The 54301-nt window shown below is 67.0% G+C and carries 56 protein-coding genes (1 of these 56 cut by a window edge); 26 read left to right on the top strand and 30 right to left on the bottom strand.

Annotation, left to right across the window (positions count from 1 at the left end; genetic code table 11):
• A protein-coding gene (gene eda / locus AC3WTC_RS12535; protein ID WP_080150216.1) for a bifunctional 4-hydroxy-2-oxoglutarate aldolase/2-dehydro-3-deoxy-phosphogluconate aldolase crosses the window boundary here: on the top strand, positions 1-298 show its 3' end. 341 nt of this gene lie to the left of the window's left edge; 298 of the gene's 639 nt are visible here — the last part of the coding sequence; its start codon lies off the left edge, out of view; its stop codon occupies positions 296-298.
• Between the two features lie 51 nt (positions 299-349).
• Here eda and AC3WTC_RS12530 read toward each other — a convergent pair whose 3' ends face one another.
• Positions 350-2200 (bottom strand): sigma-54-dependent Fis family transcriptional regulator, encoded by a 1851-nt coding sequence (locus tag AC3WTC_RS12530; RefSeq protein WP_032978457.1) that lies wholly within the window; start codon positions 2198-2200, stop codon positions 350-352.
• A 222-nt stretch (positions 2201-2422) separates the two neighbouring features.
• Here AC3WTC_RS12530 and adh point away from each other — a divergent pair, with 222 nt between their 5' ends.
• The 3 genes from adh to AC3WTC_RS12515 all read left to right on the top strand — a co-directional run bounded on the left by adh (position 2423) and on the right by AC3WTC_RS12515 (position 5550).
• Entirely contained in the window at positions 2423-3952 is a 1530-nt protein-coding gene (gene adh / locus AC3WTC_RS12525; protein WP_080150213.1) for an aldehyde dehydrogenase, read from the top strand.
• Positions 3953-4026: 74 nt separating this feature from the next.
• Positions 4027-5055 carry an alcohol dehydrogenase AdhP gene (gene adhP / locus AC3WTC_RS12520; protein WP_025875513.1) on the top strand — a complete coding sequence of 343 codons (1029 nt, stop codon included), beginning with the start codon at positions 4027-4029 and terminating at the stop codon, positions 5053-5055.
• Positions 5056-5160: 105 nt separating this feature from the next.
• A complete protein-coding gene (locus tag AC3WTC_RS12515; protein WP_025875515.1) occupies positions 5161-5550 on the top strand; it encodes a hypothetical protein in 390 nt (129 codons plus the stop codon).
• A gap of 92 nt (positions 5551-5642) precedes the next feature.
• Here the strand turns inward: AC3WTC_RS12515 and AC3WTC_RS12510 are convergent, their stop codons facing one another.
• Positions 5643-5981 carry a hypothetical protein gene (locus AC3WTC_RS12510; protein WP_033830601.1) on the bottom strand — a complete coding sequence of 113 codons (339 nt, stop codon included), beginning with the start codon at positions 5979-5981 and terminating at the stop codon, positions 5643-5645.
• Positions 5982-6135: 154 nt separating this feature from the next.
• Here AC3WTC_RS12510 and AC3WTC_RS12505 point away from each other — a divergent pair, with 154 nt between their 5' ends.
• The gene (locus AC3WTC_RS12505) at positions 6136-7083 is read left to right on the top strand and encodes a nucleoside hydrolase (RefSeq protein ID WP_032975923.1); all 948 of its coding nucleotides are present in this window, start codon (positions 6136-6138) and stop codon (positions 7081-7083) included.
• Positions 7084-7087: 4 nt separating this feature from the next.
• Here the strand turns inward: AC3WTC_RS12505 and AC3WTC_RS12500 are convergent, their stop codons facing one another.
• The 5 genes from AC3WTC_RS12500 to AC3WTC_RS12480 all read right to left on the bottom strand — a co-directional run bounded on the left by AC3WTC_RS12500 (position 7088) and on the right by AC3WTC_RS12480 (position 11905).
• Positions 7088-8362, bottom strand: a complete 1275-nt coding sequence (locus AC3WTC_RS12500) for an MFS transporter (protein WP_033832073.1) — start codon at positions 8360-8362, stop codon at positions 7088-7090.
• A gap of 92 nt (positions 8363-8454) precedes the next feature.
• The gene (locus tag AC3WTC_RS12495; protein WP_492711532.1) at positions 8455-9768 is read right to left on the bottom strand and encodes a sensor histidine kinase; all 1314 of its coding nucleotides are present in this window, start codon (positions 9766-9768) and stop codon (positions 8455-8457) included.
• Entirely contained in the window at positions 9765-10505 is a 741-nt protein-coding gene (locus tag AC3WTC_RS12490) for a response regulator (RefSeq protein ID WP_025873908.1), read from the bottom strand. The genes AC3WTC_RS12495 and AC3WTC_RS12490 overlap by 4 nt, the downstream gene beginning before the upstream one ends.
• 56 nt (positions 10506-10561) lie before the next feature.
• On the bottom strand, positions 10562-11107 hold the full coding sequence (locus AC3WTC_RS12485) for a redoxin family protein (protein WP_025873909.1): 546 nt from the start codon (positions 11105-11107) through the stop codon (positions 10562-10564).
• Between the two features lie 3 nt (positions 11108-11110).
• Positions 11111-11905 carry an alpha/beta fold hydrolase gene (locus tag AC3WTC_RS12480; RefSeq protein WP_032975918.1) on the bottom strand — a complete coding sequence of 265 codons (795 nt, stop codon included), beginning with the start codon at positions 11903-11905 and terminating at the stop codon, positions 11111-11113.
• Between the two features lie 343 nt (positions 11906-12248).
• Between AC3WTC_RS12480 and AC3WTC_RS12475 the strand changes: the two genes are divergently transcribed.
• The 6 genes from AC3WTC_RS12475 to AC3WTC_RS12450 all read left to right on the top strand — a co-directional run bounded on the left by AC3WTC_RS12475 (position 12249) and on the right by AC3WTC_RS12450 (position 16546).
• A complete protein-coding gene (locus tag AC3WTC_RS12475) occupies positions 12249-12893 on the top strand; it encodes an HvfX family Cu-binding RiPP maturation protein (protein ID WP_492711531.1) in 645 nt (214 codons plus the stop codon).
• Between the two features lie 102 nt (positions 12894-12995).
• Positions 12996-13472, top strand: coding sequence for an HvfA family oxazolone/thioamide-modified RiPP metallophore (locus tag AC3WTC_RS12470; RefSeq protein ID WP_025873912.1), 477 nt, complete (start codon positions 12996-12998; stop codon positions 13470-13472).
• Positions 13473-13526: 54 nt separating this feature from the next.
• Positions 13527-14372: an HvfB family MNIO-type RiPP peptide maturase gene (locus AC3WTC_RS12465; RefSeq protein WP_033830593.1), complete on the top strand. Its 846-nt coding sequence runs from the start codon at positions 13527-13529 to the stop codon at positions 14370-14372.
• Positions 14365-15099 carry an HvfC family RiPP maturation protein gene (locus tag AC3WTC_RS12460; protein WP_218788899.1) on the top strand — a complete coding sequence of 245 codons (735 nt, stop codon included), beginning with the start codon at positions 14365-14367 and terminating at the stop codon, positions 15097-15099. Before AC3WTC_RS12465 ends, AC3WTC_RS12460 begins: the two co-directional genes overlap by 8 nt.
• Before the next feature lie 50 nt (positions 15100-15149).
• A complete protein-coding gene (locus AC3WTC_RS12455; RefSeq protein ID WP_080149444.1) occupies positions 15150-15788 on the top strand; it encodes a ferric reductase-like transmembrane domain-containing protein in 639 nt (212 codons plus the stop codon).
• 23 nt (positions 15789-15811) lie between these two features.
• Entirely contained in the window at positions 15812-16546 is a 735-nt protein-coding gene (locus AC3WTC_RS12450) for an SDR family NAD(P)-dependent oxidoreductase (RefSeq protein ID WP_492711530.1), read from the top strand.
• Positions 16547-16582: 36 nt separating this feature from the next.
• Here the strand turns inward: AC3WTC_RS12450 and AC3WTC_RS12445 are convergent, their stop codons facing one another.
• The 5 genes from AC3WTC_RS12445 to AC3WTC_RS12425 form a co-directional block, all read right to left on the bottom strand.
• Positions 16583-17719: a metallophosphoesterase gene (locus AC3WTC_RS12445; RefSeq protein WP_492711552.1), complete on the bottom strand. Its 1137-nt coding sequence runs from the start codon at positions 17717-17719 to the stop codon at positions 16583-16585.
• An 82-nt stretch (positions 17720-17801) separates the two neighbouring features.
• Entirely contained in the window at positions 17802-19340 is a 1539-nt protein-coding gene (locus AC3WTC_RS12440) for a TerC family protein (RefSeq protein WP_132825680.1), read from the bottom strand.
• Between the two features lie 62 nt (positions 19341-19402).
• Positions 19403-19627: a helix-turn-helix domain-containing protein gene (locus AC3WTC_RS12435; protein ID WP_025873919.1), complete on the bottom strand. Its 225-nt coding sequence runs from the start codon at positions 19625-19627 to the stop codon at positions 19403-19405.
• Between the two features lie 13 nt (positions 19628-19640).
• The gene (locus AC3WTC_RS12430) at positions 19641-20108 is read right to left on the bottom strand and encodes a DUF2975 domain-containing protein (protein ID WP_093817873.1); all 468 of its coding nucleotides are present in this window, start codon (positions 20106-20108) and stop codon (positions 19641-19643) included.
• A gap of 186 nt (positions 20109-20294) precedes the next feature.
• Positions 20295-20888, bottom strand: a complete 594-nt coding sequence (locus AC3WTC_RS12425; RefSeq protein WP_032975907.1) for an NMCC_0638 family (lipo)protein — start codon at positions 20886-20888, stop codon at positions 20295-20297.
• A gap of 131 nt (positions 20889-21019) precedes the next feature.
• On the opposite strand from AC3WTC_RS12425, the gene AC3WTC_RS12420 reads away from it, so the two are divergent.
• Positions 21020-21331 carry a metalloregulator ArsR/SmtB family transcription factor gene (locus AC3WTC_RS12420; RefSeq protein ID WP_025873922.1) on the top strand — a complete coding sequence of 104 codons (312 nt, stop codon included), beginning with the start codon at positions 21020-21022 and terminating at the stop codon, positions 21329-21331.
• A gap of 11 nt (positions 21332-21342) precedes the next feature.
• On the top strand, positions 21343-22731 hold the full coding sequence (locus tag AC3WTC_RS12415) for a DUF2867 domain-containing protein (RefSeq protein WP_431601552.1): 1389 nt from the start codon (positions 21343-21345) through the stop codon (positions 22729-22731).
• A gap of 42 nt (positions 22732-22773) precedes the next feature.
• Here the strand turns inward: AC3WTC_RS12415 and AC3WTC_RS12410 are convergent, their stop codons facing one another.
• Positions 22774-23205, bottom strand: coding sequence for a pyridoxamine 5'-phosphate oxidase family protein (locus tag AC3WTC_RS12410; protein WP_025873924.1), 432 nt, complete (start codon positions 23203-23205; stop codon positions 22774-22776).
• A gap of 192 nt (positions 23206-23397) precedes the next feature.
• Here AC3WTC_RS12410 and AC3WTC_RS12405 point away from each other — a divergent pair, with 192 nt between their 5' ends.
• Complete coding sequence (locus tag AC3WTC_RS12405) at positions 23398-24672, top strand: hypothetical protein (protein ID WP_431601551.1); 1275 nt, start codon at positions 23398-23400, stop codon at positions 24670-24672.
• Between the two features lie 50 nt (positions 24673-24722).
• Here the strand turns inward: AC3WTC_RS12405 and AC3WTC_RS12400 are convergent, their stop codons facing one another.
• From AC3WTC_RS12400 to arsH, 5 genes are all read right to left on the bottom strand, one after another.
• Complete coding sequence (locus AC3WTC_RS12400; RefSeq protein ID WP_032975904.1) at positions 24723-25223, bottom strand: GNAT family N-acetyltransferase; 501 nt, start codon at positions 25221-25223, stop codon at positions 24723-24725.
• 11 nt (positions 25224-25234) lie between these two features.
• Entirely contained in the window at positions 25235-25678 is a 444-nt protein-coding gene (locus AC3WTC_RS12395; RefSeq protein WP_154879621.1) for a hypothetical protein, read from the bottom strand.
• A 72-nt stretch (positions 25679-25750) separates the two neighbouring features.
• A complete protein-coding gene (locus AC3WTC_RS12390; RefSeq protein ID WP_492711527.1) occupies positions 25751-27493 on the bottom strand; it encodes a GGDEF domain-containing protein in 1743 nt (580 codons plus the stop codon).
• A gap of 55 nt (positions 27494-27548) precedes the next feature.
• Positions 27549-28514, bottom strand: coding sequence for an AI-2E family transporter (locus tag AC3WTC_RS12385; protein WP_229655702.1), 966 nt, complete (start codon positions 28512-28514; stop codon positions 27549-27551).
• Between the two features lie 148 nt (positions 28515-28662).
• Positions 28663-29394, bottom strand: a complete 732-nt coding sequence (arsH, locus tag AC3WTC_RS12380; protein ID WP_032975894.1) for an arsenical resistance protein ArsH — start codon at positions 29392-29394, stop codon at positions 28663-28665.
• 17 nt (positions 29395-29411) lie between these two features.
• On the opposite strand from arsH, the gene AC3WTC_RS12375 reads away from it, so the two are divergent.
• The 4 genes from AC3WTC_RS12375 to AC3WTC_RS12360 all read left to right on the top strand — a co-directional run bounded on the left by AC3WTC_RS12375 (position 29412) and on the right by AC3WTC_RS12360 (position 31880).
• Positions 29412-29741, top strand: a complete 330-nt coding sequence (locus tag AC3WTC_RS12375; RefSeq protein ID WP_080149449.1) for an ArsR/SmtB family transcription factor — start codon at positions 29412-29414, stop codon at positions 29739-29741.
• 15 nt (positions 29742-29756) lie between these two features.
• Positions 29757-30263, top strand: coding sequence for an arsenate reductase ArsC (locus AC3WTC_RS12370; protein WP_025873932.1), 507 nt, complete (start codon positions 29757-29759; stop codon positions 30261-30263).
• Positions 30264-30277: 14 nt separating this feature from the next.
• Positions 30278-31300 (top strand): ACR3 family arsenite efflux transporter, encoded by a 1023-nt coding sequence (gene arsB, locus AC3WTC_RS12365; protein ID WP_032951566.1) that lies wholly within the window; start codon positions 30278-30280, stop codon positions 31298-31300.
• Positions 31301-31379: 79 nt separating this feature from the next.
• Positions 31380-31880 carry a DoxX family protein gene (locus tag AC3WTC_RS12360; RefSeq protein WP_189914507.1) on the top strand — a complete coding sequence of 167 codons (501 nt, stop codon included), beginning with the start codon at positions 31380-31382 and terminating at the stop codon, positions 31878-31880.
• Positions 31881-31919: 39 nt separating this feature from the next.
• Here AC3WTC_RS12360 and AC3WTC_RS12355 read toward each other — a convergent pair whose 3' ends face one another.
• Complete coding sequence (locus AC3WTC_RS12355) at positions 31920-32927, bottom strand: LacI family DNA-binding transcriptional regulator (protein ID WP_080149451.1); 1008 nt, start codon at positions 32925-32927, stop codon at positions 31920-31922.
• A gap of 95 nt (positions 32928-33022) precedes the next feature.
• Here AC3WTC_RS12355 and AC3WTC_RS12350 point away from each other — a divergent pair, with 95 nt between their 5' ends.
• From AC3WTC_RS12350 to AC3WTC_RS12330, 5 genes are read left to right on the top strand one after another with little or no spacing between them, the layout of a single operon-like run.
• Positions 33023-34075, top strand: a complete 1053-nt coding sequence (locus AC3WTC_RS12350; protein WP_394122910.1) for a sugar phosphate isomerase/epimerase family protein — start codon at positions 33023-33025, stop codon at positions 34073-34075.
• Positions 34076-34101: 26 nt separating this feature from the next.
• Entirely contained in the window at positions 34102-35319 is a 1218-nt protein-coding gene (locus AC3WTC_RS12345) for a nucleoside permease (RefSeq protein WP_025873936.1), read from the top strand.
• Between the two features lie 12 nt (positions 35320-35331).
• The gene (locus tag AC3WTC_RS12340) at positions 35332-36456 is read left to right on the top strand and encodes a Gfo/Idh/MocA family protein (RefSeq protein ID WP_223482083.1); all 1125 of its coding nucleotides are present in this window, start codon (positions 35332-35334) and stop codon (positions 36454-36456) included.
• A 19-nt stretch (positions 36457-36475) separates the two neighbouring features.
• The gene (locus tag AC3WTC_RS12335) at positions 36476-37342 is read left to right on the top strand and encodes a sugar phosphate isomerase/epimerase family protein (RefSeq protein ID WP_492711524.1); all 867 of its coding nucleotides are present in this window, start codon (positions 36476-36478) and stop codon (positions 37340-37342) included.
• 27 nt (positions 37343-37369) lie between these two features.
• Positions 37370-37657, top strand: a complete 288-nt coding sequence (locus tag AC3WTC_RS12330; RefSeq protein WP_492711551.1) for a c-type cytochrome — start codon at positions 37370-37372, stop codon at positions 37655-37657.
• Positions 37658-37667: 10 nt separating this feature from the next.
• Here the strand turns inward: AC3WTC_RS12330 and AC3WTC_RS12325 are convergent, their stop codons facing one another.
• The 5 genes from AC3WTC_RS12325 to AC3WTC_RS12305 form a co-directional block, all read right to left on the bottom strand.
• Complete coding sequence (locus AC3WTC_RS12325; RefSeq protein ID WP_492711523.1) at positions 37668-38441, bottom strand: 3-keto-disaccharide hydrolase; 774 nt, start codon at positions 38439-38441, stop codon at positions 37668-37670.
• Positions 38426-39001 (bottom strand): gluconate 2-dehydrogenase subunit 3 family protein, encoded by a 576-nt coding sequence (locus AC3WTC_RS12320; protein WP_492711521.1) that lies wholly within the window; start codon positions 38999-39001, stop codon positions 38426-38428. The genes AC3WTC_RS12325 and AC3WTC_RS12320 overlap by 16 nt, the downstream gene beginning before the upstream one ends.
• Positions 39001-40686 carry a GMC oxidoreductase gene (locus AC3WTC_RS12315; protein WP_492711519.1) on the bottom strand — a complete coding sequence of 562 codons (1686 nt, stop codon included), beginning with the start codon at positions 40684-40686 and terminating at the stop codon, positions 39001-39003. Before AC3WTC_RS12315 ends, AC3WTC_RS12320 begins: the two co-directional genes overlap by 1 nt.
• A gap of 26 nt (positions 40687-40712) precedes the next feature.
• Complete coding sequence (locus tag AC3WTC_RS12310; protein WP_492711518.1) at positions 40713-41603, bottom strand: hydroxypyruvate isomerase family protein; 891 nt, start codon at positions 41601-41603, stop codon at positions 40713-40715.
• 200 nt (positions 41604-41803) lie between these two features.
• On the bottom strand, positions 41804-42376 hold the full coding sequence (locus tag AC3WTC_RS12305; protein WP_033830569.1) for a single-stranded DNA-binding protein: 573 nt from the start codon (positions 42374-42376) through the stop codon (positions 41804-41806).
• 284 nt (positions 42377-42660) lie between these two features.
• Between AC3WTC_RS12305 and AC3WTC_RS12300 the strand changes: the two genes are divergently transcribed.
• Positions 42661-43692 carry a LacI family DNA-binding transcriptional regulator gene (locus AC3WTC_RS12300; RefSeq protein ID WP_032975883.1) on the top strand — a complete coding sequence of 344 codons (1032 nt, stop codon included), beginning with the start codon at positions 42661-42663 and terminating at the stop codon, positions 43690-43692.
• A 94-nt stretch (positions 43693-43786) separates the two neighbouring features.
• On the opposite strand, the gene AC3WTC_RS12295 is transcribed toward AC3WTC_RS12300, so the two are convergent.
• From AC3WTC_RS12295 to AC3WTC_RS12285, 3 genes are all read right to left on the bottom strand, one after another.
• Entirely contained in the window at positions 43787-45841 is a 2055-nt protein-coding gene (locus AC3WTC_RS12295; protein ID WP_492711516.1) for an ATP-binding protein, read from the bottom strand.
• A complete protein-coding gene (locus AC3WTC_RS12290; protein WP_492711515.1) occupies positions 45831-47327 on the bottom strand; it encodes an ATPase domain-containing protein in 1497 nt (498 codons plus the stop codon). Before AC3WTC_RS12290 ends, AC3WTC_RS12295 begins: the two co-directional genes overlap by 11 nt.
• Positions 47328-47408: 81 nt before the next feature.
• Positions 47409-48128 (bottom strand): hypothetical protein, encoded by a 720-nt coding sequence (locus AC3WTC_RS12285; RefSeq protein WP_492711513.1) that lies wholly within the window; start codon positions 48126-48128, stop codon positions 47409-47411.
• A gap of 155 nt (positions 48129-48283) precedes the next feature.
• Here AC3WTC_RS12285 and AC3WTC_RS12280 point away from each other — a divergent pair, with 155 nt between their 5' ends.
• A complete protein-coding gene (locus AC3WTC_RS12280; RefSeq protein ID WP_059063355.1) occupies positions 48284-49183 on the top strand; it encodes an ABC transporter ATP-binding protein in 900 nt (299 codons plus the stop codon).
• A 12-nt stretch (positions 49184-49195) separates the two neighbouring features.
• On the top strand, positions 49196-52774 hold the full coding sequence (locus AC3WTC_RS12275) for an ABC transporter permease/M1 family aminopeptidase (protein WP_492711512.1): 3579 nt from the start codon (positions 49196-49198) through the stop codon (positions 52772-52774).
• 124 nt (positions 52775-52898) lie between these two features.
• Here the strand turns inward: AC3WTC_RS12275 and AC3WTC_RS12270 are convergent, their stop codons facing one another.
• The 3 genes from AC3WTC_RS12270 to AC3WTC_RS12260 all read right to left on the bottom strand — a co-directional run bounded on the left by AC3WTC_RS12270 (position 52899) and on the right by AC3WTC_RS12260 (position 54169).
• The gene (locus AC3WTC_RS12270; RefSeq protein WP_033830565.1) at positions 52899-53204 is read right to left on the bottom strand and encodes a hypothetical protein; all 306 of its coding nucleotides are present in this window, start codon (positions 53202-53204) and stop codon (positions 52899-52901) included.
• Positions 53201-53665 (bottom strand): GNAT family N-acetyltransferase, encoded by a 465-nt coding sequence (locus tag AC3WTC_RS12265; protein ID WP_032975876.1) that lies wholly within the window; start codon positions 53663-53665, stop codon positions 53201-53203. Before AC3WTC_RS12265 ends, AC3WTC_RS12270 begins: the two co-directional genes overlap by 4 nt.
• Before the next feature lie 117 nt (positions 53666-53782).
• Positions 53783-54169, bottom strand: a complete 387-nt coding sequence (locus AC3WTC_RS12260) for an SseB family protein (RefSeq protein ID WP_025873957.1) — start codon at positions 54167-54169, stop codon at positions 53783-53785.
• Between the last annotated feature and the right edge of the window lie 132 nt (positions 54170-54301).

The raw sequence follows: 54301 nt of genomic DNA, 5'->3' as shown, positions 1-54301 counted from the left end.
CGTGGCCACCGGTTCGGAGCTGATCGTCGGCCTGGAACACGGCCTGGATACCTTCAAGTTCTTCCCGGCGGTGCAGGCCGGTGGTGCGGCGATGCTGTCGGCGTGGCACGGTCCGTTCGGCGATGTGCGCTTCTGCCCGACCGGCGGCATCAGTGCGCAGACCGCCAGCCAGTTCCTGCATCTGCCCAACGTGCTGTGCGTGGGCGGTTCGTGGCTGACCACCGCCGCGCTGATGCAGACCCGCGACTGGGACAGCGTCGAGCGCCTGGCACGCGAGGCCGCGGTGCTGGCGGGCTGATCCCTCGGCCCCTGCTGGAGCCGGGCACAGACCCGGCGCCAGCGCATCCGCTCAGCCGCGTGGTGTACCCAGCCGGCGGTACAGGGTGCTGCGGTTGATCCCCAGCCGCTTGGCGGCCGCGCTGACGTTGCCCTGGCACTCGGCCAGCGCCTGGCGCATGGCCGCCTCGGCGATTTCCTCCAATGCCCCGCTGGCAGGCACTGCGGGCGCGGTGGGCGTGCCAGCACGTACGTCCGCGGGCAGCAGCTGCGGGCCCACCGGTTGCCCCGGCTCAGCCAGTGCGGCCAGCGTGCGCAGGCAGGCACTCAGCTGGCGCAGGTTGCCGGGCCAGGCATGGGCGGCCAGCGCCGCGCGGGCCTGCGACGACAACGCATGGCCCTGTCCCAGCTGCTGCCACAGGGCATCCACCACGGCAGCGCGATCGGGGTGCTGCCGCAACGGCGCCAAGGTCACCACGTGGTCGGCGATGCGGTAATACAGATCCGCACGGAAGCGACCGGCATCCACCGCCTGCGGCAGTTCGCAGTGGCTGGCGCAGACCAGTGCGAAATCCAGTTTCACCGGCTTGCCGCCGCCCAGCGGTGACAGCTCGCGTTCCTGCAGCACGCGCAGCAGGCGCGGTTGCAGCGCCAGCGGCATGTCGCCGATCTCATCGAGGAACAAGGTACCGCCCTCGGCCTGCCGCAGCAGGCCCGGGCTGCCCTGCCGGCGCGCACCGGTAAAGGCACCCTCCTCGTAGCCGAACAGCTCTGCTTCGATCAGCCCTTCCGGCAGCGCCGCGCAGTTCACCGCGACGAAGGGCTTTCCCGCACGCGTGCTGCGTGCGTGCAGTTCCCGCGCGAAGACTTCCTTGCCGGTGCCGGTCTCGCCCTGCAGCAGCACCGGCAACCCGGCCTGCAGCACGCGTCCTGCGGTGGCCAGTTGTTGTTGCTGCCCGCTATCGAACAGTGGGCCCTGCGCACTCGCCGGCAACGGCGCGGTCGGTCCAGGCGTAGCCACACTGCGTCGCGACGCACGGGCCTCGCGCACGCCGTACAGACGACGGCCCTGGCGATCAAGCAGTACGCCGTCATCTGCCAGCCGCGACAGCGGTTGTTCGAACAGCGCTTCGTACGGCGTGCGGCCGATGTCCTGGCGATCCAGCCCGAACAAGGCAAGGCCGGCACGATTGGCCGCGACCAGGCGACCGCCGCGGAAGCCGAGCACGCCTTCGCGCGCACTGCCCAGCAGCGCGGGTTGATGATGCAGGCGCAGCAGCTCGCAGTCGGCCAGGCCGTCGGCGAAACCGCGGTGCTCGATCTGCGCTACCGCCTGCCGCACCAGCGCCAGCGCGTGCACGTGTGGCAGCCGCGCGTCGCCGGACACATCGAGCACACCCAGGCATTGCCCGTAGGGATCGAGGATCGGCACGGCCGAACAGGTGAGGATGCCGTGCGGGGCGAAGTAGTGCTCGCCGCCACGCACCTGCAGCGCGCGCCCGTCCACCAGCGCGGTGCCGATCGCGTTGGTGCCGACCGTGCCCTCGTCCCAGCGCATGCCCGGCATCAGCGCGACACGACCCGCCTTGTCGAGGAACCCGGCACTGCCTTCGGCGTCGAGGATCCAGCCGTCTTCATCGGTCAGCAGCACGATGCTGCCGCTGTGGGTCATTTCCGCAGCCAGTCCATCCAGCTCCGGGCGCGCTTGTCGCCACAGGCGCTCGCGGCGCTGGCGCAGTTCGCGCAGGCGGTTGTCGGTCAATGGTTCGGCGGCCGGCTGCGCATCCACCAGCAGGCCGTGCCGTTGGCAGCGTTGCCAGGAATGCAGGATCGCCTCGGGCACCGCGCCGACGGGCGCAGCGCCGCGCTCGAAGAAACTGCGCCGGGCACTTCCCAGGCGGGGATCGGGAGCAAGCGGGGACACCGACAGCCTCCTGTGTCGCACATTGCGACAGTTGTTGCGGGACCTGTCCCGATTAACAGCACACCCCGCGTCGCCCTGCAACGACCACGCCTGCTGCGCTGCCGCAGGGCGCGCGACAGGATCACCGACGGCCGGGCGATGAAGGCGTGATGCAGCGCAGCAGGCCACAGTTGGCATCGTCTTTGCGCCGGTGGATGCACCATGCCCACCACAGGAGCCGCAATGAACGCCGTACCGTCCACCCGCCCGCATGCCACCGATCCGCGCTCCCTGTTCAAGCCGCGCTATGGCAACTACATCGGTGGCGAATGGATCGCCCCGCGCAGCGGCCAGTACTTCGACAACATCTCGCCGGTGAACGGCCAGGTGTTCACTGAAGTTGCCCGCTCCAACGCCGAGGACATCGACGCCGCACTCGATGCCGCGCACGCCGCAAAGGACGCCTGGGGCCGCACATCGGCCGCCCACCGTGCGCTGCTGCTCAACCGCATCGCCGATCGCATCGAACAGAACCTGGAACTGCTGGCCCACGCCGAGACCTGGGACAACGGCAAGCCGATCCGCGAGACGCTCAACGCCGACGTGCCGTTGATGGCCGACCACTTCCGCTACTTCGCCGGTTGCCTGCGTGCGCAGGAGGGCAGCCTCTCGCAGATCGACGACGACACCGTGGCCTACCATTTCCACGAACCGCTGGGCGTGGTCGGGCAGATCATCCCGTGGAACTTCCCGCTGCTGATGGCGGCCTGGAAGCTGGCGCCGGCGCTGGCCGCCGGCAACTGCGTGGTGCTCAAGCCTGCCGAGCAGACCCCGGCGTCGATCCTGGTGCTGATGGAAGTGATCGGCGACCTGCTGCCGCCGGGCGTGCTCAACGTGGTCAACGGCTTCGGCCTGGAGGCGGGCAAGCCGCTGGCCAGCAGCCCGCGCATCGCCAAGATCGCCTTCACCGGTGAAACCTCCACCGGCCGCCTGATCATGCAGTACGCCAGCCAGAACCTGATCCCGGTGACGCTGGAACTGGGCGGCAAATCGCCGAACCTGTTCTTCGCCGACGTAATGGCCGAAGACGATGATTTCCTCGACAAGGCGGTGGAAGGTTTCGTCATGTTCGCCTTCAACCAGGGCGAGGTCTGCACCTGCCCGTCGCGCGCACTGGTGCAGGAATCGATCTACGAACGCTTCATGGAGCGCGTACTCGAACGCGTGGCGGCGATCCGCCAGGGCAATCCGCTGGACCCGAACACCATGGTGGGTGCGCAGGCATCGGGCGAACAGCTGGAGAAGATCCTGTCCTACATCGCCATCGGCCGCGAGGAAGGCGCCGAGGTGCTGATTGGAGGTGACAAAGCCGCGCTCGGTGGCGACCTGGCCGGCGGCTTCTATGTGCAGCCGACCGTGTTCAAGGGCCACAACGGCATGCGCGTGTTCCAGGAGGAGATCTTCGGGCCGGTGGTGTCGGTGACCACGTTCAGGACCGAAGAAGAAGCACTGCAGATCGCCAACGACACGCTGTACGGGCTGGGTGCCGGCGTCTGGAGCCGCGATGCCGCGCGCCTGTACCGGGTGGGCCGCGCGATCCAGGCCGGGCGGGTATGGACCAACTGCTATCACGCCTACCCGGCGCACGCCGCGTTCGGCGGCTACAAGCAGTCGGGCATCGGCCGCGAGAACCACCGGATGATGCTCGACCATTACCAGCAGACCAAGAACCTGCTGGTCAGCTACGCACCGAAGAAGCTCGGCTTCTTCTGAGGATTGATCGGGATCAAGGCGCGGGCATGGGGCCGGCGCCATCCTGTCTGCAAGCGCACTACGGAGAAGCACGCATGAACAGAACCATGAAGGCCGCCGTCGTCCGTGAGTTCGGCAAGCCGCTGGTCATCGAGGAAGTCGTGGTACCGCGCCCGGGGGCGGGCGAGGTGCTGGTCAAGATCGAGGCCTGCGGCGTCTGCCACACCGACCTGCACGCCGCCGAGGGCGACTGGCCGGTGAAACCGAACCCGCCGTTCATCCCCGGCCACGAGGGCGTGGGGCACGTCGTGGCCGTGGGAGGCGGGGTAGGGCACATCAAGGAAGGTGACAGGGTCGGCATCCCCTGGTTGTACTCGGCGTGTGGCCATTGCGAACACTGCCTGGGTGGCTGGGAAACGCTGTGCGAAACGCAGCGCAATACCGGCTACTCGGTCAACGGCGGCTTCGCCGAGTACGCATTGGCCGATGCCAACTATGTCGGCCTGCTTCCGAAGGAAGTGGGCTTCGTGGAGATCGCACCGGTGCTGTGCGCCGGCGTCACCGTGTACAAGGGCCTGAAGGTCACCGACACCAAGCCCGGTGATTGGGTGGCCATTTCCGGTATCGGCGGCCTCGGCCACATGGCCGTGCAGTATGCCCGCGCGATGGGCCTGAACGTGGCAGCGGTGGATGTGGACGACGCCAAGCTGGCCCTGGCCAGGCGCCTGGGCGCACAGGTCACCGTCAACGCGCGCACCACCGATCCGGCCGCGTTCCTGAAGAAGGAGATCGGTGGCGCGCATGGTGCGCTGGTCACCGCGGTTTCGCCCAAGGCCTTCGAACAGGCGCTGGGCATGGTGCGTCGCGGCGGCACGGTCTCGCTCAACGGCCTGCCACCGGGCAACTTCCCGTTGGACATCTTCGGCATGGTGCTCAACGGCGTCACCGTACGCGGTTCGATCGTCGGCACCCGCCTGGACCTGCAGGAATCGCTGCAGTTCGCCGCCGAAGGCAAGGTTGCCGCCACGGTCAGCACCGACCGCCTGGAGAACGTCAACGAGGTGTTCGCGCGCATGCACGCCGGCACCATCGAAGGCCGCGTGGTGATCGACTTCGCTGCCTGACCCCCCTGTGCATGGCCGCCGTGTCCGTTTCCCTCTCCCACGGGCACGGCGGCCATGCCGATCTGCCGGCAGCGCCGCGCACCCCGGCGGCCGTACAATGCGCGCATGCCCGGCACGCTCAAGACCGTCTTTCTCTCCCTGCTCGCGCTGATCGGCGCGCTGCTCGCGCTGGCCCTGGTCAGCAGTGCCGCGGGCTGGCTGCCATCGCTGCTGCGCATGACGCCGGGAAGCGAGGCCCAGCTCGGCTGGGACCTGGCATTCACCGTGCTGGGTGGCATCGCCGCCATTGCCTTCGCCACCTATTACGCGCCGTGCTGGCCACGCGCGCATGGCACCTCGATCTGGTCCCTGCTGGTGCTAGGCGCGGGCTATGGCCTGTGGGTGATGGGCGGCGACTTCCCGCACTGGTTCGTCATCGGCCTGCTGGTTTCGCTGCCGGTGCAGTTGCTGCTGGGCTGGTGGTTCGGCCGCCGCGCATCGCGCGATCGGCGCTGAGCGGATACCGGTAGTGCCGGCCGCTGGCCGGCAACCTCGATAGGTCACGTCCGGGTAGTGCCGGCCGCTGGCCGGCAACCTGGAATCTCTCCTCAATCGCCGCCGCCGCAGCTGCCGCCGTCTCCGCCCCCACCGCTGTCGCCACTGCTGCAGTCGGAACTGCTGTAGCTGTGGTGGCTGTTGCTGTCTCCGGAATAGCCCCCGGAGAAATCGGCCGGTCCACCGCCGCTGCCATCGGCGCGCGCGGGCGAACCATCGGCGGTGGCCATCGCCATGCACACGATCGCGCCGACCAGTGGCAGCAGCCACACCACCAGCAGCTGCCCGGCGCGACTGCTGACGGGAAGGTCATCGCGGCCCAGCACCACGAAGCTGGCCACCAGGTTCAGCCCCAGCACCAGGGCAATCAGGACGAGGGTCACAGCCAGCATGGCGCAGCTCCTTGCGACGGGTTCGGGCCCGCAGACGATACCACCGCCGCCGGTTCGCCCTGCCTGTCATGAAGATGGGACAATGTGGGGCGCGCCGGCCTGCCCTCGGGGCCGCCGGCCCCCCTGCACCACACGGAAGAAGAAGAACAACAACATGCTGAAAGTCATTTTCGATACCGACCCGGGCGTCGACGACGCGCTGGCTCTGCTGTACCTGCACAAGCACCCGCAGATCGACCTGATCGGCGTCACCACCACCTTCGGCAATGCCTCGGTGGAGTCGACCACCCACAACGCGCTGTACCTGAAGCAAGCCTGGGGCCTGTCCGCGCCGGTCGCGCGCGGCGCCGACGGCCCGCTGCAGCCCGAAGCCACCCCGGAAGCCTGGCCGGTGCACATCCATGGCCACAACGGCCTGGGCAACCACCCGGTGCCGGAAGCGCTGGACGCAACCGCCGACAGCCGTCCTGCCCACCAGCTGATCATCGACCTGGTGCGCGCCCATCCGGGCGAAGTGACCCTGGTGGCGGTCGGCCGCATGACCAACCTGGCGCTGGCCCTGCAACAGGCTCCGGACATCGCCGGCCTGGTGCGTGGCGTGGTACTGATGGGCGGTGCGTTCCACGTCAACGGCAACATCACCCCGGCGGCCGAGGCCAACATCTGGGGCGACGCGGAAGCGGCCGACATCGTGTTCACCGCCCACTGGCCGGTCACCGCGATCGGTCTGGACGTGACCACCCGCGTCGAGATGAACCGCGACGGCCTGGACAAGCTGGCCGCGATCGGCGGCGCCGATGCCGAACTGGTGCGCGCCCTGTCGCAGGACTACGTCGACTTCTATCTGCAGGCCGGCCACAAGGGCATGGTCGTGCACGACTGCTGCGCCTGCATCGCCCTGACCCGCCCGGAGCTGTTCCAGTTCGAGCGCGCCAGCGTGCGCGTGGCCACCGACGGCGTCGCCCGTGGCATGACCATTCCCAAGCCGGAAGGCATGGGTTTCGGCCCCAGCGTGTGGGACGGCCATGTCCTGCAGTCCATCGCCATCGGCGTGGATGCGGCCGCGGTGCTGGCCGACATCGAGCAGACCCTGAAGGTCTAAGCGCTCACTGCCCGCCCCGGGACACGGGGCGGGTCTTCGGCACGGTCTCCGGCAGCGTCCACAGCACCGGCAGCACCAGCACCGCCACCAGCGCGATCATCGCCCCCGGCGCCGCCGCCCAACCGCTGCGTTCCACCCACCATTGCGCCAACCACGGCGTCGCCCCGCCGAACACTGCGGTGGCCATGGTCACCCCCAGCGCCAGTCCACTGACCCGGCCCTCGCCGGGGAACTGCTCGGCCGTGGCCGGTGCCGCCACCGCACTGATACCGCCGGCCACACAGGCAAGGCTCACCGCTGCCAGCACGATGCCCAACGGCGCAGCAGAGGCCATCCAGCCGAACATCGACAGCGGCAGCAGCGCCGCCAGCACCGTCAGCCCCAGCAGCAGCGGTCGCCGCCCGAAGCGATCGGACAACGCGCCGCACAGCGGGGTGATCGCGATCACCGCCACCGCCGCAATCGTCGACAGCCACAGCGCATCACCTTCATCGTGTCCCTGCGCGTGCAGGAACGCCGGCACATACGTAATGCCCACGTAGTAGGTGATCGAACCCAGTGCGGAAATCGCGAACGTGCGCGCCACCGCACCAGGATGGTTGCGCAGCACGTGCCGCAGCGGCGTAGCCGGAATGCTGCCTTCGCGCCGCTGCCGTTCGAACTCCGGCGATTCGTGCATGCCCGAACGCGCGATCAGGATCACCAGTGCCAGCGCCGCGCCGAAGAAGAACGGGATCCGCCAGCCCCAGCTGTCCAGCTGCGGCGCAGGCAGCAGGGCCACGGTGAGCGCGGAGATCGCCACCGCCAGCAACGCGCCCACTTCGCTGGCCGCCGAGGCCAGCGAGGTGACCAGGCCACGTCGTCGCGCCGGCGCGCTTTCCAGAAGATAGGCGACCACGCCTGTGTATTCGCCGCCCACGGAGAAGGCCATCACGCAGCGCAGGATCAGCAACAGCACGCCAGCAGTCGCACCGGCAGTTGCCGCGGTCGGCAGCAACGCGGTGGCCAGCATGGCCGCGGCCATCAACGCCATCGAGGCCAGCAGCATCCAGCGCCGGCCGAGCCGGTCACCCAGGTGGCCGAAGCACAGCGCACCGAGCGGACGCATCAGGTAGGACACCGCGAACCCGGCCAGGGTGACCAGCATCGCCTCTTCGCCACCGCCGAAGAACACCCGCGACAGCACCGTGGCGAAGTACAGGTACAGGGTGAAGTCGTACCACTCCACCACGGTGGACAGGCCGGCCACCCACATCGAGCGCTGCCGTCCTGCGGTCATTGCGTGCTTTCCTTCATGGCCGCAGCGTGTCATGAAGGCGGTGACGATGCAGTAGATCCACGCCATGCGTGGATGGCTTGCCCCGCCAGACTTCAGGCCGGCAACTGCAACAGCGCCTGCAAACCGCCGCCCTCGCGATTGTGCAGCCGTAAAGAACCACCGAGCGATTGCGCCAGCTGCACGGCGATGGCCAGACCGAGCCCGGTACCGCCGGTATCCCGGTTGCGTGAGCTTTCCAGCCGATGGAAGGGCGCCAATACCGCCTGCAGCTGGTCTTCGGGAATACCGGGGCCACGATCGGAAATCCGAATCCACACCCTGCCCGCCTCGTCGCGACCGGCATCAATCTCCGCGCTCCCGGCATAGCGCAAAGCGTTGTCGACCAGATTGCCGACCACCCGTCGCAGTGGTTGCGGCCACGTCTGCACGATCAGGCCGCTCGGGGCGCCACCACTGACTGGCTTGCCCACGTCCTGGTAATCGCCGACCACGCTGGACAGGAATGCCGCCAGATCCATTGCCACCGGCTCACCACTGGCCACATGGCTGCTGCGCGCGTACGCCACGCCTTCGCGTACCAGCTGTCCCAGATGGTCCAGGTCGGCCAGCAGCCGTTGCTGGGTGGCGTCTTCAGGCAGCGTTTCCACCCGCAGCTTCATCCGCGTGATCGGCGTCTGCAGATCGTGCGAGATCGCCGCAAGGATCTGCAGGCGTTCACTGACATGACCACGGATGCGGGCCTGCAGTGCGTTGAGTGCCGTTGCTGCGTTGCCTACCTCCGCTGGACCGTCTTCAGGCAGCGCCGGCCCGTCCTGGCCGGGCTGCAGGTGCTCCATCGCGTGCGACAGCTGTGCCAACGGCCGCATCGCCAGCCGCACCGCCAACCATGCGCACAGCAGCAGCAGCGCCAGCTGCGCCATCAGCACCAGCGGTAACCAGCGTGCCAGTGGCAGGCCGGACGGTGTGACCTCGATGGTCAGCGGCGTGCCGTCGTGCAGGCGCAGCTCCACTTCGAAGCGCTCGGGCATACGCGAGACCTGCCGCGCCTGCAGCGGATATCGATGCCGCAGACTGTCATCGATGATGCTGGTGACCTGTCGCGCACGATCAGTCTCCGGCGCAGGGCCGGCCGCGGCCGGGCGCAGCAGATAGCGGTAGGTTCGCCGTTCCAGACGCGGCACCCACGCTTCGCGCTCGCTGGCGGGCAAGCGCTCCAGCAAGGCCACGCTTACGGCCACGTCCTCGTCGAGGTTGCGCAGCATCATGCTGCGGGTGGACTGGTAGCGCTCGTAGAACAGCAGGCCGAACGACAGCGCATGGGCCAGAGTCAGCCCACCCAGCAGCAACAGCAGCAGCCGCGCCGACAGCGTGCGCGGCCACGGCAGGCGGCGCGCCGTGGCGTTCATTCCTCCGGCCCCAGCAACTGCACCGGCACGCTGAACACATAGCCTTCGCTGCGCACGGTCTTGATGTAGGTCGGCTCACGCGCATCGTCGCCCAGGCGCTGGCGCACGCGGCTGACCAGCAGGTCGATCGAGCGGTCGAACAGCTCCGCATCGCGGCCCTGGGTGAGGCTGAGCAGCTGGTCGCGGCTGAGCACACGGTTGGCGTGGTCAAGGAACACGCGCAGCAGCCGGAACTCGGCGCCGCTGAGCGGATAGGCGGTGTCCTGCGCGTCCAGCAGGTGGCGGGCGGTGGTATCCAGGCGCCATTCGCCGAAGGCCAGCTGGCGGCCGGCTTCGCTCACCTGCAGGTTCGGCGGCAGCATCTGCGTGCGGCGGATCACCGCGTTGATGCGTGCCAGCAGTTCGCGCGAGGAGAACGGTTTGGTCACGTAATCATCGGCGCCCATTTCCAGGCCGATGATGCGGTCGGTCTCATCATCGCGGGCGGTCAGCAGCACCACCGGCACGGCGCGGTGCTTGCCGGCCCGCAGGTTGCGGCACAGGCTCAAGCCATCCTCGCCGGGCATCATCACATCCAGCACCACCAGGTCCACCGCATGGGTGTCCATCAGCGCGCGCATCGCGCGGCCACCATCGGCCTGGCTGACGCGCAGGCCGTTGCGCTGCAGGTAGTCGGCCAGCATCTGGCGGATGTCGCTGTCATCGTCGACGACAAGGATGTGCGGTACGTGGTTCATCGTATTCTCTATCGAGGCAGGGGCGAAGCCGCGCGACGCGGCCATGGTAGCGCGGCTCAGGGGCTGGCCAGCAGGCGCTGGATCTCGCTTTCGGTACGCGCATAGTCGCCTTCACCGTAGTGCCGGTAGACCACCCGCCCCTGCCGGTCGATCAGGTACAGCGCGGGCCAGAAACGGTTACCCCACGCGTTCCAGATCCGGTACTGGTTGTCCTGCACCACCGGCCAGGTGATATCCAGCCGGTGGATCGCACGGCGCACGTTTCCCGGCAGCCCTTCATACGCGAATTCGGGGGTGTGCACGCCGATCACGTGCAGGCCCTGTTCCGCGTATCGGCGATGCCACTGGTGAACGTACGGCGCCACGTTGAGGCAGTTGCTGCAGGTGTAGGTCCAGAATTCGACCAGCACCACCTGCCCGCGCAGCTGCTGCAGGGTCAGCGGCGGGCTGTTGTGCCATGGCCCACCGCCGCTGAATCCCGCAGCGGGTGCGGCCTCGGCAGTCTGTGCACCGGCTTCGGGGCTTGGCCACGCAAGCAGCAGCGCAACGGCGCCGAGCAGGGACAGCAGCAGCGGCACGGTATAGGCACGAAGCGTGGCCATTGCTCAGCCCCCCTGCTCGGCCAGCGGCAGCTCGGCCGGCTTCACACCGGCAGCTTCCAGGATGCTGTCGGCCACCTGCGCGGGGTGCGAGAGCAGCGAGACATGGCTGCTGCCGATCGACTGCAGCTGCGCGCCAATGCGCTGCGCGGTGGCGACCTGCAGCTGCGGCGAGAGCATGCGGTCATCGCGGCTGACCACGTACCAGCTCGGCTTGCTGCGCCATGCCGCCGTGGTCACGGCCTCACCCAGCGCACTGGCCTTCAACGGCACCTGCGTGCTGTACAGCAGGGCGGCGGCCTTCTTCATCACGTCGGGTGCGAAATCCTGGGCGATGGCATCGGCCGGCAGGGTCAGGTAACCGTCTTTCTCCTGCAGGCGGGTCAGCCCGGGGCCGACCGGGAAGCCTTCGCCCTGCTGCGCGGAGGACTGGCCGACATCCGGTGCGAACGCGGCCACGTAGACCAGCGCCTGCACCTTGGGATCGTCGCCCGCTTCGGTGATGACCGTGCCGCCCCAGCTGTGGCCGACCAGCACCACCTTGCCGGGCGCGGCAGCGATCGCGCGACGGGTAGCGGCAACGTCATCGGCCAGCGAGGTGAGCGGATTCTGTACCGCCACCGCCGGCAGCTTCCAGGCATGCAGGGTGCCGATGACCTTGTTCCAGCTGGAGCCATCGGCGAAGGCGCCATGCACCAGGATGATGGTGGGCGGCGCGCCGGCATCGGCCTGCACGGCGAAGGCGGGGGTGGCGGCGCCGGCCAGGGCCAGGGCAGCGGCAAGCAGGGTGGTGCGGATCATGGGTGGCACTCCGGTGTTGGGAGTGGCCATTTCCGCGTGCCGGTGTATCGCTGCTGTTTCGCTGTGATGCCGAGTTGTACCGGACTGTAGGGCGGCGGCGGGTTCCTACAGTGGGATACATTCGGCCGCTGGGCATGCCCCGGCGCCATCAGGTGGATATCGTTCCCCGCACGCGGGCGCGCAACGCGCCGATGCGCCCCCGATGCGGCGTCTTTGTATCCAACTGTACGAAACCCCTGCCGCAGCCACAGTCGCTGACAAAACCCCGAGCATCGGCACACGTTGCCGATACCTGCGTGGCCCGAAATGGCCTCCATCGACCACCGGCCCGCAGGACACACCCATGATCAGCACCGCCTCCTCCCTCTACACCCCACGCCTGGATGCCGTCGGCCGCTGGCTTTCGCCGCTGGCCCTGCGCGCCCTGCTCGCCTGGGAATTCTTTGAATCCGGCCGTGAGAAGCTGGGCGGCCAGAACTGGTTCGCCGATCTGGAAGGCCGGTTCCCGTTCCCCTTCTCCACCCTGCCCGCCTCGCTCAACTGGCAGCTGGCCACCTGGCTGGAACTGGTGGGCGCGGTGATGCTGCTGCTGGGCCTGGCCACGCGCTCGGTGGCGTACATCTTCTGGGTGCTCACCATCGTGGCCATCGCCGCCGTGCACTGGCCCGACCAGTGGAACGGCCTGGATGAACTCTGGCGGGGCTATGCGATCACCGACCAGGGCTACGGCAACTTCAAGCTGCCGCTGCTGTTCCTGGCCATGCTGCTGCCGCTGATCCTCAACGGTGCTGGATCACTCAGCCTGGACCGTCTGCTTGCCAGCCCGCAACACGCCGTCGCAGACGATGACGGCCTCGGCTGGGGCAGCAGCCTGATCGCGCTGCTGCTGCCGGTCGCCGCACTACTGCCCGGCGTCGGCTTCGGCGGTGCCCTGCTCGGCGCCGCGTTGTTGCTGGCCCATGTACTGCGCCGTCGCCGCAGCGCCTGATCCGCTTCCGCCCTCTCCCACCCTTCCTCGCATCGCATTCCGTCGCCTTCCAGCGGCGTCCATCCCGCACGCCCTGCGTGCACATCCCAAGGAGTCATCACCATGTCCGTCTCGACCAATAACACCTCTGCTTCCCGTCTGCCGCGCATCGGCGCCATCGGCATCGCCCTGGCCGGCGGCCTGCTGCTGGCCGGCCAGGCTGCCGCGATCCAGCCGCTGGCGATCAGTGCCGTGGCCATGAGCGCCGCCGCCGAAGGCAAGTGCGGTGAAGGCAAGTGCGGCGCCAACAAGGCCACCACCAGCAAGCCCGCCGGCAAGGCCAAGGTAGCCGAGGGCCAGTGCGGCGAAGGCAAGTGCGGCGACGCCTCGTTTGCCCGGACCGACCGTGACCACGACGGAAAGGTGTCGCGTGCCGAGTTCAATGCCGTGGCCGCCAAACGTGCCGCCGAATTCGACCGCATCGACACCGACCACGACGGTTACATCAGCGAGCAGGAAGCGCACGACTACCTGCGCAGCGTCTACACCGCCAATGGCAAGCCGATGCCGAAGGGCCTGTTCTCGCGCGTTGCCGACTGATTGCCCGCACCCGGTGCCGCCCTTGTGGCGGCACCTCATCCCGGAGTACCCACCATGTCCCTGCCTTTGCCTACCGCCAGTGCGGGCCTCGGCCTGCGCCGAGGCCTGATCGATGAGCTTCTGGCGATGCCGGCCGATGCCATCGACTTCCTCGAATGCTCGCCGGACAACTGGATCGGCGTCGGCGGTGCACACGGTGCCGCGCTGCGCCAGCTGAGCGAGCGCCACCGCCTGACCTGCCACGGTCTTTCGCTGTCGCTGGGTGGCCCGGACCCACTGGACCGCACGCTGCTGCAACAGACCCGCGCTTTTCTCGACCTGCACCAGGTACAGCTGTACAGCGAACACCTGAGTTACTGCGCCGCCGGGGGCCATCTCTATGACCTGCTGCCGCTGCCGTTCACCGCCGAGGCCGTACGCCACGTTGCCGGTCGCATCGCCCAGGTGCAGGACAGCCTGGGGCGTCGTATCGCGGTGGAGAACATCTCCTACTACGCAGTGCCCGCTGCCGACATGAGCGAGATCGAGTTCATCACTGCCGTGCTTGCCGAAGCCGACTGCGACCTGCTGCTGGACGTCAACAATGTCTTCGTCAACGCCTGCAACAATGGCTACGACGCCTTCGATTTCCTGCGCCGCGTGCCGGCCCACCGCGTGGCCTCCCTGCATGTGGCTGGCCACTTCGACGAGGACGACGGCTTCAAGATCGACACCCACGGCGCGCCGGTGAAGGGTGTGGTCTGGGCCCTGCTACGCCAGGCCTATGCGCACGTAGGCGTGCGCCCCACTCTGCTGGAGCGCGACTTCAATTTCCCGCCGCTGGCCGAACTGCTGGCTGAAGTGCAACAGATCCGCAGGGCCCAGGCCGACGCCGAGTTGCCGGAGGTGGCCCATGGCTGAGTCCCTGGCCACGTTGCAGCGGCGCTGGGCCGACCATGTGCGCGATCCCTCGATGCCAGCACCCGATGGCATCGCGGCATGGCGGCTGGCGATCTACCGCCGCCTGTGCATCGACAGCCTGGACAACCTGCTGGCCGGCAGCCTGCCGCGCCTGCATCAACAACTGGGCGAAGCGCGCTGGCGTGGCCTGGTCGAGCACTACTACGCGTACCACGACTGCCACACCCCGCTGTTCCCGCAGATCGCCAGCGAGTTCGCTGCCTGGCTGGCGGCGCAGGACACGTTCGCGCTGCCCGGCTGGGCGGCGGAACTGGCGCACTACGAGAGCACGCAGCAGGCACTGCACATCGAAGCGCGTGATGCCGGGCATTCGTTGCACTCCATGCCTGCGGGCAGCGACGTGCTGGCGCTGTCGCCGCTGGTGCGGGTACTGGGCTACCAGTGGCCGGTGCATGAGGACGCCGGACTGGACGATGCGCCCGCCAGCGAGCCGACACTTCTGCTGCTGCGTCGCCTGGCGGACGACCGCCTGCAGGTCGAGGAACTGGCACCGCTTGCATATGCGCTGTTGTCGTCATTTGGCAACGAGGGTGCGCGCGTGGACGACGCCCGGCAGGCGCTGGCTGAGGCGCATGGCGTGGCCACCGATGCACTGCGCGTGGTGACCGCGCCCTTGCTGGGCGAACTGTGCGCGGCCGGCGTGCTGGTCGCGCTGACCGGGTTCTGAGATTGCCGGCCAGCGGCCGGCACTACCCCTATCTGATTCGAGGTCTGACCATGGCTGTTTCCAACACTTCCTTGCTGCATGGCTGGCGCCTGTTCATGGCCATCGCCGCAGTCCTGATCGCCTTTGCGCTGGCAGCCTTCGCTCTGCAACCGGATCTGGCCGAGGGCAGCCGCGCAGCGATCCGGGCCACTGCCCGCACGTCGTTCCTGCTGTTCCTGGCCGCGTTTACGGCATCGTCATTTGCCACCCTGCTGCCCGGGCCGACCACCCGCTTCCTGATGCGCGAACGCCGCATCATCGGCCTGTCGTTTGCGTTCTCGCACCTGCTGCATGCCTTCGCCATCACCGCGTTCGGCATCCTCAATCCGGCGTTCTGGCCAGCGCGCTCCGCCCTTGCCAATCTTCCCGGAACGATGGGTTACGTGGCCATCCTGGCGCTGGCCATCACCTCGCACCGGAGCATCGCCAGGCGCATGGGTCCAACCGCTTGGCGGCGACTGCACGTCACCGGCATGTGGGTCATCGCGGCGGTGTTCACCTATTCGTACTTCAAACGTGTACCCACGAACTTCTGGTATGCGGTGCCTTCGGCACTGCTGTTCACCGCCTTCGTGGTCCGCTGGATCGCCAAACGTGCTCAGTCGCTGCGCCGCAGCGCCCACGCCCGTCCTTCCCTGCCAGCGGCCTGATCATCCCCAACCGGAGTTTGAACATGACAGTCTCTTCCTCTCGCCGCCGTGCACTGGTCATCGGCGGCTCACGCGGCATCGGTGCGGCCATTGCGCAACGCTTGGCCGTTGATGGCCATGACGTCGCCATCACCCACGTCTCGCGCCCCGATGGGGCGCAGGCATCGCTTGATGCCATCCGCGCGCACGGTGGCCGCGCGCTCGCCTTCCAGGCTGACAGCAGCGATGCCGATGCGTTGCGCCGGGCCGTGGCCGCCGCTGCGCAGGCCTTCGGTGGGTTGGATGTGCTGGTGGTCAATGCCGGCCTGTACCGGCATACACCGATCGACAGCGTGGATCTGCCTACGCTGGACCAGCTGCTGGCGGTGAACATACGTGGCGTGGTGCTGGCCATCCAGGCGGCCCTGCCGCATCTGTCCGGCGGTGGCCGCATCATCACCATCGGCAGCAACACTGCCGTGCGCAGTGGTTCGCCCGGCAGCAGCCTGTATGCGATGAGCAAGGCGGCGGTGGCCGCTCTGGTGCGCGAGCTGGCGCTGGAGCTGGCCCCCAGCGGCATCACCATCAACAACCTGCAACCCGGCCCGACTGCGACCGACATCACCGCCGGGCTGGATGAAAAGCTTGCTGCGCGGGGACCCCTGGGCCGCATTGCCCAGCCTGCCGAGATCGCGTCATTGGCCAGTTGGGTAGCGGGGCCGGAAGCGGGCTACATGACAGGCAGCAGCCTGACCATCGATGGAGGCTTCATCCTCTGAGCCGTTGCACGATCCCCCATCCCACACCCCACCGCATCACGGCGCCCGGCGCAGGGTGATCATCGCAATTTCCGACGGTACGCCGATGCGCGCCGGGAACCCGGCCCACAGGCCGGCACCGTTGCTCACGTACAGCGTCATGCCATCCACCGCGTAGCGACCGGAGACGAAGCCGCCGTTGGCGCGCTTCACCAGCTGGTCCATGCCGATGATCTGTCCGCCATGGGTGTGCCCGGACAGCTGCAGCTTCACCCCGCGTGCAGCGGCCTCGCGTGCATTGCGTGGCCGATGGTCGAGCAGGATCACCGGTGCGCTGGGGTCGGCACCGGTCAGGGCGGCCTCCAGGTCGGGCAGCGGCAGGCCATAGCGTGCGGCGACCGGGTCGGTGACGCCGGCGATGGTCAGTGCTGCCCCGCCACGGCGCACCTGGGTGTGGCTGTTTTCCAGCACCTGCATGTGCAGTGTACGGAAGGCCTGCATCCATTCGCTGTACTGCGCGTAGTACTCGTGATTGCCGGTAATGGCGATCACCCCGTCCGGCGCACGCAGGTCCGCCAGTGGCGTGTAATCGTTGCGGCGCGCCTGCACGCTGCCGTCGATCAGGTCGCCGGTGATCACCACCAGATCCGGTTGCAGTGCGTTGCTTGCAGCCACGACCTGGCGCACCCAGTCGCCGGTCAGCAGGCGGCTGGCGTGGATGTCGGTGAGCTGCAGCACACGGTAGCCATCGAAGGCCTGCGGCAGTCCGCTGATGGCCACCTCGATCTGCCGTGGCTTGGGTACGGCCATGCCCTGGCTGACACCGAAGGCACTGAGCAGCAGCGCCAGCACCGCGGCAGACGGGCGCAGCGCCTTGCTGCGCAGTACGGAAAGGACGCGCGGTGCGCGCAGCAGGCGCGCGGCCAACAGGCCGGCGTCCAGCACCAGCAACGCCAGGGCCAGCAGCAGCACGGCGGTGGAACCGGTGGCCAGCGTGGCAATGGCCATCTTCGGAATTTCCGGGGAGGCCATCGTGCCCCAGAAGCTGGCGACGATGCGCAGCTGCACGGCAATGCCCACCAGCAGCACGGACAGCACCACCTTCGACCAGACAGGCAGGCGCAGCGGCCAGAACAGGCGCCAGGCCACATACAGGCCCATCAGAAAACCAATCGTACTCAGCACTACGACAATCCAGAACGGCGAACAGGCCCGCCATGGTGACGGCAGAAGATGGCAATGGATAGAGCCGGGCATGGGCCCAGCCCCGACATCGTCACGCTTCCGGCAGGCGTTCCACCCGCAACCGCGTGATGCGCCGCTTCTCCATCGCCAGCACGGTGATGCGGATACCGGCCACCTCCAGCGTGTCGCCGACGTCGGGCAGGCGCCCCAGTTGTTCCAGCACCAGCCCGGAAATGGTCATGTAGTCCGCGCTGCGCGGCAGCGACACGCCGGCCAGCCGCTGCAGGTCGTCCAGGGTCAGCGCGCCGTCGGCGTCCCAGCAGTCCTCGCCCTGTGCAACCACGCCATAGCGCTCGTCCTGGGTATCGGCCAGATCACCGGCGATCGCCGCTAGCAGGTCGTTGGCCGTTACCAGGCCTTCCACGCTGCCGTACTCGTCCACCGCCACTGCCAACGGCACCGGGTGCTGGCGGATCAGCTCCAGCGCCTGCAACGCACTGGCGCTGGACAGCACGTACTGCGGCTCGCGCAGGTTGCCTTCCAGTTGTAGTGGCTTGCCCTGCAGCAGGTCGGCCAGCAGGTCACGGCTCTGCACCACGCCACGCAGGCTGTCCAGGTCGCCCTCGCCCACCAGCATCCGTGTATGCGGCGACGCCACCAGGCGTGCGACCACATCGTCGTGACCACGCGCCATGTCGATCCACTGCACGTCGGCACGCACCGTCATCACGCTCGATACCGGACGGTCGGCCAGGCCCAGCACACTGCGGATCATCTCGTGCTCGGCGGGCTGCAGGCGTTCTTCGGTGCTGCCGCGCTCATCGGCTTCATCTTCATCGTGGCCATTGGCCTGGCGCGCACCCAGCAGCCGCAGCACGGCATCGGCAGTACGCTGGCGGAACGGCTGGCGCTGCTCGTTGCGCTCGCGGTTGAAACGTATCCACTGGTTGAACGCTTCCACCAGAATCGAGAACGCGATGGCCGCGTACAGGTACCCCTTCGGAATCCTGTAGCCCAGGCCCTCGGCCACCAGGCTGAAACCGATCATCAGCAGGAAGCCCAGGCACAGCACCACCACGGTCGGGTGCTTGTTGACGAAGCGGGTCAGCGGCTTGCTGGCCAGCAGCATCAGCGCCATCGCGATGGTCACCGCCGCATACATCACGCCGAGGTTGTCGACCATGCCGACCGCGGTGATCACCGAATCCAGCGAGAACACCGCATCGAGCACCACGATCTGCGCCACCACCATCGCAAAGCTGGCATAGACCTTCTTGCCGTCCTCGTGATGCTCGCGGCCTTCAAGCCGCTCGTGCAGCTCCATCGTGCCCTTGAACAGCAGGAACAGGCCGCCGCCGAGCAGGATCAGATCGCGGCCGGAGAAGCTGTGCTCCAGCAGCGTGACCAGTGGTTCGGTCAGTTTCATGATCCAGGCCAACGCAGCCAGCAGCACCAGCCGCATCAGCAGCGCCAATGCCAGGCCGATCACCCGCGCGCGGTCGCGCTGGTGCGGCGGCAGCTTGTCGGCCAGGATCGCGATGAACACCAGGTTGTCGATGCCGAGAACGATCTCCAGCACGACCAGGGTTGCAAGGCCCATCCATATCGAGGGGTCAGCCAACCATTCCATTTCAGGTCCGTTTCGTCAGTAGGGGAAAAGTGGTGCGGTGCAGGCGTGCGGCGCAGCCAGGCTCAATCCGCATCCTGCGCCTGCGCAGGGTCATGCCCGAGCAGGTCGCCAGGGCTGCATTGCAGTTCGCGGCAGATCGCATCGAGGGTGGAAAAGCGGATCGCGCGTGCCTTGCCGGTCTTCAGGATCGACAGGTTGGCCAGGGTGATGTCGATGCGCCCGGCCAGCTCGGACAAGGTCATGCCGCGCTGCTGCAGCATGCGGTCGAGGGTGATGACGATCGCCATCAGATCATGCCCATCAAATCACACCGTCCAGATCGTCGCGCATCGCTGCGCCAACGGTGAACACCCGCGCCAGCACGAACAGCATCAGCACGGCCACCAGGCCGGTGATCGACATGCCACCGCCAACTTCCATCCACGCGAAGTCCGGCCCCATCCAGCTGGCATACAGACCGATCACGATGGACAGCACCTCCATCGCCAGCATCAGCCAGGCCATGCGTTGCAGGCGTACGGCATTGGCATGGGTGAAGGGGCGTTCGTTGGCCGCAGAACGCAGCAGCCGCGCCAGGTGGCGCAGGAACACCAGGCACAGCACCAGTAGTGCGACGATGGCAGCAAGGCCCACGCAGAAATGCAGGAACAGATGCGAACCGTGCACGGCCGCGGCCTGCGCGTCGTGCACACTGTCCAGCAGCCAGTTGCGGTCGTAGGCCACCAGCGGCACCGCCAGCAGCGCGGCCAGGATGCCCAGCCAGCACATCGCGCGCACCGCCTGCACGGCGGTCTGGGCCAGGGTGAACAAGCCGCGCGCAGGAAGGGCGCGGGCGGGACGAGCGGTCAAGCAGCCTCCGATGTGGAGCGGCCCTGCCGCCCCGAGGTGGATTTATCGATAAACGATATATCACATCCCCGGGCTGTTGGCTGAATCGCGTGTACTCCGGCAGCGCTACCGGGCGGGTGCCGGTGCAGGCGGCGCGGCCTGTTCGCGCATCGCTTCGCCCGGCGTGGCCGAGGCCATCGCCTGCACCCCGGCCTCGGCGGCCTGCCGGGTGACCAGCCGGAAGCGCACGCGCAGCTTGCTTTCGCCCGGCGTTGCCCAACCGTACTGGATCGCCACCTGGTCGCCGGACAGTGGACCGCGCGAGGGCAGCGAGCGGATCTGCAGCGGCTTCGGTGCGGCCTGCATCAACCGCGCGAAGCCCTTCTGCACCACCGCCGGGTCGGCCTTCTCGGCATACACGGTGCAGGTGCCATCGTCGGCCCAGCTGACCGCGTAGCGGCCACTGGCCAACGGCACCATCCATGCCATGCCCGGCTGGCCCTGCAGCAGCGTAGCGGCCTCGGCCGGCTGCAGCGGCGTCAGGCCATTGGCATCCATCAGCGACTGCAGCCGCGCCGGCGCGCCGATGTGCTGCATGCAGGCAGTGTCGAACAGTTCGCTGAAGGGATCCTGCGCCGGTGCCTTCGGCGCACGCGCAGGCTGGGCCATCACCACGATCGGCAGCAGCAGGCCAGCGATCAGCCAGGGCGCAGGGCGCATCGGAACTCCACGGAACGGAAAACAGCGGGGAGGATGACAAAGCCGGGAGGCAGTACGCAACGGGCACGCCCGCGCTTGACATCACCTGCCACCAGGGGGAACATCAGTTAACGAATTAGTTAACTGCAACCATGGACCGCATCTTCGAAGCCCTGGCCTCCACCGCACGCCGGCAGATCCTGGCCTACCTCAGCGCCGGGGAGCTCAGCGCCGGCGAGCTGGCCGAGCGCTTCGATTTCAGCAAGCCGGCACTCTCCAGCCACCTGCGCATCCTGGAAGACGCCGGCCTGATCGAACGCGAGAAGCGCGGCCAGTTCGTGTACTTCCGGCAGGTGCCCGACCGCCTGGCCAACACGCTGTTTTCCTGGGCTGCCGAAGTCTGTCCGGTCGGCGGCCCGCTGAAGCGCGAAGCGCGCGCACGCCGCAAGACACCCGCCCGCTGAGGAGCACTGCGATGCCCGGTTCGACCCGCACCAGCCGTTCGTTCCCGAGTATCCAGCTTCCGGCACACGACGGTGGTGGCCCGGTGGAAGTCACCCTGATTGCGCAGCTCGGCATTGGTGCCGGCGATGCGCTGGTAAGCGATGCCAGCCAGCGCCAACGTCACCACCCGGCCTTCATTGATGCGCTGGACGAGCCCTCGGCACGGCTGGGTGGCATGCACCTGCAGCACGGCGATCCGTCATCGCTGTACAGCTTCGTGGTGGGTGCCGGCGGCCATCCCTTCCACCGCCATGCCGGGCCGCGCATGTTCACCGCCATCGCCGGCAGTGCCGGTGCCGAGCTGCGGTTTGCCAGCGCATCCGATCAGCAGCTGGCGGACGATCCCTCGCACTTCCTGCGGTCGCTGCGTCGTGTCCGCATCCCGCCCGATTGCCTGTTCACCGTGCGCTTTGGTGGTGGCACCTGGCACCAGTTCGCCTCGAACAGTCCTGCCCACCCTGCCCTGTTCGCGCTCTCGTGCCACAGCAATGAACTGGCCGGGGCAATGAGCGCGCAGGCGCGCGCACTGGCACAGGCAAACGCCGCGGACATTCCCAGCCTGACCGACGTGCTGCCAGCAGCGCACTGGCCCAGCGCAACCACACTCGCCGCCACGCCGTTGCTGCAACTGTCACTGCAGGCGGCAGCGCCCAGCCTGCGCGCACGCCTGTGCGTGCAGACGCGCACGTTGCTGGGGCCGCTGCGTCGCTTCAGCCTGGAGCCACTGCGCGGATTCGTGGAGCGGGCGACGCCGGCGTACCCGGTCTGCAGCAGCGCGTCGTCGCCTCCAGCGGGAATGCTCGCCAGCGCCCTGCCGCACGGTCACTACAACGACACGACCACGCTGACCCTGCACGGCGGGCAGACCCGCCATCGATCGGCCTCCGCCCTGCTGGCCGACGTACTGGACGGGTTCCTGCGCAACCCGCCGGCGGGCGTCGGCCGCTTGATGGCCCTGCGCAATCGTCTGGTTGCACCACTGCGTCTGCGCACTTCGCCGCTGGGCTGCCCGGTGTCGTCGCTGCTGTCCACCGATCGCAGCCGCGTGTTCGGCGGACGTTTCCCGGTGCTGGATGCCCGAGTAGATGCGGAAGACCGGTGTGCCGAAGTGCTGCTCGGCGCAGACGACCGCCATCTCCGCTTCCGCAGCAGCGTGCGCGTGCAGTTCTGCGAGGACGGCCAGGTCCAGATCAGCCTGGGCTCGCGCGTGCAGACGCTCAATGCGTTTGGCCGCTTCTACATGGCCATGATCGACAGCGCCCATCGCCATTACGTGGCCCCGGCACTGCTGCGCCGCGCCGTTGCACATGCGCTGGCACCGGAACTGGCCGCGTGGTCCGGCACGCCTGCACATTCCTGAGCTGCGGCAGCACTGTGCAGGGGCCCTGTGCGGCCCCCGCGATCAGACCACGATCTCGCCTTCGTCCTCGCCATCCCAGTAATGGATGCGGCTGGCGTGTACGTGGATCAGCACCAGACCCGGCGTATCCACGCCCTGCTCGAACCACCGCTCCAGGTCCTTCACCCAATGCTGGGCCATCGTGGCGCGATCGCGGATCAGCGCTGCCCTGCCCTGCACGTGCACGAACAGCGGTGGCTTGCCCAGCAGCGACTTGCTGCCGGTCAGGCCCAGCGCCACGTTCGGGTCGGCGCTGATCTCGCGCACCATGTCGGTGTTTTCCATGGTGAAGAACCAGCTGTCGCCGTCGTAGTCCACATCGCCGTTGTTGCTCATCGGGCGGCCAGCGATCTGGCCGCCGGCATGGGTCTGCAGCATGGTGAAATCGATGCCGGCCATCTTCTTGGCCAGTTCGGGAAGGGTGAGCGTGGTCATGGGCAGTTCCTTCAACAGATGGGTGTCCAGCGTCTGCCCTAGGCGGTGAGCAGGAAGTAGACGGCCTCTGCTGGATTCTTCACACCTCGGAGTTCGGCAGTGTCCCAGCCGGGCATCAAGTTCTACGGTCCAAGGTCGACATGACCCTGACAACGAAGACGCAGACCATCCTCTAACAGCTCAAGGATCAACATGGATTCCGAATATGCAGTTGCACTGGTTGGTCACGCCGCCTCGCCGCGGGAGGCCTTCGAATTGTTCCAGCAGTGCGCGTCGCTGCTGCAGGACTACAAATTCGTCATCCGCGGCGCGCTAGGAACTCAGCCGTCGCATGCATTCGATCGCACCTTCGCCCATGGTGCAGGTGTGCATACCTTGTTTGCGGGAATGCCGGTACTCGTACTGGACCAGCGGATCACGCGGGAAATGCTCGAGGGACAAGCACAGTTCCACTTCGACTACTCCATTGCACTGGATACGCAGGCGGTCAGCTACCTTCATCCCTGCACCCGCGGACGCGACCCTGCGATCAGCAACCCCGATCTAAAGGAGGTGTTCGAACTCATTGCAAGACCTGACGTCAGCGTCGATCCACTCCCCTATCTGCTGGAAAATGTCGACCAGATCGGCATTTCACCGAAGATCGACGCCAAGATCCTGGAGAAACTCAGGGCTTATGAAGTCCTGAAGACGATCGATTCATCCGCCCTGGAAAATGGCGATATCAGATCGACTCATCCAGATGCCGAAGTCGATCAGCGTGCCGCCAAGCTGATGGAATCAATGAAATCAATGACAACGCCAGCGGGCGGTATCAAATCCCTAGCGATGCAATATCAATACTTCCACTCATGCCTCCTGGCGATTGTTGACGCCCACTTCGACACCAGCCTCGATCCACAAGAGAAGCTGCTTTCGTTTGCCGCATTCTGCGACCAGGAACTTTCTTCGATGGCGGGAAGAGAGATGCAGTTGGCGCACTGGCTCTTCAACAGCCGTGAGCTGCCGGAGTTCTTCAGGAAACTCAAGGAATTGGACATCAAGTCAATCCGGAACATGTCATGGGATCTATTTCATCTCAGGCAGATGGAACAGCGTTACACATTGACGCACACTCCAGGCGCGGACTTCTTTTTCCCAGCGATCCTGACCTTCGACAAAGCGCTGCGTGAAGTGATCGATCTGCACCCGCTCCGCGCCATCGCATGGAGCACACGGGATCGCGAGCCCATCCCATTCTATGACAGGGATCCACTGCAGCTTATGTTCGTATCCCCCCAAGAAGCCGGAGAATTTACTGATCGCTTCTATAGTGATCTAGCTCGCCAACTGCGCGCTTCACGGATAGCCGAAAGCCGGAACGGCATATCAGCCACTGTTCGACGGTGGGAGCGACGGTTGCACGAGCGCTATGGGTTCACTCCCGGCCGGGAGCGCGCCTTGGCGACGTACCCTTTCGGCTGGTGAACCAAATCTGGCCATAACAACAGGAGCCTGGTTGCTCCAGCGGGCGAGCATCAGCGCGGATAGCGGAACACCAGGTCATCCGGATCGCTGCGCACCGCCTGCGCATCCAACACGCCGCCGAGGCGGACCGCCACTGCCTGCGAGGCGTGGTTGTCCGCTGCCATGTAGCTCACCAGCGTCGGCAATCCGCGCACCACGAACGCCCAATCACGCAGCGCCGCCGCCGCCTCGCTGGCGAAACCCTGCCCTTCCTGCCCGGCATACAGCAACCAGCCCAGTTCCTGTTCCGGAAACAGCGGGCCATGGTTGATGCCGACCTGACCGATGCACTCGCCCGTGTCGCGGCGCTCGATCATCAACGCGCCGTGGCCGAACAGATGCCAGCTGGCCAGGTCGTGGCAGAACTGCCCCCACGCGGCGACCTCAGCGAACGGCCCGCCCATGCCGCGCGCACGGGGCGAGGCCAGGAACGCGGCATACACCGGGAAGTCATCCAGGCATTGCGCGCGCAGGCGCAGGCGCGGTGTCTCCAGCACTGGGATGTGGATCATGCGTGTGCCAGTCAGTACACGGCCAGGAAGCCGCAGCCGCGGCGTTGTGGTTGGCTCTCGACAGTCACCTGCACGCTGGCCGATGTATCCACGCCTTCGGCGTTGCGGCAGGGCTCACGCTTGATCTCGACGATGGTGGGCTGCTTGCCCAGCTCACCGTGGAGTACCGTCAACGAACTGGGCGCACCGGCCGGCTGGCCGAGGTAGCGCAGCGTTCCAGCGCTGCTGCGACCAGCAACGGTAAGCGTGGCATCGTGGTTGCCCTTGCCGGTGGAGGCGATCTCGATGGACCAGCCGGCGCCGCCGCCGGTGAAGGCAGGCACCGGGCTGGCATCAGCGGCGATCGACGGATGACGTGGCGCATCGGCGCCCGGATCGGGCCGTGGTGTGCTGCTGGCGCAGCCAGCGAACAGGCCCGCCAGCAGCGTGGCAGTCACAACGGAACGCAGGGTCATGGCGTACTCCTGGGACGGGCGAGTGGCCAGTCTAGGCAGCAGCGCGTGCGCTGGCGATGAACGAGGCTGCCCTCAGCGTGCCGCACGTCCAGCAGGGGACACCTGCACCCGGTCGCGACCCAGCGCCTTGGCCTCGTACATGGCGGCGTCGGCGGCGCGCACCAGCGCGTGCCAGCCAATCGGATCAAGCGCGCCCTGGGCAACACCGAAGCTGGCCGTGACCCGCAGGATGTCACGGCTGCCCAGCACGATGTCGTGCGCACGCAATGCCACCCGCAGCGACTCGGCCAACCGCCGGCCACTGGCCAGATCACCATCGGCCAGCAGCACCAGGAATTCCTCGCCGCCGTAACGGGCGATGCTGTCGTTGCGGCGCAGATGGCTGCGCAGCAACTGCGCCACCTGCACCAGCACGTCATCGCCGGCCGCGTGCCCCTGGCCATCGTTGATCGCCTTGAAATGGTCCACGTCCAGCAGAATCACCACCGCCTGCGTGCTTCCCTCGGCACGCCGCTGTCGTACCCTTTCCTCCAGCGAGCGCCGGTTCAACAGGCCGGTCAGCTGATCGGTATCGGCCAGCTCGCGCAGCTCACGGGTCAATGCCGAGCGCTGGTGCGACTTCGCCCGCAGTACCTCGATGGCATCGAACAGGCGCTGCATTTCCGCCATCGGGTGGGTGGCATGCTGCTCTGCACCCGGCGTTTCCGAGGCGATCTGGATCACCTGCGCCTGCGCCTGCAGCAACGGCCGCAGGATCTGCACGTGGGCGATGCGCAGTGCCAGCGCAAGCAGCAGCAGCGTACCCAGCACGGTGGCGCCCAGCACGGCCAGGCGTACCGCTTCCTTGTTGCGGGTGTGCTGGAAGCGCGCGATCGAAACGCCGAGGTAGCCATCACGCAGCGCTTCCAGCGATTGCAGGGTGGGTACGTAGCGCGCGGTGAACTCGGCCGCCGTCCAGGGGGGCGGTACGCCGCGCCGGCCATCGTCGATCAGCTTTTCCACCATCGGCAGCGACTGGCCGAAGAACTGCCGGCGCGCCATGTCCCAGTGCAGGGACAGCGCCGGCTCGCTGCGGAACACCGATTCGTGGCTGGCCGCCAATCGCCACAGCTCCAACAGGCGGCCCTCGGTCTGCTGCGCGGCGCGTACCTGCGACTCGCGCCACGCGCCGGGCACGGCCAGCGGCGCCATCACGTTGGATGCCAAGCGGCCACCGTGCTCGCGCAGGTCGATCAGGATCTGCCCCTGCATGGCAGGAATCGCGGCTTCGCGATCAGCCGCGACCAGATCGCTGATCTGCACCGAGGTCAGCACCTGCAGCCGGTCATACACCGCGAACATGTTGTTGATCGCGTGCTCCACCTCCTCTGCCGAGCGCTCGCCTCTTGGCAGCGCGGCCACCCGGTCGACCGCGGCGCGCGCAGTCTGCAACCGGCGCCGCGCTTCGTGCAGGCGCGGTGTTTCGTCCACCACCCGCGGGTCGTTCTGGAACACGCTCTGCAGGTGCTGCGTCGCTGCGTCCACCCGCTGCCGTGCGACCGCCAACTGCGCGGCCAGTCGGCGCTGCTCCTGCACATCGGTGCTGTCGGCGCCGAGCAGGCTGTTGGCCGGTCCACGCTCGGCCGACACCAGATTGGCCAGTTCGAAGGTCTGCCGCAGTTGCTGCAGGCTGACCAGGTTGGCCTCGGCTTCGGTGTAACGCTGCGTGCCCTGCACCAGCGCGATGGCCATCAGCGGCAGCGTGCACAGCACGAACAGGCCACCGAGGATCCAGAGCCAGGTCTGCAGTCCGTTTGGCGATGCCCTGCGGCCCATCGATGTGTCCCCTGGCGTGCGGATCAGTGTAGCGCTCTGCCCGGGTGAAGGCGGGTCAGATCCAGCGCTGGTCCACCAGTTCGCGCTTCACGTAGGCGTAGAACACCGGCGCGGCTACCAGCCCGGGCAGGCCGAAGGCCGCCTCCATCACCAGCATGGCCAGCAGCAGCTCCCAGGCGCGCGCCTGGATCTCGCCGCCGACGATGCGGGCGTTGAGGAAGTACTCCAGCTTGTGGATCACCACCAGGTACAGCAGCGCAGCCACGGCCACGTAGAACGACACCGACAGCGCGACGATGGCGATGATGGTGTTGGAGATGATGTTGCCCACCACCGGCAGCAGGCCCGCCAGGAAGGTGATCAGCACCAGCGTCTTCGACAACGGCAGGTGCACGCCGAACAGCGGCAGCACGCCCAGCAGGAAGATGGCGGTGAACACGGTGTTGAGCAGCGAGATCTTCACCTGCGCGAACACCACCTGGCGGAACGCGGTGGCCAGGCGGCTGGTGCGGCCGATCAGTTCCTGCGCCAGCGGGCCCATCTTCGGCAGCGGCAGTTCGTCGTACAGCGCGATCATCGCGCCCAGCACCATGCCGATCAGCACCCGCACGCCCACCTGCACCACCGATGTGCCGGCCACGCCCAGCTGGCGCTGGTGCTCGGCGGCCCATTCGTTCACGGCGGCGCGCAGCGCCGTCAGATCCTCGGGAATGTAGGGCTGCAGCAGGGCCGGCACCTGGTGGCGCGAGGTGTTGAGGATGTCCATCAACCGCGCCAGCAGCACGTCCGGGCCACCGGTCTCGTTGCGGAAGAACGAGGCCACGCCGATACCGGCCAGCACCAGCACGCTGATGATCACCGCCGACAGCACGATCACCGCGATAGCCCGCGCCCGGCCGGGACGCAGCTTGCCTTCCACGGTGGAGGCCAGCACATGGGTCAGCTGGAACACCAGCAGGCCCGACAGCAGGGTCACCACCAGGCCAAGCTTCAGTGCCAGCCACATGCCCAGCAGCATCATCAGCCAGGCGGCGATGCGTGCGGCGGGAGGCCTGGGCAGGGTCGGGATGACGAGGGACATCGGGGCACATCCTGATGGGGTGGCCCATGGTAGTGGATTGAGGTGATGCGCCCGCGCATGCGCGCGTCCCTGCGGCCGCCGCGTGACGTCAGCGTGCGGCCACCGCGCCTGCCGCACGCGCCAATGCGACCGCCTCCTGATCACCCTTGCGCTCGCTGTAGCGATCCACCAGGTAGTCCGCACGATCCCGCGTGAGCAGGGTGAACTTGACCAGTTCCTCCATCACATCCACCACCCGGTCGTAGTACGCCGAGGGTTTCATCCGCCCGTTCTCGTCGAACTCCTGCCATGCCTTGGCCACCGAAGACTGGTTGGGGATGGTCAGCATGCGCATCCACCGCCCCAGCACGCGCAGCGTGTTGACCGTGTTGAACGACTGCGAGCCGCCACTGACCTGCATCACCGCCAGCGCCCTGCCCTGCGTCGGGCGCACGCTGCCGTCTTCCAGCGGCAGCCAGTCGATCTGGTTCTTGAACACGCCGGTGACCGTGCCGTGGCGCTCCGGGCTGATCCAGACCTGGCCTTCGGACCAGTGCGACCACGCGCGCAGGCGCTGCACTTCAGGGTGATCGGCGCCGACGCTGTCGAGCATGGGCAACCCATGCGGATCGAACACCCGGGTCTCGCAGCCGAGGTGGCGCAGCAGGCGCTCGGCCTCCAGCGCCAGCTTGCGGCTGAACGACTGCGGGCGCAGCGAGCCATACAGCAGCAGGATCCGCGGCGGATGTGCGCGGCCGGCGCCCAGCAGGGTCGGGTCGGGCTGGGGAAGCGAGGCTTCGACCAGATTCGGAAGGGTGGCGCTTGCGATGGATTCATTCATTCGACTATTCTAGAAATATGGAAACGAAGAATGCAATCGCCGCCCTCACTGCCCTCGGCCATGCCACCCGCCTGGCCGCGTTCCGGCTGCTGGTCGAAGCCGGCCCGGCCGGACGCATGGCCGGTGACATCGCCGCCGCCCTGCAGGTGCCGCCGGCCACGCTCAGCTTCCACCTGAAGGAGCTGCTGCAGGCCGGGCTGGTCGAGAGCGAGAGCCAGGGCCGCAATGTCTGCTACCGCGCCAACTTCAGCGCGATGACCGGCCTGATCGACTACCTCACCCACAACTGCTGCGCAGGCTCGCCCGATCCGGCCTGCAGCCCCACCTCCCCTGATTGCGCCTGCTGACCGGAGATCTGCTTCGTGACCACCCAACGCGTCCTGTTCCTGTGCACGGGCAATTCCGCCCGCAGCGTCCTTGCCGAAGCCACGCTGCGGGCGTGGGCCGGTCATCGCTTCGAGGTCTTCAGCGCCGGCAGCCAGCCCACCGGCGAGGTCAATCCGTTCGCACTTGCGCAATTGCAGGCCGAGGGCATTGCAACGGCGGGCCTGCGCAGCAAATCGTGGGACGAGTTCGCCGACGGCGCGCCGATGGACCTGGTGATCACGGTGTGCGATGCCGCGGCCGCCGAGGCATGCCCGGTGGTGTTCGGCGATTTCGTGCGCGCGCACTGGGGCCTGCCTGATCCGGCTGCCGTGGATGGCAGCGCGGAGGACAAGGCGGCTGCGTTCGCGCAGGCCCACGCCATCGTCAAGGCACGGTTGCTGGCCCTGCTCGCATTGCCCGCAGCTACATGGTCCGACCGCGGGCCGTTGAAGGACGCGCTGGATCGCATTGGTTTCGTGCAGCCCGGGGACGGCCAGGCGTGAGCGCACCGGCACCGATGGGATTGTTCGAGCGTTACCTGACCCTGTGGGTGGCGCTGTGCATCGTGGCCGGCACCCTGCTTGGCCACGCGCTGCCGCAGCCATTCGCTGCGCTGGCGTCGGCGGAGGTGGCCAAGGTCAACCTGCCCATCGCGGTGCTGATCTGGCTGATGATCATCCCGATGCTGCTGCGGGTCGATTTCAGTGCGATGCGCCAGCTCGGCCAGCACTGGAAAGGCATCGGCGTAACGCTGTTCATCAACTGGGCAGTCAAGCCTTTCTCGATGGCGTTGCTGGGTTGGTTCTTCCTGCGCCACGTGTTCGCCGACGCGCTGCCTGCCGCGCAGATCGACAGCTACATCGCCGGGCTGATCCTGCTGGCAGCAGCGCCCTGCACCGCGATGGTCTTCGTGTGGAGCAACCTGTGCCGCGGCGATGCCAATTTCACCCTCAGCCAGGTGGCGTTGAACGACGCGATCATGGTGGTGGCCTATGCACCGGTGGTGGCGCTGCTGCTGGGCCTGTCGGCGATCAGCGTGCCATGGGACACGCTGCTGCTGTCGGTGTCGCTGTACATCATCGCGCCGGTGCTGGTGGCCGCACTGCTGCGGCGCTGGATGCTGGCCCGTCGCGGCCAGGCTGGCCTGCAGTCCGCGCTGCGCACGCTGGGCCCGGTCTCGCTGCTGGCCCTGCTGCTGACGCTGGTGCTGCTGTTCGGCTTCCAGGGCGAGCAGATCGTTCGGCAGCCGCTGGTCATCGCCATCCTGGCGGTGCCGATCCTGATCCAGGTCTATTTCAACTCAGGGCTGGCCTACCTGCTCAACCGGCGCCTGGGGGTTGCCCACTGCGTGGCCGGTCCCTCGGCGCTGATCGGCGCCAGCAACTTCTTCGAACTGGCCGTGGCCACCGCCGTGGGCCTGTTCGGCGTGCATTCCGGCGCGGCGTTGGCGACCGTGGTGGGCGTGCTGATCGAAGTGCCGGTGATGCTGTCGGTGGTGCGCATCGTCAATGCATCACGCGGCTGGTACGAGCGGCGCTGAGGCAAGGACGCACCGCGCAGGTCGCCCAGGCTGCCGACGCCATCGCTCTCAACATCCACTTCACCCGTGATGGGATTCGATGGCCGGACAGGAGCTCCTGCTGCAGCGCCCGGTCGGTTGGGCAAGGGCATACCGCCCTGCATGGTTGTTGATCATCCCCCGCCCTGCCCATCCTGAGGATGTTGCCGTGGACACATCACTTCACTCCCTTGCGAAACTGGCCGCCCGCGTGTTGCTAATGCTGCTGTTCCTGGTATCGGGCCTGGGCAAGCTGTCCGACCCGGCGGCAACACAGGGCTACATGGCGGCGATGGGTCTCCCCGGCATCCTGCTGTGGCCGACCATCCTGTTCGAGATCGGCACGGCCCTGTGCATCCTGCTCGGTTTCCAGACCCGGGCAGTGGCAGCGGTGCTCGCCGCCTTCAGCCTGGTCACGGCCTTCATCTTCCACCACCAGCTCGCCGACCCGGTGCAGCAGATCATGTTCCTGAAAAATCTGGCCATCGCCGGCGGCTTCCTGCTGCTGGCCTGCAGCGGGCCTGGCCGCTTCAGCGTGGACGCCAGGCGCGGCAAGCCCTGAGCCGGGCAAAGCGCGGCATCCCGCCGCCCTGCCCTTGCCTCAGCGACCCTTGGGCGGGGCCGTCGAACCCCGCAGCATCACGCTGAAATCCAGCGTCTGCTGAAGCGGTACATCGACCTGTTCGATGATGGCGAGCAGCAGGTTGACCGCGCGCTCACCGATCTCCCGCATCGGTTGCCTGATGGTCGTCAACGGAGGCGTGAGGTAACGCGATGACGCCAGGTCGTCGAAGCCGACGATGGAGACGTCATCCGGCACGCGGATGCCCAGGTCACGGCAGGCTGCCAGCGCACCCAGCGCCATCTGGTCGCTGAAGCAGAAGATCGCGGTGGGTGCGGTTGCGGGCGGCAGCAGCGCCATCGCGGCCGCATGGCCGGACTCCACGGAAAAGTCACCCGGCACGACGCTGAGGTGGCGCAGGCGGCCACGCGCCCTGCCGGCGGCGCGCACGCCTTCCAGCCGTTGCGTGTGCAGGGGATTGTCGGGCGGTCCGCCCACCACGGCGATCCGCTCGTGCCCCAGTCCGTACAGGTGCTCCATCACAGCGCGCGCGGCGGCCGCGTTGTCGATGTGGACGCTGGGGATGCCCAGCGCGGGATCGAACTCGCAGCCATTGACCACCGGTGCAGCGGCACCTCGTTGCTGGACAATCTCCCGCGCCGTCGGCGGCAGGCGATGCCCCAGCACGATCAGACCATCGGCCTCGTTGCGCCGGAGCATCTGCGCGTAGCGCTCCTCGCGCTCGGGCAGGTTCTGGGTGTCGCCCAGCAGGACGGCGTAGCCAACGGCCTGCGCCGCATCCTCCGCGCCCTGCAGGATCTGCGCGAAGAACGGGTTGGCGATGTCCGGCACGGTGACCAGGATCTTGCCGCTGCGCTGGGTCTTGAGTGTCCTGGCCACCGTGTTGGGCACGTAGCCCAGCGCAGCAGCGGCCTGCTCGATGCGCGCGCGAGTAGCCGGCAGCACTTTGTCCGGCCGGGAAAGCGCTCGCGACACCGTGCCTGCGGAGACGCCGACGTGCCTTGCGATGTCGTAGATGGTGGCCATGGCGCTACCTCTTCCTTTCGCTGTGCAGTGCACAACGGGTCTTTCGAATGCCCCTGCTAGGATAATGCAATCGATTGCATCGAGGGCGAATCAACGTGAAGACGCTCAAGGGTCCAGCGCTGTTCCTGGCGCAGTTCATCGGCGACACACCTCCCTTTGATCGGCTGGACACGCTGGCCGGATGGGCCGCGGGGCTGGGCTATTCTGGCGTACAAGTGCCGACCAGCGCGCCCCACCTGTTCGATCTGGCCGAGGCGGCGCGTAGCCAGGCGTACTGCGACGATGTCAGCGGCATGCTGGGCGGACATGGCCTGCAGATCACCGAGCTGTCCACCCACCTGCAGGGGCAGCTGGTTGCCGTCCATCCGGCCTATGACAGCCTGTTCGACGGATTCGCGCCGCCGGACAAGCGTGGCGATCCGGCCGCCCGCCAGGCCTGGGCGGTGGAGCAGCTGCTGCTGGCCGCCAAGGCCAGCCAACGCCTGGGGCTGACCGCGCATGCCACGTTCTCCGGCGCACTGGCCTGGCCTTACTTCTATCCCTGGCCGCAGCGGCCACCCGGGCTGGTGGACGAAGCCTTCGCCGAACTCGGCCGACGCTGGCGCCCGATCCTGGATGCCTTTGACGCCTGCGGCGTGGACCTGTGCTTCGAGATCCATCCCGGCGAGGACCTGCATGACGGCGCGACCTTCGAGCGCTTCCTCGACGTGGTGGACCACCATCCCCGCGCGAAAATCCTGTACGACCCCAGCCACCTGCTGCTGCAGCAGATGGACTACCTCGGCTTCATCGACCGTTACCACGATCGCATCAGCATCTTCCACGTCAAGGACGCGGAATATCACCCCAGTGCCAGCAGTGGCGTGTATGGCGGCTACCAGGACTGGATCGATCGTCCGGGGCGGTTCCGTTCACTCGGCGATGGGCAGATCGACTTCAAGGCGATCTTCTCGAAATTCGCCCAGTACGACTTCCCCGGCTGGGCAGTGCTGGAATGGGAGTGCTGCCTGAAGCACCCGGAAGACGGTGCACGGGAAGGAGCCACCTTCATCCGCGACCACATCATCCGCGTGACCGAACGCGCCTTCGACGACTTTGCCGACAGCGGCACCGATCCCGGATCACTGCGCCGCATGCTCGGGATCTGAGACATCACTGCCTGGGAGGGCAAGCCATGACGCACACCATGTCGCGCTTGGGCGCGATGATGTTTCTGCAGTTCTTCATCTGGGGGGCATGGTTCGTCACCCTGGGAACCTATCTGGTGCAGGGCCCGCTGCAGGCCAGCGCAAGCCAGGTGGCGACGGCCTTCCTCAGCCAGTCCATCGGTGCCATCGTCGCGCCCTTCCTGGTTGGCCTGATCGCTGACCGCTACTTCGCGGCGCAGCGCATCCTTGCGGTCCTGCACCTGGCTGGCGCAGTGCTGATGTGGCTGGCGTCCACCGCAACCAGCTTCAGCATGTTCTCCGCCTGCGTCATGGGCTACATGCTGCTGTTCATGCCGACGCTGGCACTGGCCAACAGCGTGGCGATGCGGCACATGCAGTCGCCCGAGAAACAGTTCCCGCTGGTGCGGGTGGCCGGCAGCGTCGGCTGGATCGTGGCAGGCGTGCTGATCGGCTGGCTGGGCTGGGAACAGGCGCACCGGCTCGAGCTGACCTTCCGGATGGCGGCGATGGCGTCGCTGGCGCTGGGCCTGTATGCGTTCACCCTGCCGCACACCCCGCCGCTGGCACAGCAGCGCGATGCCGGGCTGGGGCAGATCCTGGGGCTGGATTCGCTGCGCCTGCTGAAGTCACGCTCGTACCTGGTGTTCTTCCTGGCGTCCATCGCGATCTGCATCCCGCTGGCGTTCTACTACAACTTCACCAACCCGTATCTCAACGATCTGGGCGTGCGCGGCGCGGCGGGCCTGCAGTCGCTGGGACAGGTCTCCGAAGTCCTGCTGATGCTGGCCATGCCGTTCCTGTTCGTGCGCCTGGGGGTGAAGACGATGCTGGCGGTGGGCATGGCCGCATGGGTCGTGCGTTACGTCATGTTCGCCTTTGGCGATGCGGGCGGCGGCTTCTCGCTGCTGGTGATCGGCATCGTGCTGCACGGCATCTGCTACGACTTCTTCTTCGTCACCGGCCAGATCTACACCGATGCGCATGCCGGCCCGGCCGCGCGCAGCAGCGCGCAGGGATTCATCACCCTGGCCACGTATGGCGTGGGCATGCTGATCGGCACGTTCCTGTCCGGCGCGGTGGTGGAGCACTTCACCACGGCAGCCGGTCCGGACTGGCAGCAGATCTGGCTGTTCCCGGCAGGGGTCGCGCTGCTCGTGCTGATCGCCTTCCTGCTGCTTTTCCGCGACCGGCCAGTGGTTGCGGCCGCACCTTCCACGCCCTGAGGACCCTACCTGATGCCAAAGCCTGGAATCGCCATCGTCGGCACGGGAATGATCGGTGCCGTGCACCGTCGCGCGGCGCTGCTGGCGGGTGCCGACATCCGTGGCGTGGCCGCCTCTTCTCCGCAGCGCGCACGCGACGTGGCGCAGGCGTGGGGTGTCCCGCGTGCCTATCGGGACATCGAGGAGGTGGTCGCCGATCCACAGGTGCAGGTTGTGCACGTATGCACGCCCAACCACCTGCACCGCCCCATGGCACAGGCCGCACTGGAAGCCGGCAAGCACGTGGTCTGCGAGAAGCCGCTGGCCACCACGCTGGAAGACGCCCGCGCGCTGGCGGCGTTGGCTACCGCCAACGCGCTGGTCGCCACGGTGCCCTTCATCTACCGCTACCACCCGGTGGTCCGCGAGGCGCGCGCACGCATCGCCCATGGCGAACTGGGGCCGTTGCACCTCATCCACGGCAGCTACCTGCAGGACTGGCTGCTGGACCCGGCCAGCAACAACTGGCGCGTGGACCCGGCGCTGGGCGGCGCCTCGCGCGTGTTCGCCGACATCGGCTCGCACTGGTGTGACCTGGTGGAATGGGTCAGCGGCGAGCGCTTCACCGAGGTCAGCGCGGCGTTCGACACGGTGATCGCCGAACGCAGCACCGACACCGGGCAGAGCTTCACCACAGCAGCGGCCGGTGGCGCGATGCAGGCGGTCACCAGCGAGGACGTGGCCGCGGCGATGTTCCGTACTGGCGCCGGGACGCTGGCATCGTTGACGGTCAGCCAGGTATCGGCCGGACGCCACAACCGTCTCTGGTTCGAGATTGATGGTGCCAGGGCCAGTGTGGCGTTCAACCAGGAAGATGCCGAGCGCCTGTGGATCGGCAAGCCCGACCAGCGCGAGGAAGTCTTCGTGCGCGGGCCGGGCGCCGGCAGTGCCGAACAGCGCCGGCTATCGCTGTTGCCGGCCGGGCACGCGCAGGGCTACGGCCACTGCTTCGAGGCATTCGTCGCCGACACCTATCGCGCCATCGAAGGCGAGCGACCGGATGGCCTGCCCACCTTCGAAGACGGCGTGCGCTCGGCGCTGATCGTCGACCGCGTCATCACCTCGGCCAGGACCCGTGCCTGGACCGCCATCGGTTGAACCCCGGGAGCATCTCATGATGAACACGCCTGCCCGCAGAACTGCCACCCTCGCCCTGCTGCTGTTCGCAGCCCTGCCCGTCCTGGCACACGAAGCCGCCAGCCCGCACAAGCCCATCGCCGTGCAGATGTACACACTGCGCAACGCCGGCCCGCTCGACCAGCAGTTGAAGATCGTCCACGACGCCGGCGTGGATGCGGTGGAAACGGTGGGCACGCAGGGCGTCAGCGCCAGCGAACTCAAGCAGTTGCTGGACCGGTATTCGATCAGGGCGATTTCCTCGCACGTGCAACTGGCCGAGCTGCGCAAGGATCTGGACGGCGTGGTGGCCTTCAACCGGTCGATCGGCAACACCACCCTGGTGGTGCCTTACCTGGACGCGAAGGATCGGCCGACCGATGCCGCAGGCTGGACCGCGCTGGGCAAGGAACTGGGCGCGATCGCCAAGCAGGTACGGGCCAAGGGCATGCGCCTGGCCTACCACAACCATGACTTCGAACTGGTCGACTTCAATGGCCGGACCGGCCTGGAACTGCTGTTCGCGGCGGCCGGGCCGGACCTGCAGACCGAGCTGGACCTGGCCTGGGTCGCGCGTGCGGGCCTGGACCCGGCGGTGATGCTCGGCAAGTTCCGCGGCCACCTGTTCGCGGTACACGCCAAGGACAATGCAGCCAAGAGCCAGGCCGAAGACGAGGGCGGCTTCGCTGCCGTCGGCCAGGGTGTGCTGGACTGGCGCGCGATCCTGCCAGCCGCCGCAGCGGCCGGCGTGCACTGGTACATCCTCGAGCACGACCAGCCACGCGATCCGGCCAAGGTCATCCAGACCGGCGCGGACTACCTGCGTGAACACCTGTCCCCCCGCCTGCCAGCCAGCGCGCAGCGCTAGTACGCGAAGGAGTCCTGATTGAAAACGATGCTGAAAGTGGCTGTGATTCTCTGTGCGGCGATGCTGGCAACCAAGGCATGGTCCAAGGACGACCCTGCAGCCGGCGCAAAGCTCTACACAGCGAACTGCACGGCCTGCCATGGTGCCGATCGCGCCGGCATGCCGGGCGCATTCCCCGCGCTCACCGACATCGGCAAGCGCCTGGATGCCGCGCAGATCAAGGACAAGATCAGGAAGGGCGGCGGACTGATGCCGCCGTTCTCCCAGCTGTCGCAACAGGAGATCGACGACATCACCAGCTATCTGGCGAAATAGGCCGCCAGCGTTACAGCTCGCGCACCCAGATGTTGCGGTAGCTGACCTTGGCGTCGTGCTCCTGCAGATGGATCGGCGCGCACGCATGCGGTGAATACGAGGGCGGGCCGATGTACTCGGTCCTGCCCGCCAGCACGGTGTGGTCCTGCACCAGCACGCCGTTGTGCAGCACGGTGATGCGCGCGGGCGAGATGAGCCCACCGCCCGGCGAGAAGCGCGGCGCCTTCCAGAGGATGTCGTAGGCCTGCCACTGCCCCGGTGCACGCGAGGCGTTCACCAGCGGCATGGCCTGCTTGTAGATGGAGCCGGCCTGGCCGTTGGCATAGGTCGGGTTGTTGTAGCTGTCCAGCACCTGCAGCTCGTAAAGTTCCTGCAGGAAGATGCCGCTGTTGCCCCGGTTCTGGCCGTCGAAACCCTTGGTCTCGACAGGTGTGCGCCACTCGACATGCAGCTGGATATCGCAGAAGCGCTGCTTGGTGCGGATGCCCTTGCTGCCCGGCACGATGGTCATGGCGCCGTCGGCGACGGTCCAGGGCACACGCCCGCCCTGCTCCGACTCCCAGGCGGAGGCATCCCTGCCGTCGAACAGCACGATGGCGTCGGACGGCGCCTTGCCCGTCGGCGTGGCCACGGTTGCAGGCACGGGCGTCCACACCTCGGTCTTCGCCGGGTCGCGCGCGAGATCGGTGCTGGCCTGCGCGAACGCCGGTGCAGCGGCGAGCACGCCGGCGGCGATCAATAGCGGCGCGATCTTCATGGCGTGATCCATCAGCTGGTCCCCCATGCGGGCGTGCCGGGAACATAGGCCAGGTCGCCGTCGTAGCGGCCGGGCACGGCGACGTAACGCAGAACCTCGGTCGCACCGACCTTGGAGGTGAAGAAACCGAAGATGGTGAGCTGCTTGAACATCGTGAAGTAATGCGGCATCGGTTCTCCTGCCTCGGCGGTGCCGGTTTCGGTCACCTCGACCGCGTGCTTCCTGGCCTCTGCATCCAGCGCGCGCAGCAGTTCAGTGCGGGCCTGCGGCGCAAGTGAAACGAAGCGGCCGCCGGCGCGTTTGTCGATATCGGCCAGGCCAGCACGGAACGTCGCCTGCTGTCGGGCGGTGTAGCAGTCGCTGACGAACGTCGCCATGAACGCACCGGCGCCTGCGTCTTTCGCCCCCGGCGTTTTCGTGCGCGGCAGGATGGTCTCGGCGATCTCGTCCAGCGTGCCGACATCCGCGTCGGAGAACAGTGTCTTCGCCCCTGCGGCGGGAGCCTGTGCCTGACCGAGCGCGGGCAGGCCGATCATCGCCGCGCCGGTGGCGGCGACGATCATCTTCAGCAGTTCGCGGCGGTCCATCAGAGGTTCCCCGCTTTCAGTTCGCGCACGGCGTGGTCGGCGGCCCGCGCGGTCAGCGCCATGTAGGTCAGCGACGGGTTCACGCACGCGCTGGAGGTCATGCAGGCACCGTCGGTCACATAGACGTTGGGCGCATCCCAGACCTGGTTGTGCGCGTTCAATACCGAGCTCTTCCGGTCACGTCCCATACGCGCAGTCCCCATCTCATGGATGCCCTTGCCCGGGGCGTAGTCGTTGTCGTGCATCTCCACGTCCTTGACGCCGGCGGCCTCCAGCATCTCGGCGGCATCGGCGGCCATGTCCTTGCGCATGGCCAGTTCGTTGGCGCGCATGGATACATCCATCGCCAGCACTGGCAGACCCCACTTGTCCTTGCGGTCCCGGTCCAGGCGGATCGTGTTGTCGTGGTGCGGCAGCATTTCACCGAAGCCGGTCATGCCGATGCGCCAGTCACCGGGCACGGTCAGCGCCTCCTTCAGGTCGGCGCCGATGTTCAGCTCGGCAATCTCGCGCGACCACCCCGTGCGGCTGGCACCGCCCTGGTAGCCGAAACCGCGCAGGTAGCCGCGCTTGTCAGCGGCCACGTTGCGGAAGCGGGGAATGTAGAAGCCGCAGGGACGACGGCCGAAGTAGTACTTGTCCTCGAAGCCTTCGACCCGGCCGGAGGCACCCGCGCCGAAATGATGGTCCATCACGTTGTGTCCCAGCTCACCCGACGATGAGCCCAGCCCACCCTCCCACACATCGGTGGCCGAGTTCATCAGCAGCCAGGTCGAGTTGAAGGAGGAGGCGTTGAGGAAGATGACCTTGGCCGTGTACTGGTAGGTCTGGCCGGTCTCTGCGTCGATGATCTCCACGCCCCGCGCCCGCTTGCGGTCCTTGTCGTAGAGCACTTCCTTGACGATGGAGAACGGCCGCAAGGTCAGGTTGCCGGTCTTCATCGCCGCTGGCAGTGTCGCCGCCTGGGTGGAGAAATAGGCACCGAAGGGACAGCCGAGGATGCACTTGTTGCGGTACTGGCAGTTGACGCGGCCCTGCTCGGGCATCGGCTTGGTGATGTTCGCCGTGCGCGAGTGGATCATGTGCCGGGTTCCGCCGAAGGCCTTCCTGATCCGCGCGGCCACGTCCTTTTCGACGATGTTCAACGGGATCGGCGGCAGGAACTCACCGTCCGGCAGCACGTCCAGCCCTTCGCGCGTACCGGCGATGCCGGCGAATTTCTCCACATGGTCGTACCAAGGTGCGATGTCGGCGTAGCGGATCGGCCAGTCGGTGGCGATGCCGTCCTTGAGGTTTGCTTCGAAATCCAGGTCGGAGAAGCGATAGCTCTGACGGCCCCACATCAGCGAACGGCCACCCACGTGGTAGCCGCGGAACCAGTCGAATCGTTTGGTCTCGATGTACGGCGATTCCTGTTCGTCGGCCCACATGCCCTGCAGGTTCTCGGCCAGCGCGTAGTCGCGCATCAGCACCGGGAAGGCGGCCTTCATCGCCTGTGTAGGCCGGTTGCGATGCGGGAAATCCCACGGCTCCTTCATCGCGTTGACGTAGTCCTTGACGTGCTCGATGTTGCGTCCGCGTTCCAGCATCAGGACCTTCAGGCCCTTCTCGGTCAGTTCCTTCGCCGCCCAACCGCCACTGATTCCCGAGCCAACAACGATGGCGTCGTAATGATTGTCTGCCATGGATCTCTCACCTGGTGGATATCGTTTCAGACGTCGCAGAGGCGGATGGCCTCGCGCAGCGAACCGACGGGATCCGGTGCCACAGGCATGAATTCCTGCGCCAGATACCCATCGAAACCGGTGTCGCGGATCGCGCGACAGATGGCGGGGTAATTGAGTTCCTGCTGGTCCCCGATCTCGTGCCGGCCCGGCACGCCCGCGGTGTGGTAATGCTTGAAACAGGCGTGATGCCTGCCGATGGTGGCGATGATGTCGCCCTCCATGATCTGCATGTGATAGATGTCGTACAGCAGGCCGAAGTTGTCCGAGCCGAGCCGCTGGCACAGCTCCACGCCCCAGGCGGAGTGGTCGCACAGGTAGTCGCGATGATCGACCCTGGAGTTCAGCAGCTCCATCACCAGCACCACGCCACGTTTCTCGGCGTGCCCGAGGATGCGCTTGAGGCCGGCCTCGGCATTGGCCATGCCCTCCTGCGGGTCCATGCCGTTGCGGTTGCCGGAAAAGCAGATGAGGTTGCGGTAACCGGCATCGGCCACCAGGTCGATATGCCGCGTGTAGCGCTCCACCAGCTCATCGTGGAACTCACGGCCGGCAAAGCCTTTGGTAAGGCCCAGCTCCGCGCCGTTGCACATCGAGCTGTATACGCCGTGGGCCTTCAGCGTGGGCCAATCCTCCGGGCCCACCAGGTCGATCGCGGCAAAACCGATGTCCTTTACCGTCGCGCAGAGCTGGGCGAGCGACAGCTGCGGGAAGGTCCAGCGGGCCACGGAGTGCTTCAGGTTGCCCTTGAGCGGCGCAGTGGCGGCAAACGCAGGCAGAACGCCCGCCACCCCCAAGCCAAGGCTCGCAGCGGCCGCCATGCGCAGCGCATCGCGCCGCGTGAGGCCCGGGGCCGGTCTGATCGAATGGATGGACATCCACCTGCCGGCCTCCCAACCGGTATCAAACGCAACGATTCACGGCAATGCAATCGATTGCACCATAGGGGAGGCAATTGTCTGTTTGCAAGTCGCGGTGCACGAAAATCAATGCTGCGAGGCACAACTCCGCAGGAATCGCAGAAAAAGAAAGCCCCGCATGAGCGGGGCTTTCTTTTCTGCTGCGAACGAGCGTTCGATCAGAACGGAATATCGTCGTCAGCGAAGTCATCCATCGGCGGCGCCGACTGCTGCGGCTGCTGCTGCGGACGCTGCTGGCCGTAGCCACCGCCCTGGTTGCCGCCCTGGTTGTAACCACCGCCCTGGCCGCCACGCTGGTTGCCACCACCACCGCCGCCGTATTCCTGGCGCGGGGCCTGCTGGCGCTGCGGGCGCTCGCCGCCAGCGAAGTTGCCACCGCCGCCACCGCCGCCTTCACCGCGGCCGCCCAGCATCTGCATTTCATCGGCGACGATGTCGGTGGAGTACTTCTCCACGCCGTCCTGGCCGGTGTACTTGTCGTAACGCAGACTGCCTTCGACGTACACCGAGCTGCCCTTGCGCAGGTACTCGCCGGCGATCTCGCCGAGCTTGCCGAAGAACACCACGCGGTGCCATTCGGTACGTTCCTGCTGGTTGCCATCCTTGTCCTTGCGGACGCTGGTGGTAGCCAGGCTGATGCGGGTGATCGCCATGCCGCTCTGGGTGTACTTCACGTCCGGGTCGTTGCCGAGGTTGCCGACCAGGATGACTTTGTTGATGCCGCGCGCCATAGGTACCTTCGTCCGTTGTCCAGGGGCAGGCCGCCAGTGATAGCACGTCCCCGGGCGGGGGTGCAGAGCGCTGGGGTCGCCCCCGGGAAATTTGGGGGAATACGAGAACGGGTCATCTTACCATCCCCTCGGCCGACACCTGGGTCGGGAAAGCCCCCGGCCATGGCCGGAATCCGGCCTGCAGCCCCCTGGGCAGGGCACTGCGCGCGCCCTGCCCCGGCGCGCGGCGCCAGCCCATCGGCGCCCCATGGCATCATTCCCCGATCATTTCCCTGCCGGCCCCCATGACCATCAAAGGCAAAGCCACCTCCCTGGACATCGCCCACCTGGCCGGGGTCTCCCAGCCCACGGTGTCGCGGGCCCTGCGCGGCAGCCCGATGGTCAACGCCGAGACCCGCGAGCGCATCCTGCGCATCGCCCGCGAGCTGAACTACAAGGTCGACAAGAATGCCTCCAGCCTGCGCCTGCGCAATGCCGGCACGCTGGCCCTGCTGTTCTTCGAGGACCCGACCAACGACGACTCGCTGATCAACCCGTTCTTCCACTCGATGCTGGGGTCGATCACCCGCGCCTGCGCGCTGCATGGGCAGGACCTGCTGGTGTCCTTCCAGCAGCTGTCCACCGACTGGCAGGCCGATTACGAAGACAGCAACAAGGCCGATGGCATCATCCTGCTCGGCTATGGCGACTACCACCAGTCGCGCGACCGCCTGCAGCGGCTGGTGGAACAAGGCACCCACTTCGTGCGCTGGGGCGCGGCCCTGCCCGGCCAGCCGGGGGTGTCGATCGGCAGCGACAACTTCCAGGGCGGGCATGACATCACCGCCCACCTGCTGGAACAGGGCTGCCGCCGCATCGCCTTCCTCGGCCATGCCTCCAGCCATTATCCGGAATTCCAGGAGCGCTATCGCGGCCACGTCGAGGCGCTGCGTGCGCATGGCCTGACCGCCGACCCTGCGCTGCAGCACGATGCGATCACCACCGAGGCGTCCGGGCATGAGGCGTGCCTGTCACTGCTGGCCCAGGACCGTTCCATCGATGCGGTCTGCGCGGCCAGCGACCTTATCGCCATCGGCGCGGTGCGCGCGCTGCGCGAGCAGGGCCTGCGGGTGCCGCAGGACGTGGCGGTGACCGGCTTCGATGACATCCCGCTGGCAGCCTCGGTGTCGCCGCCGCTGACCACCGTGCAGCAGGACACCAAGCAGGCCGGCCAGCTGCTGGTGGAGAAGCTGCTGGCGCTGATCGGCCGGCAGCCGGTGGAAGGCCAGAGCATTCCGGTGAAGCTGGTGGTGCGCGAGTCCTCGCTGCGCGCGTAGCCCTTCGGTGGCGCCAGGCCATGCCCGGCATGCATGCGTGGGACGCAAGGCCGACGACAGCCGGGCATGGCCCGGCTCTACAGGACCTGCATCGCTACGCGCCGCCCGGCATGGCCGTGCGTACCGCCATGCTGAACTCATCCAGCAGGAAGGGCTTGGCGATCATCGCCATGCCTTCATCGAGGAAGGCCGCGCGCTCCTGTGCCTTTTCCGCATAGCCGGTCATGAACAGGATCGGCAGCGCCGGCCGCGTTTGCCGCGCGATCTCCGCCAGCTGGCGCCCGTTGAGCCCCGGCAGCCCGACATCGGTGACCAGCAGATCGATGCTCTGCGCCGAAGTGAGGATGGGGATCGCCGCATCGGCATCACCCACCACCTGCGCGTGGTAGCCCAGGTCTTCCAGCACCACCGTCACCAGCATCCGTACCTGCTCGTCATCCTCCACCACCAGGATGGACTGGCCGGCGCCGCGCCGGATCGGCTGCGAAGGTGCAGGCGCGTCTTCCACAACGGCCTCCGACAACGGAATGAACAGCAGCACCGTCGTCCCCTCGCCGACATTGGACTGGATGGCGATGTGGCCACCGGACTGCTGCATGAAGCCGTACACCATCGACATGCCCAGCCCCGTTCCCTTGCCGATGGGCTTGGTGGTGAAGAAGGGCTCGAAGGCGCGCTCGACCACTTCCGGCGCCATGCCGGCACCGGTGTCGGCCACCTCCACCAGTGCGTAGTCACCGGCAGGCACGGCCGTGTACTGGCCTTCCCTTACGCTTACCGACGAGGCACGCAGAGTCAGATCGCCGCCGTCCGGCATCGCATCACGCGCGTTGATGGCCAGGTTCAGCAGCGCGCTCTCGAACTGGTTGGCATCCAGCGTGGCGTGCAAGGGCAGCGGCGAGGGTTCGGCGTGGATGCGCACCGCCTCGCCCAGGGTGCTGTGCAGCAGGTGCTGCACCGAAACCAGCAGCGTGTTGAGCTCCACCGGACGCGCATCCAGCGACTGCCGCCGGGAGAACGCCAGCAGGCGCTGGGTCAGTGCCGCGGCACGCTGGGCCGAGGCGGTGGCGGTGTCCAGGAAACGCTCGAGGTCGTCGACCCGGCCCATGTCCAGGCGCAGCCGGACGATGTCCAACGCGGACAGGATGCCGGTCAGCATGTTGTTGAAATCGTGGGCGATGCCGCCGGTCAACTGGCCGATCGCCTCCATCTTCTGTGACTGCCGCAATGCAGCGTCGCTGGCCTCGCGCGCCGCCATCTGCGCTTCCAGTTCACGGGTGCGCTCGGCCACCATCGCCTCCAGCGCGTGCGCGTGCTGTTGGCTGCTGGCAAGGGCGAGCTTGGCCGCAGTGATATCGGTGACGAATACGTGGAAGCCGTCGATGCGCCCCTCGCTATTGCGGCGCGGCGAGTAACGCACTTCGCAGTCACGGCGCCCATACACGCGATGTGGCCAGACGATCTCGAACATGGCCTCGCGACCGGCCAACGCGGCTTCCATCGCCGGGCGACGCTGCTGCCATACGGTCTCGCCGATGACCTCGCGCACATGCGTGCCGATCACTTCGCCGGTAGCCAGTTCGAACCAGTTTTCATAGGCCTTGTTGGCGAAGCGGAAGCACAGCGAGCGGTCCACGAATGCGATCAGCACCGGCATTGCATCGGCGATCAAGCGCAACTCGGACTCGCTGCGCGCCAGCGCCGCACGGCCATCGGCCAATGCGGTGACCTGGTCGCGCACCACGAACTGCTTGCCGCGCGCGCGCAGCGCGCCCTGCACAGCGCTGAGCAACGACATGCTGCCCAATGGCCGGTCCATCTCCACTACGTTGATCGAGCCGGGCAACAACGGTTCACGGGTGGAACGCCGGTAGGAACGCGCCGAGCGCAGCAGGATGAACGGAATGTCCGACCAGGCCGGCTGCTGCTGCAGCGCCTGCAGCAGTACCTCGCTACCGCGTGCCACCGCTTCCTGGGTCACCACCACCAGCCCGGTGCAGTCATCGAGTTGCTCAGCCAGCACTTCCAGGCTTGGCGCGATGCCTGTCCTCAACCCTGCGCCGGCCAGCACCGCCGCGATGCTGTCGGCATCACGGCCGAAGGGAGCGACGATACGGACAACGGTGCCGCCCTCATCGCTATCGGACATCGGACTGGCCCAGCAGCGCTGCGCTGTCGCCGACGAACTCCGGCGTGCCGGTGAGGATGCCCTGGAAATCGGCCAATGCGGCACTGACCGTGATGCCGCGCCCGTCGATCTTCAGTTCGCGGATGGTGTCTTCATGCGCACCGCCGCGGTTCTTGATCACCGAGATCGCCTTGCGGATGCGTCCCTTCGCTTCGAAGAAGCGGAACAGCACCACCGCATCAGCGATGTAGGACACATTGAGGCTGCCGGTGGACATGGTGCCGACCAGCCCATGCTGCGGGTTGATCATGAAGGTCGCCACGCCCTTCTGATTGAGGTAGGACAGCATCTCGTGCAGCTGCAGCATCAGCTGTTTTTCCTGCGGCATGGCGGTCACGTAGCCGTTGAGGCTGTCGATCACCAGCACACGGCAGTTGCGCTCCTCCACGGACTTGCGCAGGTTCCAGGAGAACTCCCCGGGCGACAATTCGGCCGGGTCGATCTGCAGGATCTCCAGCATGCCGGAGCGCAGATGCTTGTCCAGATCGATATCCAGCGCCGAAGCGCGTGCCAGCAGCGTGCCCACGCGCTCGTCGAACTCGAAGATGCAGCTGCGCTCGCCGCGCTCGCAGGCCGCCCACACATACTGCAGCGCCACGTTGGTCTTGCCGCTGCCGGCCGGGCCGGTCAACAGGGTGGAGGTACCGCGCAACGGACCGCCGCCCAGCAGCCGGTCGATCTCGGCCACGCCGCTGCTGATGGGCGTTCCGACGAACCGTCCGTGATGTTCCGAGGCGATCAGGCGGGGGAAGATCTGCACGCCACCGCGACGGATCACCATGTCGTGGTAGCCGGCAACGAAATCGACGCCCCGCAGCTTCTGCACCTGCATGCGGCGCCGCGCAGGGCCGAAGTCCAGGGTCAGGCGTTCCAGCGAGACCACGCCGTGGCACAGGCTGTGCAGCTGGCCGTCGCGCTCATCGCCGGTGGACGTCAGGTCGTCCACCAGGAAAACCGTCGCACTCTTGGGCGCGAAGAACTGCTTGAGTGCGAGGATCTGCCGACGATAGCGCAGCGAATCCTGCGCCAGCAGGCGCAGTTCCGACAATGAATCGAACACCACCCGGGTCGGCCCGATGCTGTCCACCTTGGACATGATCAGGTTGACCGTCTCGTCCAGCTCCATTTCCCACGAATGCAGCACCGACTGCAGGCGGCCATTGCCCATTGCCCCTTCGGCCGAACCCAGCTCGAACAGGTTCAGACCGTCCAGCGACCAGCCGTGCGCCAACGCGACTTCGCGCAGCTCCTCGGCGGTCTCGGACAGGGTGATGTAGAGGCAGCGCTCGCCGCGCCGCAGGCCTTCCAGCAGGAACTGCAGGGACAGCGTGGTCTTGCCGGAGCCCGGCGGCCCCTCAAGCAGGTACAGCCGCGCCTGCGGCAGCCCGCCGCCAATGATGCTGTCCAGTCCTTCAATTCCGGTTGTGATCCGCATGCGTGCCTGCATCGACGTCGACGTTTGAGGGGGAAAGCCTATCGGCGCCCCTGTCGACGCATTGTGTGATCCAGCGCACCGCTGTTAACGCATTCAGGAAGCTTTCACGGCGCCAGCTCTGCCCCGCCACCAAGTGCGCCCCCTGCGCCAGCTCCACGCCAGCATCACCATCGCATAGAGCGCCAGCAGCAGTTGCAGCGCTGGTTTGACGATAAACAGCAGCCACAACCAACCGTAGTCCGCGTCAGTCACTTTCATCTGAAGGCCCGGTTCCAGGCCCAGTGTCGCGGTTTCTCCGCGCAGGCCAGGCCCGACCTCCACAACGGTGATCTTCAGGTGCAGGTTGCCAGCACCCAGCGTAAGCGGCGAGGCCAGTGGCGGCCACTGGAAATCGGTGGGCGATGCGCTGGGTTCGTCCGGCGTAAATTCGCGCGTCACCTCACCCGAGCCATGCGAACTGACCGGCATGGCCCGATAGATCGCGTGCCGACCGTCATGCTCGACTTTCAGCCTGATCGGCTCGCCGGGCGTGCGGAAGCGCAGGAAACCGGCGTGCTGACTGTTCTGCCAGTTGCCAAGCACGGGGTCCGGCTGGTCGTAGTCCGGCGGGGGACGCTGGAACGTCAACGACAGCTGCGGCCGCCCCGGCAACAGCCGCTCGGTTTCCAGCGTCAGCTGCGTGCCCGGTTCCAGCAGCAGCGGTGCGGATGCGTAATGCGTGGCAGTACGGAAATCGGCCAGCGCCAGCGCCAGCGCCAACCCGATACTGAGGGAGATCAACAGCAACCAGCTTGACCAGAATGCGATGCGCACCGGATGTCCTTTTCCGCGTCGGAGCGTGAACGAGTATATCCAGCCCCCACCCGTTGGGACGGCCATCGTCTGGGGCACCATGACCAAAGGGGCATGACGCCGCCCCCGTTCAGCGCGATAAACAGCAGATCAACACACGGAAAGGTGTACGTCGCATGCTGAAGATCGATTCGCTGTCCAAGACGTACGCCAACGGCGTACACGCGTTGAACGGGGTCACACTGGATATTCCCCGCGGCATGTTTGGCCTGCTCGGGCCCAACGGCGCGGGGAAATCCTCGCTGATGCGCACGCTGGCCACCCTGCAGGAGGCCGACAGCGGCAGTGCCACCCTGAGCATTCCGGGTGAGTCGCCGATCGACGTGCTGCGCGACAAGGATGCCGTGCGCCGCCGCCTGGGCTACCTGCCGCAGGATTTCGGGGTGTACCCGAAGGTCAGCGCACTGGACCTGCTGGAACACTTTGCCGTACTGAAGGGCTTGACCCAGCGCGGTCAGCGCCGCGAGGTGGTCGATGGCCTGCTGCAGCAGGTGAACCTGTGGGATGCACGCAAGCGCAAGCTGGGCACCTACTCCGGCGGCATGCGCCAGCGCTTCGGCATCGCCCAGGCGCTGTTGGGCGACCCGCGCCTGGTGATCGTCGACGAGCCCACCGCCGGCCTTGATCCGGAAGAGCGCAACCGCTTCCTCAACCTGCTGGCGGCCATCGGCGAGAACGTGGCGGTGATCCTGTCCACCCACATCGTCGAGGACGTGACCGACCTGTGCCCCACCATGGCGATCATGAACAAGGGCCAGGTGCTGCTGACCGGTCGCCCCACCGATGCGATCGAGGCGTTGCAGCAGCAGGTCTGGCGCAAGCAGGTGGAGCCTTCCGAACTGGCCGACCACGAGGCGCGCTACACGGTGCTGTCCTCGCGCCTGGTCGGCGGCCGCCCGGTGATCCACGTGCACAGCGCCAGCGACCCCGGTGATGGCTTCACTGCAGTGGCCCCCGATCTCGAGGATGTGTACTTCCAGCGCCTGCGCCTGCAGGCGCGTGCCCGTGCAGCCTGAGCGGAGCACACCATGATCCTCACCTTCTTCCGCTTCGAGCTGCGCGAGCAGCTGCGTTCGCCGCTGCTGTGGCTGCTGGCGTTCCTGTTCGCCGCGCTGGCCTTCGCCGCCGCCTCCTCCGAAGCCGTACAGATCGGCGGCGGCGTCAACAACGTGCACAGCAATGCGCCGATCGTCATCGCGCGCTTCATGGGCATCTTCACCATGATGGGCATGCTGGTGTCCACCCTGTTCGTCAGCAATGCGTTGCTGCGCGACTTCGAGCTGGGCACCTCGGAGCTGATCTTCGCAAGCCCGATCAAGCGCCGCGACTACCTGGCCGGACGCATCCTGGCAGCCATCTGCGCCAGCCTGGTGGTCTACCTGATCATCGCGCTGGGCATCTTCCTGGGGCCGTTCATGCCCTGGGTGGACAAGGCCCGCGTCGGCCCGGTTTCGCTGGCCAGCTATGCCTGGACCTTCTCCTGGATCGTGCTGCCCAACGTGTTGTTCACCACCGCCCTGCTGTCGCTGCTGGCGGCGCTGACGCGCTCGATCCTGTGGGTCTACATCGGCCTGATCGGCTACTTCGTGCTGTATGGCGTGAGTGCCTCGCTGCTGAGCGATATCGACAACGTCTGGGTCGCCACGCTGACCGAGCCACTGGGCATGCGCGCGCTCGGCCGCACGGTCCGCTACTGGGCCGCCGAGCAGAGCAACACCCGCCTGCCCGAGGTGGCGGGCTACCTGCTGGCCAACCGTGCCCTGTGGCTGGGCGTGGCCGCCGTCTTGTTCACCGCCACCTTCGCTCTGTTCCGCACCGAGCGTACCGGCAGTGGACGCAGGCGTTGGGGCCGTCGCCAGGCCGTGGCCAGCGCCGATGCGCCGCGACCGGCGGCGATCACCGCGCCGCGCGTGCGCCCCCGCTTCAGCGCGGCAACCGGCTGGCACCAGTTCGTGCGCCAGGTGCGCTTTGACACCCTCGGCGTCCTGCGCGGGGTGCCGTTCATCGTGCTGCTGGTGCTGGGCCTGGCCAACTTCATCCCCGCCGCCCTGCACCAGAGCGCGGTCTATGGCACGCCGATCTGGCCGGTCACTACCGAAATGCTGTCGGCCCTGCAGGGCGCCTACAGCTGGCTGCTGGTGATCATCGTGCTGTTCTATTCCGGCGAACTGGTCTGGAAGGAGCGCGCGGTCCGCTTGAACGAAGTCAACGACGCCATGCCCGTACCCAACTGGGTACCGCTGCTGGCCCGGCTGACCACCCTGGTGGTGATCGTCGCCTGCTTCCAGGCCATCGGTGCGGTGGTGTCGATGGCCATGCAGCTGGTGCAGGGCTACACCCACCTGGAGCCGCTGCTGTACCTGAAGGTGCTGGCCCTCGGTTCGGTGTTCTACGTGCTGATGGGCGGCATGGCGCTGGTCCTGCAGGTCCTGACCAACAACAAGTTCTTCGGCTACGCGCTGTTGATCGTGGTGATGATCGCGCAGGTCGCGCTGGGCCTGCTGGACTACACCCAGAACCTGTACAACTTCGGCAACTGGCCCAACGCCCCGTACTCGGACATGAACGGCTACGGCCACTTCCTGCCTGGGCAGCTGGTCTTCCAGGCCTATTGGGGCCTGCTGCTGGCCGCGCTGCTGTTCCTTGCCTCCGCGTTCTGGGTGCGCGGCGTCGGCGCCAATGCGCGTGACCGGCTGAAGCTGGCGGCACGTCGCCTGCGCGGTCCGACCGGCGCGGGATTTGCCGTATCCCTGCTCGGCTTTGTCGCACTCGGCGGATGGTTGTACTGGAGCACCAACATCCGCAATGAATTCCTGTCTCCCGACCAGCAGCGCGACCTGCAGGTGCGCTACGAGCGCGAGCTGTCCAAGTACAGGAACCTGCCGCAACCGCGCATCATCGCCGTCGACAACCGCGTGGCCCTGCATCCGGAAACCCAGTCGATGGTCATCGATGCCGACTGGACGGTGCGCAACACCCACGCTGCCCCGATCAGTGACATCCACATCGCGATGGGCGATGACCGCAATCTGGTCAAGGTCGACCTGGGCGGGCAGACCCTGGCCTTCCATGATGTCGACCTGGGTTACCGCATCTACCGCCTGGCCACGCCATTGCGACCCGGCGAGCAGCGCCAGGTGCACTTCCGCGTCGAACAACGACCCAAGGGCATCACCGCCGGCCAGGCACCCAGCAACATCGTGGACAACGGCTCGTTCTTCAACAGCACCCTGCTGCCGTCATTCGGCTACGACCCGCGCGGCGAGCTGGAGGACCGCAACGAACGGCGCAAGCGCGGGCTGGGTGAGCCGACCCGCATGCCGAAGCTGGAGGATGAAGCAGCACGTGCCAACACCTACATCTCCGACGACGCCGACTGGCTGGACTTCCGTACCACCATCTGCACCGCACCGGACCAGGTCGCGCTGGCCCCGGGCTACCTGCAGCACGAGACCACCGTGAACGGCCGCCGCTGCTTCAGCTATGCGATGGACCGGCCCATGCTCAACTTCTACGCCTATCTGTCGGCGCGCTGGCAGGTGAAGAAGGCCATGTACAAGGACATTCCGATCGAGGTGTACTTCGACCCGGCCCATGCCTACAACGTGGACCGCATGATCGAAGCGGTGCAGAAGTCGCTGGCCTACTACGAGGCGAACTTCACGCCCTACCAGCACCGCCAGGTGCGCATCATCGAGTTCCCGGGCTACCAGAGCTTTGCCCAGTCCTTCGCCAACACCATCCCCTACTCCGAGTCGATCGGCTTCATCGCCGACCTGCGTGACCCGGACAAGGTGGACTACGTGTTCTACGTCACCGCGCATGAGATCGCACACCAGTGGTGGGCGCACCAGGTGATCGGTGCCAACGTGCAGGGCGCCACGGTACTGTCCGAATCGCTGTCGCAGTACTCGGCGCTGATGGTGATGGAAAAGGAGTACGGCCGCGCGCACATGCGCCAGTTCCTGAAGACCGAACTGGACCGCTACCTGGCCGGCCGGGGCGGCGAGCGCATCGAGGAACTGCCGCTGGAACGGGTGGAGAACCAGCAGTACATCCACTATCGCAAGGGTTCGCTGGTGTTCTACCGCCTGCGTGAGGAAATCGGCGAACAGGCGCTGAACCGCGCCCTGCAGCGCTTCCTGCAAGACAAGGGCTACCAGCAGCCGCCGTACACCACCTCGCGGGAGCTGCTGGACTACCTGCGTGCGGAGACACCGGCCGACCGCCAGCAGCTGCTGACCGATCTGTTCGAGAAGATTACGCTGTACGACAACCGGCTGGAGACCGCCAGCGCGCGCAAGCGTGCCGATGGCCGCTACGACGTCACCCTGAAGCTGCACGCCGCCAAGGTCCATGCCGATGGCCAGGGCAAGGAAACGCCGGCCACGCTGGACGACTGGGTCGAGATCGGCGTGTTCGCCAATGGTCCCTCGGGCAAGGAACGCGACCAGAAGGTGCTGTACCTGCAGCGCCATCACATCACCACGGCAGCGCCGACGATCACGGTGACGGTGGATGCCAAGCCGGACGAGGCCGGTTTCGATCCGTACAACAAGCTGATCGACCGGGTGAGCGAAGACAACCGGCGCAAGGTGACGATGTGATGTGAGTGGCGGTGCCGGCCTTCGGGCCGGCACCGATCTCCTACGGCATCCACGCATGGCGTGGATCTACTGGAATGCATCCATGCGCGGCGTGGATGCCGTAATGCCCGGTTGACGCCCTGGGCTACGCTGCGGGGCCCTGCGAACCGGCCTTCGGCCCCAGCACCGCCAGCAGCACGTAGATCACGATCGACGCCACGGTGCCGAGTGCAGCCAGCAACATGAAGGCAAACTCCGAACGGCCCTGCAGCCCTGCCCAAACGCCCAGATGCCAGGCAGCGCCAAGATTGATCAGCCAGGCGATGACGAACACCGGCCACTGCACGATGCCGACCGCGCTCAGCAATGGCGCGGCGATGAGGGCTGCGACGATGGCGCCGATCAGGAAGACCAGGGCAAGACGGGAATGGCGGGCCGAGGCGGTGCTCATGCGCTCAACCCGCGGACCATCACCAGCACCGGGAAGCCACGCGTGTCGGACTCGACAACGGGCTTCCACCCCAATCGCGCATACAGACCACCGTCCAGCGACTCGGTCTGCAGGTAGAGCTGCGATATGCCCATCGACCGGGCCTGCTTCACTGCGTGTTCGACAAGCGTGCTGGCCAACCCTCGCCCGCGTTGGCTGTCGGCCACATACACGCTTCCCAGCCAGTGCTCATACTCGGGAAAACCGGGCATCTCACCGCGCTTGAGCTGAACGGCGCCGACCACCTGCCCATCGTCGATTGCCGCCAGCAGATGCGGGAATCCCTGCGCGTCCTTGGGCTTGCGCAGCCGCAGACGCTCATCTTCCAGAGTGAAGCCTGCATCCTTTCCCCACTGCGCGTGATACCACTGCGCCAGCTGCTCGCACTCCGGCGCTGCCGGCGCCAGCATCCTGAACTCCATGGGTAACCTCGCTGTCCTGATCGTCCTTCAGGAAAGCATGCTTCACCCCTGCAGTCACTGCAAATCGTTGCAATCAATCCAACCGTGCATGGGATCGGCTCCCCGGCGATATGCACCTCAGCCCTGCGAGAAGTCCTTCAGGATCTCGCCGACGCCGCTGGGCGAGATCTCGAAGCCCAGCGTAGTACCCGGGTTGATCACCACGCCGTAGCCGCCCGGTACGCGGCGCAGCACGTCCAGCATCAGCCAGCGGACCTGATGCTCGGCCTGCTGGCTGTAGATGCCCACCCGCGCCGGATCGGTGAACACGGCCACGTGCAGGGTGCCCTGCTTGTCGAACAGCAGCGGATCGAAGCCACTCCCATCGGGCGTGACCAGGCTGCCCGTCAGCAGCACCACCTGGGAAGCAACGAAGGCCTCCATGAATGCCCGGATCGGCACTGTTCCGTCCATCGCGGCCTTGAGCAGGGTTTCGATGGGAGTCTGCGGGGCAAGGTCGGTCATGGCAGTACGAGCGCGGCATCAGGGGGTGCCTATTGTGCCGGATGCCGCCACACCAGGTAGTGGGGGGGGGGGGGGGGGGGGGGGGGGGGGGGGGGGGGGGGGGGGGGGGGGGGGGGGGGGGGGGGGGGGGGG

It is taken from the genome of Stenotrophomonas sp. FW305-C-20-S1 (assembly GCF_058783335.1).
Note: the sequence above shows the minus strand (reverse complement) of the source record. Positions and strands in the feature narration are given on the sequence as shown.

What these genes read in the sequence shown, in the direction of transcription:
- adh (WP_080150213.1), top strand. Translation starts at nt 2,423, where the DNA reads ATGAACGCCGTACCGTCCACCCGCCCGCATGCCACCGATCCGCGCTCC.
- adhP (WP_025875513.1), top strand. Translation starts at nt 4,027, where the DNA reads ATGAACAGAACCATGAAGGCCGCCGTCGTCCGTGAGTTCGGCAAGCCG.
- AC3WTC_RS12515 (WP_025875515.1), top strand. Translation starts at nt 5,161, where the DNA reads ATGCCCGGCACGCTCAAGACCGTCTTTCTCTCCCTGCTCGCGCTGATC.
- AC3WTC_RS12510 (WP_033830601.1), bottom strand. Translation starts at nt 5,981, where the DNA reads ATGCTGGCTGTGACCCTCGTCCTGATTGCCCTGGTGCTGGGGCTGAAC.
- AC3WTC_RS12505 (WP_032975923.1), top strand. Translation starts at nt 6,136, where the DNA reads ATGCTGAAAGTCATTTTCGATACCGACCCGGGCGTCGACGACGCGCTG.
- AC3WTC_RS12500 (WP_033832073.1), bottom strand. Translation starts at nt 8,362, where the DNA reads ATGACCGCAGGACGGCAGCGCTCGATGTGGGTGGCCGGCCTGTCCACC.
- AC3WTC_RS12495 (WP_492711532.1), bottom strand. Translation starts at nt 9,768, where the DNA reads ATGAACGCCACGGCGCGCCGCCTGCCGTGGCCGCGCACGCTGTCGGCG.
- AC3WTC_RS12490 (WP_025873908.1), bottom strand. Translation starts at nt 10,505, where the DNA reads ATGAACCACGTACCGCACATCCTTGTCGTCGACGATGACAGCGACATC.
- AC3WTC_RS12485 (WP_025873909.1), bottom strand. Translation starts at nt 11,107, where the DNA reads ATGGCCACGCTTCGTGCCTATACCGTGCCGCTGCTGCTGTCCCTGCTC.
- AC3WTC_RS12480 (WP_032975918.1), bottom strand. Translation starts at nt 11,905, where the DNA reads ATGATCCGCACCACCCTGCTTGCCGCTGCCCTGGCCCTGGCCGGCGCC.
- AC3WTC_RS12475 (WP_492711531.1), top strand. Translation starts at nt 12,249, where the DNA reads ATGATCAGCACCGCCTCCTCCCTCTACACCCCACGCCTGGATGCCGTC.
- AC3WTC_RS12470 (WP_025873912.1), top strand. Translation starts at nt 12,996, where the DNA reads ATGTCCGTCTCGACCAATAACACCTCTGCTTCCCGTCTGCCGCGCATC.
- AC3WTC_RS12465 (WP_033830593.1), top strand. Translation starts at nt 13,527, where the DNA reads ATGTCCCTGCCTTTGCCTACCGCCAGTGCGGGCCTCGGCCTGCGCCGA.
- AC3WTC_RS12460 (WP_218788899.1), top strand. Translation starts at nt 14,365, where the DNA reads ATGGCTGAGTCCCTGGCCACGTTGCAGCGGCGCTGGGCCGACCATGTG.
- AC3WTC_RS12455 (WP_080149444.1), top strand. Translation starts at nt 15,150, where the DNA reads ATGGCTGTTTCCAACACTTCCTTGCTGCATGGCTGGCGCCTGTTCATG.
- AC3WTC_RS12450 (WP_492711530.1), top strand. Translation starts at nt 15,812, where the DNA reads ATGACAGTCTCTTCCTCTCGCCGCCGTGCACTGGTCATCGGCGGCTCA.
- AC3WTC_RS12440 (WP_132825680.1), bottom strand. Translation starts at nt 19,340, where the DNA reads ATGGAATGGTTGGCTGACCCCTCGATATGGATGGGCCTTGCAACCCTG.
- AC3WTC_RS12435 (WP_025873919.1), bottom strand. Translation starts at nt 19,627, where the DNA reads ATGGCGATCGTCATCACCCTCGACCGCATGCTGCAGCAGCGCGGCATG.
- AC3WTC_RS12430 (WP_093817873.1), bottom strand. Translation starts at nt 20,108, where the DNA reads ATGTGCTGGCTGGGCATCCTGGCCGCGCTGCTGGCGGTGCCGCTGGTG.
- AC3WTC_RS12425 (WP_032975907.1), bottom strand. Translation starts at nt 20,888, where the DNA reads ATGCGCCCTGCGCCCTGGCTGATCGCTGGCCTGCTGCTGCCGATCGTG.
- AC3WTC_RS12420 (WP_025873922.1), top strand. Translation starts at nt 21,020, where the DNA reads ATGGACCGCATCTTCGAAGCCCTGGCCTCCACCGCACGCCGGCAGATC.
- AC3WTC_RS12415 (WP_431601552.1), top strand. Translation starts at nt 21,343, where the DNA reads ATGCCCGGTTCGACCCGCACCAGCCGTTCGTTCCCGAGTATCCAGCTT.
- AC3WTC_RS12410 (WP_025873924.1), bottom strand. Translation starts at nt 23,205, where the DNA reads ATGACCACGCTCACCCTTCCCGAACTGGCCAAGAAGATGGCCGGCATC.
- AC3WTC_RS12405 (WP_431601551.1), top strand. Translation starts at nt 23,398, where the DNA reads ATGGATTCCGAATATGCAGTTGCACTGGTTGGTCACGCCGCCTCGCCG.
- AC3WTC_RS12400 (WP_032975904.1), bottom strand. Translation starts at nt 25,223, where the DNA reads ATGATCCACATCCCAGTGCTGGAGACACCGCGCCTGCGCCTGCGCGCG.
- AC3WTC_RS12395 (WP_154879621.1), bottom strand. Translation starts at nt 25,678, where the DNA reads ATGACCCTGCGTTCCGTTGTGACTGCCACGCTGCTGGCGGGCCTGTTC.
- AC3WTC_RS12390 (WP_492711527.1), bottom strand. Translation starts at nt 27,493, where the DNA reads ATGGGCCGCAGGGCATCGCCAAACGGACTGCAGACCTGGCTCTGGATC.
- AC3WTC_RS12385 (WP_229655702.1), bottom strand. Translation starts at nt 28,514, where the DNA reads ATGATGCTGCTGGGCATGTGGCTGGCACTGAAGCTTGGCCTGGTGGTG.
- arsH (WP_032975894.1), bottom strand. Translation starts at nt 29,394, where the DNA reads ATGAATGAATCCATCGCAAGCGCCACCCTTCCGAATCTGGTCGAAGCC.
- AC3WTC_RS12375 (WP_080149449.1), top strand. Translation starts at nt 29,412, where the DNA reads ATGGAAACGAAGAATGCAATCGCCGCCCTCACTGCCCTCGGCCATGCC.
- arsB (WP_032951566.1), top strand. Translation starts at nt 30,278, where the DNA reads ATGGGATTGTTCGAGCGTTACCTGACCCTGTGGGTGGCGCTGTGCATC.
- AC3WTC_RS12360 (WP_189914507.1), top strand. Translation starts at nt 31,380, where the DNA reads ATGGCCGGACAGGAGCTCCTGCTGCAGCGCCCGGTCGGTTGGGCAAGG.
- AC3WTC_RS12355 (WP_080149451.1), bottom strand. Translation starts at nt 32,927, where the DNA reads ATGGCCACCATCTACGACATCGCAAGGCACGTCGGCGTCTCCGCAGGC.
- AC3WTC_RS12345 (WP_025873936.1), top strand. Translation starts at nt 34,102, where the DNA reads ATGACGCACACCATGTCGCGCTTGGGCGCGATGATGTTTCTGCAGTTC.
- AC3WTC_RS12340 (WP_223482083.1), top strand. Translation starts at nt 35,332, where the DNA reads ATGCCAAAGCCTGGAATCGCCATCGTCGGCACGGGAATGATCGGTGCC.
- AC3WTC_RS12335 (WP_492711524.1), top strand. Translation starts at nt 36,476, where the DNA reads ATGAACACGCCTGCCCGCAGAACTGCCACCCTCGCCCTGCTGCTGTTC.
- AC3WTC_RS12330 (WP_492711551.1), top strand. Translation starts at nt 37,370, where the DNA reads ATGCTGAAAGTGGCTGTGATTCTCTGTGCGGCGATGCTGGCAACCAAG.
- AC3WTC_RS12325 (WP_492711523.1), bottom strand. Translation starts at nt 38,441, where the DNA reads ATGGGGGACCAGCTGATGGATCACGCCATGAAGATCGCGCCGCTATTG.
- AC3WTC_RS12320 (WP_492711521.1), bottom strand. Translation starts at nt 39,001, where the DNA reads ATGGACCGCCGCGAACTGCTGAAGATGATCGTCGCCGCCACCGGCGCG.
- AC3WTC_RS12315 (WP_492711519.1), bottom strand. Translation starts at nt 40,686, where the DNA reads ATGGCAGACAATCATTACGACGCCATCGTTGTTGGCTCGGGAATCAGT.
- AC3WTC_RS12310 (WP_492711518.1), bottom strand. Translation starts at nt 41,603, where the DNA reads ATGTCCATCCATTCGATCAGACCGGCCCCGGGCCTCACGCGGCGCGAT.
- AC3WTC_RS12305 (WP_033830569.1), bottom strand. Translation starts at nt 42,376, where the DNA reads ATGGCGCGCGGCATCAACAAAGTCATCCTGGTCGGCAACCTCGGCAAC.
- AC3WTC_RS12300 (WP_032975883.1), top strand. Translation starts at nt 42,661, where the DNA reads ATGACCATCAAAGGCAAAGCCACCTCCCTGGACATCGCCCACCTGGCC.
- AC3WTC_RS12295 (WP_492711516.1), bottom strand. Translation starts at nt 45,841, where the DNA reads ATGTCCGATAGCGATGAGGGCGGCACCGTTGTCCGTATCGTCGCTCCC.
- AC3WTC_RS12290 (WP_492711515.1), bottom strand. Translation starts at nt 47,327, where the DNA reads ATGCAGGCACGCATGCGGATCACAACCGGAATTGAAGGACTGGACAGC.
- AC3WTC_RS12280 (WP_059063355.1), top strand. Translation starts at nt 48,284, where the DNA reads ATGCTGAAGATCGATTCGCTGTCCAAGACGTACGCCAACGGCGTACAC.
- AC3WTC_RS12275 (WP_492711512.1), top strand. Translation starts at nt 49,196, where the DNA reads ATGATCCTCACCTTCTTCCGCTTCGAGCTGCGCGAGCAGCTGCGTTCG.
- AC3WTC_RS12270 (WP_033830565.1), bottom strand. Translation starts at nt 53,204, where the DNA reads ATGAGCACCGCCTCGGCCCGCCATTCCCGTCTTGCCCTGGTCTTCCTG.
- AC3WTC_RS12265 (WP_032975876.1), bottom strand. Translation starts at nt 53,665, where the DNA reads ATGGAGTTCAGGATGCTGGCGCCGGCAGCGCCGGAGTGCGAGCAGCTG.
- AC3WTC_RS12260 (WP_025873957.1), bottom strand. Translation starts at nt 54,169, where the DNA reads ATGACCGACCTTGCCCCGCAGACTCCCATCGAAACCCTGCTCAAGGCC.